General features: G+C 38.2%; 48 protein-coding genes and 1 rRNA gene (1 of these 49 running past the window's edge). 23 read left to right on the top strand and 26 right to left on the bottom strand.

Features of this window, described 5'->3' with window-relative positions:
• Together rrf and JGE69_RS17005 are read left to right on the top strand one after the other, a co-directional pair.
• Positions 1-108: ribosomal RNA gene (rrf, locus tag JGE69_RS17010) — 5S ribosomal RNA — on the top strand; the annotation flags it as partial.
• 141 nt (positions 109-249) lie between these two features.
• Complete coding sequence (locus JGE69_RS17005; protein WP_199114000.1) at positions 250-561, top strand: ankyrin repeat domain-containing protein; 312 nt, start codon at positions 250-252, stop codon at positions 559-561.
• Between the two features lie 43 nt (positions 562-604).
• On the opposite strand, the gene JGE69_RS17000 is transcribed toward JGE69_RS17005, so the two are convergent.
• From JGE69_RS17000 to ribF, 5 genes are all read right to left on the bottom strand, one after another.
• Positions 605-1,147: an NADPH-dependent FMN reductase gene (locus JGE69_RS17000; RefSeq protein WP_199114001.1), complete on the bottom strand. Its 543-nt coding sequence runs from the start codon at positions 1,145-1,147 to the stop codon at positions 605-607.
• Positions 1,148-1,284: 137 nt separating this feature from the next.
• A complete protein-coding gene (locus JGE69_RS16995) occupies positions 1,285-1,767 on the bottom strand; it encodes an FKBP-type peptidyl-prolyl cis-trans isomerase (protein WP_199114003.1) in 483 nt (160 codons plus the stop codon).
• A 1-nt stretch (position 1,768) separates the two neighbouring features.
• A complete protein-coding gene (lspA, locus tag JGE69_RS16990) occupies positions 1,769-2,299 on the bottom strand; it encodes a signal peptidase II (RefSeq protein ID WP_005804840.1) in 531 nt (176 codons plus the stop codon).
• Positions 2,292-5,129 carry an isoleucine--tRNA ligase gene (ileS, locus tag JGE69_RS16985; protein WP_199114005.1) on the bottom strand — a complete coding sequence of 946 codons (2,838 nt, stop codon included), beginning with the start codon at positions 5,127-5,129 and terminating at the stop codon, positions 2,292-2,294. Before ileS ends, lspA begins: the two co-directional genes overlap by 8 nt.
• Positions 5,130-5,190: 61 nt before the next feature.
• A complete protein-coding gene (gene ribF, locus JGE69_RS16980; protein ID WP_199114006.1) occupies positions 5,191-6,192 on the bottom strand; it encodes a bifunctional riboflavin kinase/FAD synthetase in 1,002 nt (333 codons plus the stop codon).
• Positions 6,193-6,399: 207 nt separating this feature from the next.
• On the opposite strand from ribF, the gene JGE69_RS16975 reads away from it, so the two are divergent.
• Positions 6,400-7,533 (top strand): TDT family transporter, encoded by a 1,134-nt coding sequence (locus JGE69_RS16975; protein ID WP_199114007.1) that lies wholly within the window; start codon positions 6,400-6,402, stop codon positions 7,531-7,533.
• An 80-nt stretch (positions 7,534-7,613) separates the two neighbouring features.
• Positions 7,614-8,180 (top strand): 5'-nucleosidase, encoded by a 567-nt coding sequence (locus tag JGE69_RS16970; RefSeq protein ID WP_032015174.1) that lies wholly within the window; start codon positions 7,614-7,616, stop codon positions 8,178-8,180.
• A 35-nt stretch (positions 8,181-8,215) separates the two neighbouring features.
• Here the strand turns inward: JGE69_RS16970 and JGE69_RS16965 are convergent, their stop codons facing one another.
• From JGE69_RS16965 to ubiG, 12 genes are all read right to left on the bottom strand, one after another.
• Positions 8,216-8,836: a TetR/AcrR family transcriptional regulator gene (locus tag JGE69_RS16965; RefSeq protein WP_005071782.1), complete on the bottom strand. Its 621-nt coding sequence runs from the start codon at positions 8,834-8,836 to the stop codon at positions 8,216-8,218.
• Positions 8,837-9,095: 259 nt separating this feature from the next.
• The gene (locus JGE69_RS16960; RefSeq protein ID WP_046812444.1) at positions 9,096-9,896 is read right to left on the bottom strand and encodes an ABC transporter ATP-binding protein; all 801 of its coding nucleotides are present in this window, start codon (positions 9,894-9,896) and stop codon (positions 9,096-9,098) included.
• 13 nt (positions 9,897-9,909) lie between these two features.
• Positions 9,910-10,707, bottom strand: a complete 798-nt coding sequence (ssuC, locus tag JGE69_RS16955) for an aliphatic sulfonate ABC transporter permease SsuC (RefSeq protein ID WP_199114008.1) — start codon at positions 10,705-10,707, stop codon at positions 9,910-9,912.
• Positions 10,704-11,879 carry an FMNH2-dependent alkanesulfonate monooxygenase gene (gene ssuD, locus JGE69_RS16950; RefSeq protein ID WP_005071784.1) on the bottom strand — a complete coding sequence of 392 codons (1,176 nt, stop codon included), beginning with the start codon at positions 11,877-11,879 and terminating at the stop codon, positions 10,704-10,706. Before ssuD ends, ssuC begins: the two co-directional genes overlap by 4 nt.
• Before the next feature lie 26 nt (positions 11,880-11,905).
• Positions 11,906-12,889 carry a sulfonate ABC transporter substrate-binding protein gene (locus JGE69_RS16945; protein ID WP_199114009.1) on the bottom strand — a complete coding sequence of 328 codons (984 nt, stop codon included), beginning with the start codon at positions 12,887-12,889 and terminating at the stop codon, positions 11,906-11,908.
• A 70-nt stretch (positions 12,890-12,959) separates the two neighbouring features.
• Positions 12,960-13,928: a sulfonate ABC transporter substrate-binding protein gene (locus JGE69_RS16940; RefSeq protein WP_199114010.1), complete on the bottom strand. Its 969-nt coding sequence runs from the start codon at positions 13,926-13,928 to the stop codon at positions 12,960-12,962.
• Positions 13,929-14,264: 336 nt separating this feature from the next.
• Positions 14,265-15,620: an amino-acid N-acetyltransferase gene (argA, locus tag JGE69_RS16935; RefSeq protein WP_016802669.1), complete on the bottom strand. Its 1,356-nt coding sequence runs from the start codon at positions 15,618-15,620 to the stop codon at positions 14,265-14,267.
• Positions 15,621-15,740: 120 nt separating this feature from the next.
• Positions 15,741-16,070: an RcnB family protein gene (locus tag JGE69_RS16930; RefSeq protein WP_002120775.1), complete on the bottom strand. Its 330-nt coding sequence runs from the start codon at positions 16,068-16,070 to the stop codon at positions 15,741-15,743.
• A gap of 240 nt (positions 16,071-16,310) precedes the next feature.
• A complete protein-coding gene (locus JGE69_RS16925) occupies positions 16,311-16,724 on the bottom strand; it encodes an RcnB family protein (RefSeq protein ID WP_005071792.1) in 414 nt (137 codons plus the stop codon).
• 215 nt (positions 16,725-16,939) lie between these two features.
• Complete coding sequence (locus JGE69_RS16920; RefSeq protein ID WP_002120710.1) at positions 16,940-17,686, bottom strand: YciK family oxidoreductase; 747 nt, start codon at positions 17,684-17,686, stop codon at positions 16,940-16,942.
• Positions 17,687-17,754: 68 nt separating this feature from the next.
• A complete protein-coding gene (locus tag JGE69_RS16915) occupies positions 17,755-18,456 on the bottom strand; it encodes an HAD family hydrolase (protein WP_081403746.1) in 702 nt (233 codons plus the stop codon).
• Positions 18,453-19,166, bottom strand: a complete 714-nt coding sequence (ubiG, locus tag JGE69_RS16910; protein ID WP_005804826.1) for a bifunctional 2-polyprenyl-6-hydroxyphenol methylase/3-demethylubiquinol 3-O-methyltransferase UbiG — start codon at positions 19,164-19,166, stop codon at positions 18,453-18,455. Before ubiG ends, JGE69_RS16915 begins: the two co-directional genes overlap by 4 nt.
• 180 nt (positions 19,167-19,346) lie before the next feature.
• Between ubiG and JGE69_RS16905 the strand changes: the two genes are divergently transcribed.
• Positions 19,347-19,964, top strand: a complete 618-nt coding sequence (locus JGE69_RS16905; protein ID WP_005804825.1) for a thiol:disulfide interchange protein DsbA/DsbL — start codon at positions 19,347-19,349, stop codon at positions 19,962-19,964.
• 90 nt (positions 19,965-20,054) lie between these two features.
• On the opposite strand, the gene JGE69_RS16900 is transcribed toward JGE69_RS16905, so the two are convergent.
• The gene (locus JGE69_RS16900; protein WP_002120773.1) at positions 20,055-20,702 is read right to left on the bottom strand and encodes a TetR/AcrR family transcriptional regulator; all 648 of its coding nucleotides are present in this window, start codon (positions 20,700-20,702) and stop codon (positions 20,055-20,057) included.
• 137 nt (positions 20,703-20,839) lie between these two features.
• The gene (locus JGE69_RS16895) at positions 20,840-21,478 is read right to left on the bottom strand and encodes a TetR family transcriptional regulator (RefSeq protein ID WP_002120796.1); all 639 of its coding nucleotides are present in this window, start codon (positions 21,476-21,478) and stop codon (positions 20,840-20,842) included.
• A gap of 173 nt (positions 21,479-21,651) precedes the next feature.
• Here JGE69_RS16895 and JGE69_RS16890 point away from each other — a divergent pair, with 173 nt between their 5' ends.
• The 3 genes from JGE69_RS16890 to rph all read left to right on the top strand — a co-directional run bounded on the left by JGE69_RS16890 (position 21,652) and on the right by rph (position 24,726).
• Entirely contained in the window at positions 21,652-22,677 is a 1,026-nt protein-coding gene (locus tag JGE69_RS16890) for a ferredoxin reductase (RefSeq protein WP_199114011.1), read from the top strand.
• A gap of 30 nt (positions 22,678-22,707) precedes the next feature.
• Positions 22,708-23,850, top strand: a complete 1,143-nt coding sequence (locus tag JGE69_RS16885) for a fatty acid desaturase family protein (protein ID WP_199114067.1) — start codon at positions 22,708-22,710, stop codon at positions 23,848-23,850.
• A 159-nt stretch (positions 23,851-24,009) separates the two neighbouring features.
• Positions 24,010-24,726: a ribonuclease PH gene (gene rph, locus JGE69_RS16880; RefSeq protein ID WP_002120794.1), complete on the top strand. Its 717-nt coding sequence runs from the start codon at positions 24,010-24,012 to the stop codon at positions 24,724-24,726.
• 111 nt (positions 24,727-24,837) lie between these two features.
• On the opposite strand, the gene JGE69_RS16875 is transcribed toward rph, so the two are convergent.
• On the bottom strand, positions 24,838-24,975 hold the full coding sequence (locus JGE69_RS16875) for a hypothetical protein (protein WP_017387462.1): 138 nt from the start codon (positions 24,973-24,975) through the stop codon (positions 24,838-24,840).
• Between the two features lie 40 nt (positions 24,976-25,015).
• On the opposite strand from JGE69_RS16875, the gene JGE69_RS16870 reads away from it, so the two are divergent.
• A complete protein-coding gene (locus JGE69_RS16870; protein ID WP_031968841.1) occupies positions 25,016-27,184 on the top strand; it encodes a phosphocholine-specific phospholipase C in 2,169 nt (722 codons plus the stop codon).
• A 433-nt stretch (positions 27,185-27,617) separates the two neighbouring features.
• Positions 27,618-27,785 (top strand): hypothetical protein, encoded by a 168-nt coding sequence (locus JGE69_RS16865; RefSeq protein WP_014208035.1) that lies wholly within the window; start codon positions 27,618-27,620, stop codon positions 27,783-27,785.
• On the opposite strand, the gene nadC is transcribed toward JGE69_RS16865, so the two are convergent.
• Positions 27,782-28,627, bottom strand: coding sequence for a carboxylating nicotinate-nucleotide diphosphorylase (gene nadC, locus JGE69_RS16860; protein ID WP_014208036.1), 846 nt, complete (start codon positions 28,625-28,627; stop codon positions 27,782-27,784). The genes JGE69_RS16865 and nadC overlap by 4 nt on opposite strands.
• Positions 28,628-28,798: 171 nt before the next feature.
• Here nadC and ampD point away from each other — a divergent pair, with 171 nt between their 5' ends.
• Positions 28,799-29,368, top strand: coding sequence for a 1,6-anhydro-N-acetylmuramyl-L-alanine amidase AmpD (gene ampD, locus JGE69_RS16855; protein WP_014208037.1), 570 nt, complete (start codon positions 28,799-28,801; stop codon positions 29,366-29,368).
• 72 nt (positions 29,369-29,440) lie between these two features.
• On the top strand, positions 29,441-30,991 hold the full coding sequence (murJ, locus tag JGE69_RS16850; protein WP_005804817.1) for a murein biosynthesis integral membrane protein MurJ: 1,551 nt from the start codon (positions 29,441-29,443) through the stop codon (positions 30,989-30,991).
• Between the two features lie 48 nt (positions 30,992-31,039).
• Here murJ and JGE69_RS16845 read toward each other — a convergent pair whose 3' ends face one another.
• The 5 genes from JGE69_RS16845 to JGE69_RS16825 all read right to left on the bottom strand — a co-directional run bounded on the left by JGE69_RS16845 (position 31,040) and on the right by JGE69_RS16825 (position 36,438).
• Positions 31,040-31,735, bottom strand: a complete 696-nt coding sequence (locus JGE69_RS16845) for an FKBP-type peptidyl-prolyl cis-trans isomerase (RefSeq protein ID WP_199114013.1) — start codon at positions 31,733-31,735, stop codon at positions 31,040-31,042.
• A 49-nt stretch (positions 31,736-31,784) separates the two neighbouring features.
• Positions 31,785-32,510, bottom strand: coding sequence for an FKBP-type peptidyl-prolyl cis-trans isomerase (locus JGE69_RS16840; RefSeq protein ID WP_014208039.1), 726 nt, complete (start codon positions 32,508-32,510; stop codon positions 31,785-31,787).
• A gap of 192 nt (positions 32,511-32,702) precedes the next feature.
• Positions 32,703-34,886, bottom strand: coding sequence for a polysaccharide biosynthesis tyrosine autokinase (locus tag JGE69_RS16835; protein WP_199114015.1), 2,184 nt, complete (start codon positions 34,884-34,886; stop codon positions 32,703-32,705).
• 18 nt (positions 34,887-34,904) lie between these two features.
• Positions 34,905-35,333, bottom strand: coding sequence for a low molecular weight protein-tyrosine-phosphatase (locus tag JGE69_RS16830; protein WP_060466533.1), 429 nt, complete (start codon positions 35,331-35,333; stop codon positions 34,905-34,907).
• A 4-nt stretch (positions 35,334-35,337) separates the two neighbouring features.
• Positions 35,338-36,438 carry a polysaccharide biosynthesis/export family protein gene (locus JGE69_RS16825; RefSeq protein ID WP_060466534.1) on the bottom strand — a complete coding sequence of 367 codons (1,101 nt, stop codon included), beginning with the start codon at positions 36,436-36,438 and terminating at the stop codon, positions 35,338-35,340.
• Between the two features lie 358 nt (positions 36,439-36,796).
• Here JGE69_RS16825 and tviB point away from each other — a divergent pair, with 358 nt between their 5' ends.
• From tviB to galU, 11 genes are all read left to right on the top strand, one after another.
• Entirely contained in the window at positions 36,797-38,071 is a 1,275-nt protein-coding gene (gene tviB, locus JGE69_RS16820) for a Vi polysaccharide biosynthesis UDP-N-acetylglucosamine C-6 dehydrogenase TviB (protein ID WP_199114017.1), read from the top strand.
• A 23-nt stretch (positions 38,072-38,094) separates the two neighbouring features.
• On the top strand, positions 38,095-39,120 hold the full coding sequence (locus tag JGE69_RS16815) for an NAD-dependent epimerase/dehydratase family protein (RefSeq protein WP_199114019.1): 1,026 nt from the start codon (positions 38,095-38,097) through the stop codon (positions 39,118-39,120).
• 2 nt (positions 39,121-39,122) lie between these two features.
• Positions 39,123-39,665 carry an acyltransferase gene (locus tag JGE69_RS16810; protein ID WP_081325600.1) on the top strand — a complete coding sequence of 181 codons (543 nt, stop codon included), beginning with the start codon at positions 39,123-39,125 and terminating at the stop codon, positions 39,663-39,665.
• Positions 39,662-40,837 (top strand): hypothetical protein, encoded by a 1,176-nt coding sequence (locus JGE69_RS16805; RefSeq protein WP_203250352.1) that lies wholly within the window; start codon positions 39,662-39,664, stop codon positions 40,835-40,837. The genes JGE69_RS16810 and JGE69_RS16805 overlap by 4 nt, the downstream gene beginning before the upstream one ends.
• A complete protein-coding gene (locus JGE69_RS18100; RefSeq protein ID WP_060466538.1) occupies positions 40,831-41,967 on the top strand; it encodes a hypothetical protein in 1,137 nt (378 codons plus the stop codon). Before JGE69_RS16805 ends, JGE69_RS18100 begins: the two co-directional genes overlap by 7 nt.
• Before the next feature lie 2 nt (positions 41,968-41,969).
• On the top strand, positions 41,970-43,112 hold the full coding sequence (locus JGE69_RS16795) for a glycosyltransferase family 4 protein (protein ID WP_060466539.1): 1,143 nt from the start codon (positions 41,970-41,972) through the stop codon (positions 43,110-43,112).
• Positions 43,113-43,721, top strand: coding sequence for a sugar transferase (locus JGE69_RS16790; RefSeq protein ID WP_069121867.1), 609 nt, complete (start codon positions 43,113-43,115; stop codon positions 43,719-43,721).
• Positions 43,718-44,377: an acetyltransferase gene (locus JGE69_RS16785; RefSeq protein ID WP_069121868.1), complete on the top strand. Its 660-nt coding sequence runs from the start codon at positions 43,718-43,720 to the stop codon at positions 44,375-44,377. The genes JGE69_RS16790 and JGE69_RS16785 overlap by 4 nt, the downstream gene beginning before the upstream one ends.
• Before the next feature lie 24 nt (positions 44,378-44,401).
• Positions 44,402-45,577, top strand: a complete 1,176-nt coding sequence (locus JGE69_RS16780; protein ID WP_069121870.1) for a DegT/DnrJ/EryC1/StrS family aminotransferase — start codon at positions 44,402-44,404, stop codon at positions 45,575-45,577.
• A gap of 142 nt (positions 45,578-45,719) precedes the next feature.
• Positions 45,720-47,594, top strand: coding sequence for a nucleoside-diphosphate sugar epimerase/dehydratase (locus JGE69_RS16775; RefSeq protein WP_069121871.1), 1,875 nt, complete (start codon positions 45,720-45,722; stop codon positions 47,592-47,594).
• 11 nt (positions 47,595-47,605) lie between these two features.
• A protein-coding gene (gene galU, locus JGE69_RS16770; protein ID WP_069121872.1) for a UTP--glucose-1-phosphate uridylyltransferase GalU crosses the window boundary here: on the top strand, positions 47,606-48,127 show its 5' portion. 354 nt of this gene lie beyond the right edge of the window; 522 of the gene's 876 nt are visible here — the first part of the coding sequence; it begins with the start codon at positions 47,606-47,608; its stop codon lies beyond the right edge, outside the window.

Below are 48,127 nucleotides of genomic sequence, written 5' to 3'. Positions count from 1 at the left end.
ACCATAGCAAGAGTGAACCACCTGATCCCTTCCCGAACTCAGAAGTGAAACCTCTTAGCGCTGATGGTAGTGTGGGGTTACCCATGTGAGAGTAAGTCATCGCCAGCTCATTATTACAAACACCCCCATTCCAATGAATGGGGGTGTTTTTTTATTGCGTGGAATTTAATTTTTAATAAAAGATAGGATTTGTATTCTTGCTGTATTCTATGAATATAATGATGAACTCTATTATTTTTGGGTACGTCCATGAAAATCAATTCTTTCTCTCCAATACCTGAAGATGATGAAGAGCTATCTTTGCCTGCATTGATTTATTGGGCATCTCTAGGTGATATCGATCAAGTAAAAGAATTACTAATAGAGGGAGAAAATCCTAATCAGATAGATGATGAGGGATATAGTGCTCTACAAGCAGCTGCTGAAAATGATCATTTAGAGATAGTTCAACTCTTAATTGAAAAAGGTGTGCATGTCGCTTACAAAAGTGAATACACAGCATTAGAGCTTGCAGAAATGGCTGGTAATACTGATGTAGTGGAGTATTTAAAGAGTTTATAAAATTAAAGGCCTCTTTTGTTTAGAAAAGAGGCCTTTTGTTCAATTAAGACAAATGATATTTCTGTAGTTTCTTAACAATGGATTGAAGACCTTTTACTTCAAACTCATTAGCTTCGAATTTTTCATCTTTATTACGTTTAAATATATCTCTTATCTCTATTACAGCATTCGGGTCAATAATGCTTAAACTTGAGGTGACTTGACGTATTTGACTAATAGAACGAGAGCCATTTGTTGAACCATAGCCAATAAATGCAGCAGGTTTACCACCCCACTCCTTGCCGGCATAATCAAGTGCATTTTTTAAAGCTGGGCTGTAACCATGGTTGTATTCTGGGCTAATAAAGATAAATGCGTCTGCTTGAGCAATTTTGTCTGCCCATTCTTGTTGTTTAGGTTGATCATAAATCCCGGTAGCAGGTGGGTGAGAGCCTGAAAATAACGGTAAATTCCACTCTTTTAAATCAATTACTTCTGTCTGAAAATCTTCTAGATTAAATGATGGAATTGTGGATTCTAGCCAATTGGCAACTTTAATTGCTGTACGTCCTTCACGAACACTTCCTACGATAATATAGACCAGCATGTATTTTTCCTAAGAGTTTTTATCTTTATAACTTAATTCATTATATAGGCAGGAGAGAATATAGAATTTGTAAGGATTCTTATGTCACTAATAAAAATTAAATCATAAAAAAGCCCTCATTCAGAGGGCTTTTTTATTTACATGAGTTTAATGCCTTGTTGGCCAGCTGGAGTTACTTTGAATATCTCTACTTCAAAAGTAATATTTTTGCCAGCTAAAGGGTGGTTGAAATCAATTTCAGTAATATCATCGTTCACTGATTTCACGACACCAAATAAAGTTGCTTTTGCTTTATCTTCAAACTCGATCATGTGACCAGGAATAGGTCGTTGTTCGAATTTAACCGTATCAAATATTTGAATATTTTCCGGATTCCATGGACCAAAAGCATCTTCTGGTGGTAGATGTACAGTACGTCGATCACCTGCACGTAAGCCAAGAAGGGCTTTCTCAAAACCTGGTAAAAGGTTTCCGTCACCAATAGTCAGACTAACTGGCTCTTCACGGCTACGTGTATTGTCAATTTCTACACCATTTTCGATAGCTACAGAAAAGTGTAGGTCGACTTTAGAGCCTTCTTGGATACGAATTTCTTCGTTAGGTTGAATAATTTCGGTCATATTATGCATCCGAATTTTGGTTACGTTGCTTCTCAAGGAAGAATGTATCAATGAGTAGCAAAATCGTACCTAGAGTGATGGCACTGTCCGCAATATTAAAAGCTGGAAAGTGATGATTTTGGTAATAAACATGAATGAAATCGACCACATAACCTAGGGTAATACGGTCAATTAAATTGCCTAAAGCTCCACCTAAAATTAAAGCGATGGCTACAGGTAGCACCACCATTTTTTTAGGCATACGCATTAACCAAAATACAAAAAGTACTGAAACTAAGCCTGCCAGAGATGTGAAGAAATAGCGTTGCCATCCTCCAGCGTCTGATAAAAAGCTAAAAGCTGCACCATAGTTATGTAATAGTGTCCAGTTTAAAAATGGAAGTACCGGTACAGGATCTGCATAGTTTAGATGTGTACTCGCAATCCATTTTGTCCATTGATCCAATACAATGGCAAGGACTGAAAGTCCAAGCCAAATCAGATTATGTGGATAAAACTGGAATAAGCCTTTTTTAGCTTGTGAATTAGGCATATTTTCTCACTTCGCCACGACCAGTGACGTTCACAATACAACGACCACATAAACCAGGATGATCAGCATGTGTATTTACATCTGGAAGAACGTGCCAGCAACGTGCACATTTTTCACCTTCAGCTGCAGATATTTGTACACGTAAGCCTTCCATTTCAGTTGCTTCACCTTGCTCAGCAAATGGATGTACTACTACTTGCGAAGTAATAAGAACAAAACGGAGTTCATCAGCCAGTTGGTTTAAAACTGTTTGTAATGATTCACTTGCCCAAAGTTCAACTTTGGCTGAAAGATTACTGCCGACAAGTTTAGCGTTACGCGCTGCTTCAATCTGTTTATTTACTGCAGATTTTACGCTAATCAATGTTTGCCAATCTTCTTCAGAAAGCAAGTTTGCTTTTGATGAAACAGGTAAGTCATACCATTCTGAAGTAAATACATACTTTTCAGTTTGTTCTGGAATCAATGGCCAAGCTTCTTGAGCCGTAAAGCTTAAGATTGGGCTCATCCAACGGATAAATGCTTGGACAATATGATAAAGCGCTGTTTGAGCAGAACGACGTGCCTGAGAATCTGCTTTAGTGGTGTATTGACGGTCTTTGATAATATCTAGGTAGAAACCACCTAAGTCATTAATACAGAAGCTTGTTAATGCACTACACACCACATGGAAGTTCATTTCTTCGTAAGCAGTGATAATAGTTTGTTGTACTTCATTCGCACGCTGCAAAATATATTGATCAAGAGCGATAAGGTCATCTACGTCCAAAGCATCAGTACTTGGTTTGAAACCATTTAGGTTCGCAAGCAAGAAGCGTAGGGTATTACGAATACGGCGATAGCTATCACTTACACGGCTAAAGATTTCTTTCGATGCTGCGATTTCATAACGGTAGTCGCTAGACGCTACATATAGTCGTAAACCATCTGCACCAAGCTGTTTGATGATTTCTTCAAGCGGGATATAGTTGCCTAAAGATTTCGACAATTTACGACCGTTTTCGTCCACTGTAAAACCATGAGTTAACAAGGCTTTATATGGCGCACGATTGTGAATTGCCATAGATGTTAATAAAGAAGATTGGAACCAGCCACGGTGTTGGTCTGAACCTTCTAAATATAAGTCAGCAGGGCTTTCTAATTCATCACGTTGCTCAAGTACAGCGTAATGCGTTGTACCAGAGTCGAACCATACATCGAGTGTATCGCGAACAGCATTGTATTGTTCAGCATCTTCACCAATGAAATCTTTTGCTTCACGTTTGAACCATGCTTCGATACCTTCTTCTTCGATCAGTTGAGCAACTTCTTCGATGAGTTCAGGTGTACGCGGGTGTAATTCGTTCGTATCTTTATGAACGAAGAATGGAATTGGAACACCCCAAGTACGTTGACGTGAAATACACCAGTCCGGACGACCTTCGATCATTGATTCAATACGGTTTTTACCCCAGTTCGGTACAAACTCGATATCATTTTCAATGGCATTAAGCGCACCTTCACGTAATCCTTTTTGATCCATGCTAATGAACCACTGTGGTGTAGCACGGAAAATAATTGGAGTCTTATGGCGCCAGCAGTGTGGGTAGCTGTGTTTAATTGGTTGATGAGCCCATAAACGGCCTACAGCGCCCAAAGCTTCGATGATCTTTGGATTGGCTTTATAGATGTGCTCACCAGCATAGATTGGAGCAGTTGGGAGATAAACACCGTTACCACCCACGGGGTTATCTACTTTAAGGTTGTATTGAAGACCTACTTTATAGTCGTCTGCACCATGGCCAGGTGCTGTATGTACGGCACCTGTACCGCTTGTTGCGATAACGTGTTCACCTAAAATAACCGGAACTTGACGATCAGTAAGTAGAGGATGTTGTAGGGTAAGGTTTTCAAGAGCCGAACCTGTAAAATCAGCTAAAACAACTGGGTTTTCAAGCTTGTAACGCTCAATCGCTGAAGCAACTAGGTCTTTAGCAAGAATGAAGTTTTGCTTACCGCGCTCAGTAGATACTTGTACCAATTGATATTCAATTTCTGCATGCAACGCAACGGCTTGGTTAGCTGGTAATGTCCAAGGTGTAGTGGTCCAGATCACGATATCTGTCGGATCTTGAACTTCTACGTTTAAGCGGGCACTTAAATCTTTTAGATCTACAACGCCAAAGCCAACATCAATTGCGTCAGATTTTTTATCTTCGTATTCAACTTCTGCTTCAGCAAGCGCTGAACCACAGTCCATACACCAGTTCACTGGCTTTAAGCCTGGCTGGATATGACCATTTTTCTGGATAAGACCTAGAGCACGAACGATATCGGCTTCTTGTTTGTAATTCATGGTGAGATAGGGATTATCCCAATCACCTAAAATACCAAGACGTTTAAAGTCAGTACGTTGTAAATCAATTTGTTTTAGCGCGTATTCACGGCAAAGTTTACGGAAAGTTGCTGCGTCAACTTTCTCGCCCACTTTACCCACTTTTTCTTCGACTTTTAGTTCGATTGGTAAGCCATGACAGTCCCAACTCGGAACATATGGTGCATCAAAACCTGAAAGCGTACGGCTTTTTACAATAACGTCTTTGAGTACTTTATTGACCGCGTGACCCAAGTGAATTGTACCGTTCGCATATGGAGGGCCATCATGCAAAATATATTTTTTCTTGCCAATACGCGATGCACGAATCTGCTGATAAATGTTGTCGGTATACCACTCTTCTAACCATTTCACTTCACGTACTGCCAAATTTGCTTTCATTGCAAATTGAGTATCCGGCAGGTTTAGCGTGGCTTTGTAGTCCACTGCATTCTCAGGAGTTTGCTTATCGCTCATGCAAGTTTTCTTCCAGTTTAATCAGCGTGGGAGCTGACATGTTTTACAATCAAAATTCGAATTAAAAAGGAAATTGTGTCGTGTCGTTACGGTATTGTCGTAACTGTTGCACGTCATTATCAATTCCAGCCTTAAGTGCTTCAAGCGAAGGGTAGTTCAATTCACCATGAAGATAGTGAAGAAAAGTCACCCGCATAAATAAGCCATACAGATTAGCAGAAACATCAGGGAAATGTACTTCTAATCTCCATTCTGGATGTTCTTGCTGAATGGCGGGGCGTGTACCGACATGACCTGCGCCATAGAGGCTATTTTCATGATATCCGGCAATTCCCGGTTTCTCAGGTGTTTCTTGGCACACTTTTTCAGTGAGAGAAGTTGTTTCGCAAATGACTTCAACGCCATAAATACCGTTTAAACAAGGTTTATGGCGATTGAGACGAACATTAATGGTTGGAAAAGCAAGAGTTCGTCCAATTTGGTCACCATATTGGACACGCCCAGTAATACTGTATGGACGGCCTAATAATTTAGCTGCTAAAGCAAGATTACCCACTTGAAGTACTTGGCGAATACGGGTTGAACTTACGCGTTCACCTTCAAGTTCAATGGTATGTAAATTTGTTACTTGGAAGCCATAATCTTTTAAAAATTCACTGTTGCCTTGGCGGTCTTTACCGAAATGAAAGTCATCCCCCAAAACTAATGACTGGGCATTTAATTTGTTTTTTAATAAATCTGCGAAGGCAGATGCGCTCATGCTACGGAAATGTTCATCAAATTTAGCAACCGCAATATAGTCAACGCCAAGCTCAGCTAGGTATTCAACTTTTTCCCGTAATGAATTAATACGAGGAGGTGCATCGTAACCTTTAAAGAACTCAAGCGGTTGTGGCTCAAAAATCATGACCAGTGTTTTTAAGCCTTGTGCTGCAGCAATGTTTTTGAGTTGAGCAATCATCGCTTGGTGGCCTAAATGGACACCATCAAAATTACCAATAGTTACCGCTGTTGGAGGTAACTGAAAATTAGGCGATAACGCATTGAGACGAAGCAGTTTCATGAACTTAAAATATGGCTATTTTTGCAAGGGCTATATATTGCCATAATCTCACAGATTCGTCTTGTTGTTGTGTTTTTACTCAGTTATTTTTCAAAATGAATATCTTTATATTTAAAATACTGATGAATTAAATAAAAATAAATCAATTTTTCTTATTAGTGGTTTGCTCTACTATATCTTTATCCACTCTTTGATTAGAGAACTAAGATGAAAAAACCCTTTTACCAATTAAATCATAGCAAAGATGTTATACGGCATTTTACTCCAAATTGGTTTACAGCGACTATGGGTACTGGCGTGGTGAGTATGATTTTAATCCAGCTGCCATTTGCTCAATCTTTTTTATTCACATTAGCAACTTGGTTATGGCAATTTAATATTGTTTTATTTAGCGTTTTTTCAGTTCTTTATTTATTGCGGTGGTTTCTTTTCCCTCATGAAGCGAAGCAAATATTTAATCATCCAAATATGAGCTTGTTTTTAGGGGCTATCCCAATGGGGCTCGCAACGATATTAAATGGTTTTTTAAGCTTCGGTGTCGGGCTTTACGGTGAAGTGGCTATCCATATTGCTCAAGCTTTATGGTACATCGATGTCTTTTTAGCGCTAGCAATTGCGTGGATCGTGCCATTTTGTATGTTTAGTCGTCAGAACCATCAGCTACATACGATGACTGCAATCTGGCTTTTACCTGTGGTTGCCTGTGAAGTAGCAGCAAGTTCTGCCGGCATGTTGGTTGCACATTTACCAGCAGATATGCATAGCTTTCATTTATTAATGGCTGGCTATGTACTTTGGGGAATCTCTGTTTTACCAGCATTCGCTATTCTGACAATTTTAATGCTGCGTATGGCTTTGCATCAGCTACCTGAAAAAGAAGTCGCTATTTCTAGCTGGCTCTCTTTAGGCCCGATTGGTACAGGTGCATTAGGTTTATTGTTACTCGGGCAGCAGGCACAAAGAGTGGCGCCAAATGTAGGATTTGACCAATTTGCTAATGTCTTTCAAGCTTTAGGAGTTGTAGGTAGTCTCGTGCTTTTAGGTTTTGGATTATGGTGGCTTGGTCTTGCGATTTTAACAACGCTTCGTCACGCAAAGACAGGTATTCCATTTAACTTGGGCTGGTGGGGCTTAACCTTTCCATTAGGTGTATTTATTCTCGCACTATTTAATTTAGGACATCAGGTTGAAATTGTATTCTTACAATACGTTGCTGTCGCATTGAGTATTCTGTTATTGACGATGTGGGGCGTTGTAATGAAGAAAACGCTAGCAGGAGCATATAGTGGTCAACTGTTTTTTTCTCCATGCTTAATCGCTTTACAACAAAAAGTGCAGTAATGATGAAAAGGTGCAAAAAGCTTTTGCACCTGATTTATACTTATTTTCTAACTTATTTAATTTTGATTTGAGCTTTTTGAATGAACACTGATATTGCTTTAATTATGGCACTTCCTAATGAATCTAAGGGTTTATTTGAACAAGCAGGTGTTGAAGTCCATTACAGTGGTATTGGTAAAATTAATGCTGCCTTTAAAGCATTTGAAGTTATTCAAAAAACAGGATGCAAAACTCTAATTAATTTAGGTACAGCGGGAAGCTCTGCATTTAATCGACATGATTTAGTCGAAGTAAAAACTTTTGTACAACGGGATATGGATGTTTCACCCCTAGGTTTTGAAGTAGGTGTAACGCCGTTAGATGATCATTTGGCGGCAGAGATTCATCTTCAATCACATTTTGCTGATTTGCCAAAAGCAGTATGTGGAACAGGTGATTCATTTGAAACAGGTCAGCCAAAAGTAGCTTGTGATGTGGTTGATATGGAAGGCTATGCTTTAGCTAAAGTGTGCCATAAGTTAGGTGTACGATTAATTTCTGTGAAGTATATTACTGATGGGGCAGATGACACTGCACATTTGGATTGGGAAGAAAATTTATTGTTAGGCGCTCAGAAACTCCTAGCTCTTTATCAAAACCATTTCTAAAAAAAGATCGGCAAATTTGCCGATCTTTTTTTGTTTTAACGAGGCAATACGCCGTATAGCATCATATGTACCGTATGCTCAATCGAACGCTGGAACATACTGCGGTTACGAAGCGTTTTACCGGTCACCATTTCCATTTGTGTTGCAAAATCTGCATAGTTTTGCGTAAGGCCCCAAATATTTAAGATTAATAGCTCAGGGTCGATATCTGGAGAAATTTTCCCTTCTTCTTGCCATGTTTGAATAACCTTGGCTTTGCGCTTAAATAGCTTTTTCAAAGGCCCTTTCAGTATAGGCAAAATATGTGGAGCCCCTTGAATAATTTCTAGTGCAAACAATCTAGATGCTTTCGGTTGGCTACGAGACAGTTCGATTTTTTGAATTAAATAGTGAGATAAGGCTTCGGCTGGTTCTAATTCAGCTTCTAAAGTTTGTAAGGGGGCCAACCATTTTTGTAAAACGGTTGTGAGCACTTCTACATATAAAGACTCTTTATTTTCATAGTAATAGAAAATATTCGACTTATGCATGTCGGCGAGTTGGGCAATTTCATCCAGACTTGCGCCACTAAACCCATAGACTGAAAATACGTCAAGGGCCGCAGCAAGAAGCTGATTGCGCTTTTGGGTACTCTTTTTTTGTTCCATCTGCTGCATAATTAAAAAAATAATATTCCCATTGTAAGGGAAATTGTTTGATTTGTGCACAGGTGTCTTGCTTTTTTAATCAAAAAACAGCTAGTTATTTGCGTAATAGATATACTATTGTGCAAAAAATAGAGAGATTCCCTAGTTTATTGTTATTCTTAAAAATATTTTTTAACTTTCGCCCTAAAAAAGAGCAATAAAACAGTAGTTTTATTGCTCGTAAATTGGGCATTTTTCGGCTGAGCATTTCTGATTACTCATCGCAATCTTAAGTTGCCAAAACTGCATCGAGTACTTGTTGTTCAAGTTGGGCAAAAGTAATGCTCTTTTTACGCGGGCGTGGAAGATTAACTTGGAAACTTTGAGCAATCTGGCCCTTATCTAATAAGATAATACGGTCAGCTAATTGCACTGCTTCACTTACATCGTGTGTGACTAAAATTGCAGTAAAGCCTTGCTCCTTCCACAAGCGCTCAATCAAGCTTTGCATCTCAAGCCGAGTTAGAGCATCTAATGCACCCAAAGGTTCGTCTAGCAACAATATGCGTGGAGTATGTGATAGTGCACGGGCTAGGGCTGTACGCTGACGTTGACCACCTGAGAGCTGGGAAGGCCATTGTCCCGCTTTTTCTTTTAAACCTACTTTTTCTAATAATTCTTCTGCCAAAGCATGTTGTGATTTTGGTAGCCCAAGTTGAACATTTTGAAGAATATTTCTCCAAGGAAGTAAACGAGGATCTTGGAACATTACTCGAATATCATCGTTCGTAATGCCTTCACGTAAATGTCGGGCAGATTTAAATTTGATTTCCCCAAAGCTGGCTTTTTCAAGTTGAGCAATTAAACGGAGTAACGTACTTTTGCCACAACCACTTCGGCCAACAATTGCTAAAAACTCACCCGGCTGGATGTGTAGGTCAAGATCTTCGAGGACCTTTACCTCACCATAAAATTTATAAAGTTGCTCAATCAGAATCTCTGCTCCTAATACAGGTTCTTGAGATTCTGTTGGTTCTTCCGGAATGAGCTGCACTTCATTCTGATTAATATTTAAATTCAGATTTGTCATGTTCTAAGCTCCCTTATTTCTGATATCCAGAGTGCCAACGTAGTAAATAGCGTTCCAAAAGCTGTGCTAAAACATCTGCCAGTTTGCCTAGTAAGGCGTACAGAAGAATACCGACCAGAACTACATCCGTTTGTAAAAACTCACGTGCATTCATGGTCATATAACCAATACCTGCTTGAGCTGAAATGGTTTCAGCAACAATAAGCAATACCCAAACCAAACCTAAAGCAAAGCGTAAACCCACTAAAATAGAAGGCATCGCACCCGGCAAAATAATTTCTTTGTAAAGCTGCCAACGTGAAAGTCCGTAGCTTTTACCCATCTCAATCAATTGAGGGTCAACTGACCGAATACCGTGATAGGTGTTGATATAGATAGGGAAGAAAACACCTACGGCGACTAAAAATAATTTCGCTGTTTCATCAATCCCGAACCACAAGATGACAAGTGGGATAAGTGCTAAGGCTGGGATGTTACGAATCATTTGTAAGGTCGTGTCGAGCAGGGTAGAGGCGAAACGCGAAGACCCGTTGAGTAGACCTAATAACAAACCTGAACCGCCGCCTATCAGAAGGCCAAGCAGTGCACGACCAGCACTGACTTTAACGTGCTGCCAGAGTTCGCCACTCACCAGTAGATGCCAAAAAGCGGAAACTACAGCAGTAGGTGCGGGTAAAATACGGCTTTCTAAAAGACCCGAACTTGAGGCAATTTGCCAAACAACCAATAGAAGAATAGGGAAAATCCAAGGCAGCAAACGCTGCCCGATTTGTTTTGTTCCACGTGAAACAACACTTTCAGCTTTGCTCATGCAGGCTCCTTGACGGAACTATTTTGCTTCTTCTCGTCTGGAACATAATTGTTGGCAATAATTTCCCCGAATGGACCGGTTAAATTTGGCTGAGCAAGTTTAGCGCGAGTTTCAATTGGTAATAACGGGAATACCAATTCTGCAAAACGGATTGATTCTTCAAGGTGTGGATAGCCTGAGAAAATGAAGGTATCAATACCTAAGTCAGCATATTCCTGAATGCGAGCAGCAACTGTTTCAGGATCACCTACAAGAGCTGTTCCAGCACCACCACGGACTAAGCCAATACCTGCCCAAAGGTTTGGAGATACTTCTAGTTTGTCTCGATTACCGCCGTGGAGAGCCGCCATACGTTGTTGGCCTACAGAGTCCATTTGTGCAAATTTTTTCTGTGCTGCAGCAATAGTCGCATCATCAAGATATTGGATAAGCTCGTTAGCTGCTGCCCAAGCTTGTTCGTTGGTTTCACGAACAATTACATGCAAGCGAATGCCGTAAGTTAATTTACGACCTTTAGCCTCAGCTTTAGCACGAACATGTTCGATCTTTTGTTTGACAGCTTCTGGCGGTTCCCCCCAAGTGAGGTAAGTATCGACTTGCTCAGCTGCAAGATCGACAGCGACGTCTGAAGAGCCGCCGAACCAAAGTGGTGGATAAGGCTTTTGAACAGGTGGGTAAAGTAGTTTTGCATCATCCACTTGTAAGCGTTCACCGTGGAATGTAAAAGCTTCACCTGTATGTGAGCGTGTCAAAATCTCACGCCAGATTTTTACGTATTCATTAGCAGTTTGATAACGTGTTGAGTGATCTTCATATAAGCCATCACCGCGTAGTTCTGCTTCATCACCACCAGTCACTAAGTTGAGTAATACACGGCCATTCGACAAGCGGTCAAACGTTGCAGCCATACGTGCTGCCAAAGCTGGAGTGGTTACCCCTGGTCGTAATGCAACTAAAAATTTAAGGTGTTGAGTTGCATCAATTAAGCTAGCCGCCGTAATCCAAGGATCTTCACATGAACGACCTGTTGGAATAAGTACACCTTCGTAACCTAAATTATCTACTGCCACAGCAATTTGCTTCATATAGGCATGGTCAACCTGACGAGCGCCTTTACTTGTACCTAAATAGCGACTATCACCGTGGGTAGGAATAAACCAGAAAATTTTCATGTGCATTACCTATATGTCTATTAAAATTACTTGGCACCCCAAACAACCTGTTTAATGCTGATTGGTTTTGGAATGATGCCTTGTTGAGTAAAAATGTCTGCGAGTTGCTGTTGCTCAGCAATCACTTTGCTGTTAAGAGGAGCGGCTGATGAAGGGCGCGGACGGCGTTTAATAAATAAATCACTGGTTGCAGGTTTAAGACCTGTACTTTGACCAATCGCACCTGCCGTTTCTGCTTGATGGCTTTGAACCCATTTATCGGCTTGATTGATTTGTTTGATGAGCCCTGAAACAGCTTTCGGATGTTGTTTAACAAAATTTGGAGCTGCTAAATAAAATGTATAGTTCGGGCTTAAGCCTTTACCCGATGCAAGAACACGAGCTTGGTCTTCTAGTTGTGCTGAAGCGAAGTAAGGATCCCAAATGGCCCATGCATCAACGGCACCTTTTTGAAATGCTGCGCGAGCATCGGCTGGAGTAAGCCAGATTGGCGTAATGTCGCTCCAGTTTAGGCCTGCTTTACGTACGGCTTGCACAAGTAAGTAATGTGAGCTCGAACCTTTTTGCAGTGCAATGCGTTTACCTTTAAGGTCTTTCAGCTGTTTGAGCTGTGAGTTTTTAGGAACCAAAATTGCCGATGCCAATGGTTTAGCTGCTTCATAGGCAATGTAATACAAAGGCTTGCCAGCCGCTTGTGCGTAGACAGGAGGTGTATCTCCAGTAACGCCTACATCAAGTGAACCGACAGCTAAAGCTTCTAAAATTTGTGGACCAGCAGGGAACTCGTTCCAAGTAACTTTGGCATTTGGAAATTCTTGTTCAAATAATTTTTGTTGTTTGGCAATCGCAAAGTTAATCGAACTTTTTTGAAAACCAATACGAAGTTCTTTCACAGTTGGGTCAATTGCCCAAGCTGGCGCTGCGATTGTTAAGCCTAATACAGTAATTGCACTGATGCGCTTAACCAATTGTGTCCACTGACTCTTACTAAATAATGACTGATGTTGCATATTGATATCCTTGTTCCCCTTGAGGTCAGGCACAGCATTTATATTGTTATTTGCCGTGCCTAAGCTGGGTTTATTTCAGTTTTAAAATGGCGTCTTGAATAGTGAGTTTGTTTGGAATGAGCTTTTGTGCATAAAAAGCATTAGCTACTTGTTGTTGTTCTTGTGCCACCTTGTCAGAGATTGGCTGAACTCCAAAACCCATACGTGAAATTGAAGTTTTGAGTACATCAAACTCAAGTGCGGTAGGTTTTTCGAGTAACTTGGCAGCTTCATCCTGATGTGAACTTACCCACTCAGTGGTCTGATTAAGAGTTTGTACAACAGTGTTGAGTACTTTCGGATTATTTTCTGCAAATTTACGGTCAGCTAAATAGAACTGATGATTACTCACCAAGTTTTCGCCTGTTGCTAAAACTCGCGCCTGAATTTGATGTTCAGCCGCTGCAAAGAAAGGATCCCAAATCACCCATGCATCTACAGCACCTTTTTCAAAGGCAGCACGAGCGTCTGATGGCGGTAAATAAACTGGTTGAATATCACTTAAGCTTAAGTTGTTGGCTTCTAAAACTTTTAACAATAGGTAATGAACATTCGAGCCTTTATTAAGAGCAACACGTTTGCCCTTTAAATCTTTAATAGATTGGATTGGAGAGTCTTTTTGTACCAATAGTGCTTCAGCTTTTGGCGCAGCAGGTTGGTTTGCGACATAGACTAAATTTGGATTGGCAGCCTGAGCAAAGATCGGTGGCGCTTCACCTGCTTCACCGAGTGAAACACTTCCTACGTTTAAACCTTCAAGCAATTGAGGGCCAGCAGGGAACTCAACCCATTTCACTTGCACGCCTTGCTCTTTTAATGCTTTTTCTAAGTCACCACGAGCCTTTAAAATAGGAAGAATCCCATATTTCTGATAGCCGATATTTAAGGTTGTGGTGGCTTGTTCCTCTTTTTTGGCACAACCACTTAACATCATCACTCCTGCAAGGCTGGCCGCGATGACTAAATATTTTGCCCATGAAGTGGTGTTGAAAAGTGCCATGAGATTTCGTACTCCCCGAAAGAGAAAAAGAAAAAAAATAATTGGATGAGCAGATACCCTAAATGGATTTTTATTTCAGAAAAAATAAGTATTCGGTCTTTATTTATGCAAAAAAAAGCTAAACACAATAGGCTATAAACTTATGCGAAAAAATGATTTATCTAATAGAAATATATTTAATGCATTGTTATTAAGTTAATGTAAATAAAATAAAAAATATTAAAACCTTAAAAAATTTAGATTTAAAAAAAGTACAACCATAAATTAATCGTGTTTACGGTTGTACTTTTTGAACTAAGCTTATCTGAAATAAGAATATCTTAAAAAGAGCAAAGGCTAAGGAAGCAGTTTCTTAAAGACTAAAGAATTCCTTTGATAGTTATAAAGCGCCTGACGAGCATTTGGTAAATCATCAACACTCACCTGATGGAAACCGTGCTCTAAGAACCAGTGGGCGGTACGGGTGGTTAAAACAAATAATTGACGAATACCTTGTTCCTTTGCCTTTTCTTCAAGGAATTGCAAAATCTGGCTACCACGGTTCGATTTACGATAACTTGGGTGTACTGCGACGCAGGCAATTTCTGCTGAACGTGTTTCATTAAATTCGGTTGGAATTGGATAAAGTGCAGCACACGCTAGAATTGTACCATCGCGCTCAATAACAGCGAACTGGCTAATCTCTTGCTCTAAACGTTCACGCGAACGATAAACTAAGATACCTTCTTCTTCTAGCGGACGTAATAAATTCATTAAACCGCCCACATCTTGAATGTTGGCCATGCGAACTTCTTCATAATGCGCATCGGTAATCATGGTACCTATACCATCTCGAGTAAATAACTCTTCGAGAAGGGCGCCATCATAGGCATAAGAAATAAGATGAACGCGGTGTACGCCTGATAAAGATGCTTTTTTTGCCTGTTGCAAATGCAAAGTGAGTGTTGGGCTAATGGTTTGGTATTGTTGAATATAGTAGTCCAGTTGATGTGGGCTTAATTCACGTAATATTTGCTCATCTTCATTCAACAATCCTTGTTGCTCACCTAGAAAAATGAGTTTATCTGCTTTTAAGTAAGTTGCTGTTTTAGTTGCAACTTCTTCAGCTCTTAAGTTAAAAACCTCACCTGTAGTGGAGTAACCCGTTGGCCCTAGCAGTACAATATTATGATTATCGAGGTGTCGATCAATCGCATCTGTATCGATAGAGCGAACTTCACCTGTAAGCTGGAAATCCATGCCATCACGAATGCCATAAGGTTTAGCAGTCACAAAATTACCTGATACCACATCTATGCGAGCGCCGTACATTGGCGAGTTTGCTAAGCCCATAGAAAGCAATGCTTCGATTTCTAGGCGGATAGAACCTACAGCGCTCATGACACAGCTTAAAGATTCGCGTGTGGTAATACGGCTGTTGTCATAAAAAGGAGTTTCGATTCCTTTTTCTTTAAGGTTTTGATTAATTTGTGGACGTGCGCCGTACACGAGAATTAAGCGAATACCAAGAGAATGCAATAAAGCAATGTCGTGAATGATATGTTCAAAATTAGGATGACGGACTGCTTCACCACCAAACATCAACACAAATGTTTTATCGCGGTGAGCATTAATGTAGGGCGCTGAGTGTCGAAACCAGTGTACATAATGCTGGGTATTATTATGCGACTTACTTACAGGCTTACTTGACATACCGATCTCGAATCAACAGCAAAAAGATATAAAGATGATTCTAAACAAAAAAGATTAAAGCCGCATGTTTTAGATAAAAAAACACCCAAATTGAAATTTGGGTGCTTAAAAAGTTTTAAATTAGTAAACCACTCTAATGATTTTATGACTTTGTTCATTCACCAGTACATAATTACCATTCACTTTATACCATTTTTGGTAACGACCTGGTTTAGTCAATTTTTGATGTTGACGATAGTCGATCACGTAACGTGAATGTCGATACTCATGCGGTACAACCTGACCTACTCGCCATGCATTGCGATGATCATCTTTTTTAATCACTTTAACTGTTTTTACTTCATGGTTTTGGTAATTGCCATGATGATTATGATCGTTTGGTGCTGCCATGGCTGTTGTTGCAACTAAACCACTAAGAGAAAGAACAATCGCTGTTGTTAATTTTTTCATTGTAAACCTCGAATGATGAGCTGAATTTCAATAATTAAAGATTAGTGAACAATTGCAGATAAATCGTGGAGGCCAAGAAGAATAAATGTGAAAACTCCCTATGAAATAAGAAGAAATTAAGAAAATTCATCATTTAAGAATATAAAAAATCTTTTTATTTTTAAGTTAGATAAGCAATAAAAAAGGATAAAACCCAGAGGCTTTATCCTTTTTATTCAGCGATAGCGAGGGTCTATCGCCTTAAAAACCACGAATACTCACAATGCTATTAGAATCTGTGTCGACTAAAATATAGTCATTGTTGATTTTATACCATTGCTGATTACGGCCTGGTTTTGGCAAGTTACTGTCTTTATAGTCGACTTTATAGCCATTACCACGATAGTGCTGTGGCATAACATAGCCAGGCTGCCAGCGATGTTGTTTTAAGCGTTCAAAGCCACGCTCTTCGCGCATACGGCGTTCGTCACGGATACGATCATCATCATGATCACGTCCAAATCCTGGCCCACGATCATTCCACTCACCACGTGGACCCCCACCTTTAGGACCTTTGGGGCCATGGCCTCGGTCAAAAGGAGGATCAGCAAAGCTCGCCATACTGGTGGTTAGTACGGTTATGCAAAGGGCTAAGATGGTGAACAACTTTTTCATGATGCATCCTCGTTTACATCTGATGTCTCTCATGTTGAATACTCTACGCGCAAAATGCAGAGAAACTGTGAAGATCATTTAATGGTTCAATTAAAATTACGGATAGATCAAGGGTTTTTATCAATAATAAAAAAGACTTGTATATCTTTTCAGGTATAGGCAAGCCAGATTTGATGATTGGCCGTAATTTAATTTAGCTTTTCATCTTTAACTTTTTAATCCTGTGCATCAATACTTTGACCATTGAGTGCCAAGCTGTCTTCACCCATTAAATAGAGGTAAGCAGGCAAGATTGACTCAGGTGTAGGTAGTGTCTTCGGATCTTCTTGTGGGTAGGCTTTCGCACGCATTGCAGTACGTGTTGCGCCTGGGTTAATGCAATTAAAGCGAATATTTGGATAAGTATTTTCCGCTGCAAAAATTTTACTCACTGCTTCAATTGCAATTTTTGAGACAGAATATGCGCCCCATAAAGCTCGTGCTTCACGGCCTACACCTGAGCTGGTAAATACAACAGAGGCGTTTTCTGACTTTTGCAAAAGTGGTAATAGAGCTTGAGTGAGGGCAAACGGAGCACGGAGGTTAACTGCCATCACGTCATCCCATACTTCTGTTGGGTAATGTGCTAGCTCTACACGTTCACCTAAAATACCCGCATTATGCAAAATACCGTCTAGACGTCCAAACTGCTTTTCGAGCGTATCGACTAAAAAGTCATAATCACGGTCAGAGGCACTTGAAAGCTGTAGTGGTAAAATCGCAGGTTGCGGTGCACCGAGACTCTCAATTTCATCATAAATAACTTCAAGTTTATTTAAGGTTCTACCATGTAGGACAACGGTTGCACCATGTAGGGCATAACTTAGAGCCGCAGCTCGCCCAATTCCATCACCAGCACCGGTAATTAAAATAATTCGATCTTTGAGTAGATCCGGACGAGGTTGGTATTCTGAATATTTCATTGGTAAACCTCCTTCTTTTTATATTGATAAAACGAATAACCGTTAAAAAAGTCTATAAAACTCTGATGTTAACTTATCATACGCTGATTATCATGCAGAGCAGGAAGCTTTTGACGTAACATATCGTGTAATTCTGTCACTGTATTTACAATCGAATCGGCCTGCCAAGCGGTTAAATCATCACGGTGTTCGATAGGTAAATAGCCATAAGCTGCCAAGATGGTATACATATCGGCATTGCGACCAGCATCAATATCACGAGGATGGTCACCCACATAAATAATTTCATCTGCTGGGATATTTAACTGTTTAGCAGCCAAATACATTGGTTCAGGATCTGGTTTGGTTTTACTGACATCTTCAGGGCATACCAGAACCGCACAGCGTTCTGTTAGATTTAACTTTTCTAAAAGAGATTCACTTAATCCGCGTGGTTTGTTGGTCACAATACCCCATGGGATTTGTGCAGCTTCTAACTCTTCTAAGAGTGGATACATGCCTTCAAACAGATCTGTATCAACCACAATATTATTGCCGTACAGATCTAAAAAGTTTTGACGATGTGCCAAGAAAATTGGATTGGCCACATCCAGCTCTGGATAGACCAATTTCACCATCGCACGTGCACCTTCAGACACCTGAGTGCGAATAAGATCGGCTTCTACAACAGGGCGTCTTGCATCACGGCACATTTGCTGAATAATACGAATGAAATCCGCAGCTGTATCGATAAGCGTACCGTCTAAATCAAATAAAACAGCTTTCATCATGCACCTGTATTAATCGTATGAACCATATAGTTAACGTCAACATTTGGCGCTAACCAGTAATGCTTGGTCAGTGGGTTGTAATGTAGTCCAGTCATTTCTTTTAATGTAAGGCCTGCATTACGAATATCATGTGCCATTTCAGATGGTCGAATAAATTTATGATAATCATGCGTACCTTTTGGCAACATGCGTAGGACGTACTCTGCACCGATAATGGCAAATAAATAAGATTTTGGGTTACGGTTAATGGTCGAGAAGAACACATGGCCGCCCGGTTTAACCAGAGCCTGACAAGCTTTTACAATAGATGCTGGATCTGGAACGTGTTCCATCATTTCCATACAAGTCACCACGTCATATTGACCAGCCTGTTCTTGTGCTAATTCCTCTACGGGAATTTGACGATATTCAATATTTTGAACATTTTCTTGCTGAGCATGTAAACGGCCGACAGCTAGAGGTGCTTCACCCATATCGATACCTAATACATCTGCGCCACGACGTGCCATGCTTTCGGCCAAGATACCGCCACCACAGCCGACATCAAGTACTTTTTTACCAGCGAGACCGCCTGCACGTTCATCAATCCAGTTAAGACGTAGTGGATTGATCTGGTGAAGTGGGCGAAATTCAGAATGTTGATCCCACCATTTGGCAGCAAGTGCTTCAAACTTTGCGATTTCTTGTAAATCAACATTCAATTGCGACATGGTGCTACCTCTAAACTTGAGTTATCTTTTTGGATGTAGTTCGCCGTTAGTGTAGCGATTATTGGGAAAAAAGCGATAAACCCAATAAAAAACTTCACAGAAGCAAAACGAATTTAGCATATTTGTTTTATATTTAGGGCATAAGCTAATGCATAACAACTTAGAGGAAAAGCTGTAGCAATGAAAAAATTGGTTTTGGGTGGTTTGAGTGCAGCAATTATGGCCGTATCGGGTGGTGCAATGGCAGCAGATTTTGTTGCTGGTAAAGACTACACCGTGATTGCCAATCCAGGCAAAGTGGAAGTTCCGGGGAAAATCGAAGTTCGAGAGTTCTTTTGGTATGGATGTCCACACTGTTTCAAACTTGAACCGCATATGCAAACGTGGTTAAAGCAGATTCCTAAAGATGTACGTTTTGTGCGTACACCAGCTGCAATGAATAAAATGTGGGAACAAGGGGCGCGTACATATTATACATCTGAGGCATTAGGTGTACGTAAGCGCACGCATTTACCACTGTTCCATGCGATTCAAGTGAACGGTCAACAAATTTTTGATCAGGCTTCTGCTGCGAAATTCTTTACTCGTTATGGCGTACCTGAGCAGAAATTTAATAGTACTTACAACTCATTTGCTGTGACGGCAAAAGTTGCCGAGTCAAATAAACTTGCTCAACAGTACCAATTAACAGGTGTACCTGCAGTTGTTGTGAATGGTAAATATGTTGTGCAGGGTGAAGATGGTAAAGTCACTCAAGTTCTTAATTATTTAATTGAGAAAGAACGTAAAGCAAAATAAGTTGTTTAGGCTTTACTTCAAAAAAAATGGGCTTCATGTGAAGCCCATTTTTATATTTAATTTATCGTTAATTATCACGAAATAATTCAATTAATTTTGCTGATTTTCATCTTCAATCTGAAAATTTAAAACATCAAAATTAGCTGTTTGAGTCGGCAGTGATAATGCCTGATTAATATATAAATTAATTAATTTTTGGCGAGAACCAATCGAACGCTGGTAATAAGTAGAATTTAAAAGCAGTGATGCACCATAAGTCAGTGACCAGATATAAGACAAATAGTCACGAATTGACATATCATAATTCAATGATTTTAAATAATTTTCTGTAATATCTTTAATTGCCAAAATACGCTGTTGGCGAATTTCATAAAGCTCTTCGAAAAGATGCTTCAACTTAGACTCTGTCATCGTCAGATTTTCTTCAAGTTGATGCAATAGAATCGTTTTCCCTGGTGCAAGTAAATGATGAAGCATGTAATGAGGAGCATACTCTTTGAAATCTGTATTATATTTTTTAGAAATTTCTAAAATTTGCTTTTCATTTTGAATAATGAGCTCAAGCAGAAGCTCATTTTTACTTCTAAAATGCTTATAAAGGGTGCCTTTAGCAATATCTAGCTCGGCCACTAACTCATCTAGAGTAATTTCCTGATTGTTTTCTAATAACAACTTTTCTGCCACGCTCAGAATTTTTTCTTTACGCATCAAAAACTGTGTATGACGATCAAGATTCATAGGTATTCCCACACCAGTTTGGCCTAACTAATAGTTTACTTCCTGTAAAAAGAAAAAGACTTTTCTCGAAATTTTTAGCCTTTTTCTTTCTCTCTTTACGTATTACCACATAACCTGTTTTTTGTCATTTGCCGCTTCTACCGTTCCCAGTTTGCAATCCCTCTAAAGAGTAGGCGAACTTGTGTAGAAGCATTTTCAATAAAAGCAGTTTGTTGCAGCTTGAGCTGTTCACCTTGATATTGTTTCGATAGGTTGAGCCACGTCATTGCCCATGTAAATGACATATTAGTCAAAATGGTAGATAAGACATTTAGGTCTTGAGGATTTTGAATATGTTTAAAATTTTCGAGTTTAGTAAGATCAGTTGTGAGATCTTCAATCAGAAATTCAATTTCTCTGGCAATTGCTGCACGAACCGTTTCTGAACCTCCCCAACGTTCAGCAATCATAAATTGCCATTGCTTAGGGCTATGATTCACCGCCTGCACAAATAGCTCAATACTGGTTTGGGTTTTAGCAGATTTATGTTGTAAATAACTTTGTCCAAGTTGATGTAAAACGCTTTTTAAATGTAGGGCAACTTGATCGACCAATTCCTTGCCGAGCTCATCCATGTCCTGAAAATGGCGGTAGAACGCTGTCGGTACTAAACCTACTTCACGTGCAACTTCACGCAAGCTGATACTACTGAACGAACGCCCAGACGTGCTTAGATGCAAGGCTGCATCGAGAAGTGCCTGACGACTTTGCTGTTTTCGTTCATCCCGTATCGACATTAAAAGAACCTATTTAAACCGTGAGCCAAAGTCTAACAAAAAAGAGCAAACTTTCATAAAAAAAATAGTGAACAAGTGTTGACTGAGTGAACAGTTACAAATATAGTGTACATATGTTCACTATACGAACATGTGTTCACTCAAATAAATAGCCAGAAACAAAAGAGGAACGTATGAACGCAACACTTAGCTATCAGCCACATTGGGTTCGAGAAGATTTCGTTGATTTTGTCTTGCAGAAAATTAACGTGACTTGGGCGTGGAAAAGGGTACTTGCAGAAGTTACTGCAGTTCAGCCACTTCATACCGATATGGTGCTCATTAGACTTAAACCGAATCGTAATTTTAATTTCGATCAGGTCCGCGCAGGTCAAAGTATTCTGCTGACTTTGCTCATCGATGGCGTTTACCAACAGCGTAGTTATTCAATTATTGAAGTGACTACTCAGGGTGAAATCGCTTTAGGTATTAAAGTACAAGGTTTGGTGTCTCGTGCAGCTCAACTATTACATGTGGGTGAGTGTGTTGAGATTTCACAACCACAAGGTGATTTTATTTTGCACCAAGGTCAGCATCCTGCCATCTTAATTGCGTCAGGAAGTGGCATTACTGCAATTTATTCACTCTTGCAGCAAGCTTTGAAACAGCAGCTTGAACAAATTCATGTCATTTATTTTAATCGTGCGGAAATTTTTCATACTGAATTAAAAGCTTTGGCAGAACAGCACCCGCAGCTTCAATATCACTTTTTTAATACTACCGAGCAAAAGCAGCATTTAACTGAAAACCTACTACAAAAGCTTGTTCCTGACTTTGAGCAGACAGCAACTTATGTTTGTGGTCATCATGGCATGATGCAGCAAGCCAATGAAATTTATGCACAAAAAGGTGCTCAGTCGCAGCTTCATCAAGAGTATTTTCAGCCACTTCAAGTGACTGGTACACATGCAGCACAGCGTATTATTTTCCGCCGTGCTCAACACGAGTTTTTAGCTGAAACAAATTTACTGAGCAGTGCAGAGCAAGCTGGTTTACGCCCACAACATGGTTGCCGTATGGGTGTCTGCAATAAATGCAGCTGTACCAAGGTAAGCGGAGTTACTCAAAACCTATTAACTGGTGAAATTGAAGATCAACCGAACCGCCCAATTAAACTATGCGTGAGCCAGGCATTAAGCCCAGTCACAATTGATCTATAAAAAGAATTAAAGAGGATTAACCCTATGAATATGGCATTAGAATTTTCTACTGTTTCTAAATCTGCTCGTTTAACACCTGAACAGACTGAGGAGTTTGGTCGCCGTGTTGAGCAGATTCGTCAAGACGTTATGCAAAGTCTTGGTGAGCAAGATGCAAAATATATCTACAAAGTACGTAATTTTGTTCGATATACCGAAATCGCATCGCGTGGCATGTTGATGTTTGGTGGTTGGATTCCGCCAGTCTGGCTACTAGGCACAGGCTTATTAGGTATTTCTAAAATTGTAGAAAACATGGAACTTGGTCATAACGTCATGCACGGTCAGTTTGACTGGTTAAATGAACCAAGCCTGAACGGTAATACTTACGATTGGGATACTATTGCATCGGGTGATGACTGGCGTGAAACACATAACTATGTGCATCACACCTATACCAATATTGTCGGTAAAGACCACGATGTTGGTTATGGTATTTTGCGAGTAAGTGACCAACAGAAGTGGGAACCCCGCCATCTGTTTAATATTCCCCTCGGTCTACAATTAATGTTTTTCTTTGAGTGGTATGTAGGCGTGCAAAACTTACATCTTGAAGATGCATTAGTTTATAAAACCAAGAGCTGGAAACAGGTTTGGAAAGATTCGGCTAAAGTCCGTAAAAAAGCCACACGCCAAGTTTTAAAAGACTATGTGTTTTTCCCTGTGATCTCTGGTCCTATGTTTTTACCGGTTTTTGCAGGAAATGTAGTTGCGAATATTATTCGTAACTTGTGGTCATCTGCGGTGATTTTTAATGGTCACTTTACTGAAGATGCAGAAACGTTTGAGCCTGATAATACTGATACCGAAACTAAGGCCGAGTGGTACTTACGCCAGATTCGTGGTTCAAGTAATTTTAGTGGTACAGAATGGCTACATTTTATGAGTGGTAACTTAAGCCATCAGATTGAGCATCATTTATTTCCAGATATGCCAGCTAACCGCTATAAAGAAGTAGCACCGAAAATTAAGGCACTCTGTGCAGAATACGGCATTAACTACAACGAGGCGAACTTTATGCGTCAGTTCTGGAGTGTATGGGTACGTTTAGCGAAATGTTCATTGCCAAACCATACCACTGGAAAAGTGATGCAGACATTGGAAAAGTTAAAAGCAAAATTTAAATTTGCATAATCTCAGTTAATCCAAAATAGCTCCTTTTTAGGGGCTATTTTTATTTTTGAGTTATGAAACTTGCAGACTTACATTTGAAAGTAGGGAATAAACTCAACCTGTCAAAATCCTTTGCTATACTATGCCCAAGTTTGTATTTAAGAGAAGTTAGGAAGGATTATGCGTATTGACCAACGTGCATTAGACCAATTACGTGAAGTGAAAATTACACGAAACTACACCCGTTATGCTGAAGGTTCTGTGCTGGTCGAATTTGGTCACACCAAAGTCCTTTGTACTGCAAGCATTGATAACTCAGTGCCACGCTTTTTAAAAGGCCAAGGCCAAGGCTGGGTAACGGCAGAATATGGCATGTTACCGCGTTCAACACATTCACGTTGTGATCGTGAAGCGGCTCGTGGTAAACAAACTGGTCGTACTCAAGAAATCCAACGTTTGATTGGCCGTAGCTTACGTGCAATGGTTGATTTGAAAAAGCTTGGTGAAAACACGATTACCATCGACTGTGACGTGATTCAGGCTGATGGTGGTACGCGTACTGCTTCAATCACTGGTGCTGCTGTAGCATTAGTTGATGCGATGAATGTTTTATTGTCTCAAAAGAAAATTAAGCATGATCCGCTTAAAGGGTTGGTTGCTGCGATTTCTGTCGGTATGTATCAAGACGAAGTGTTGCTTGACCTTTGCTATGAAGAAGACTCGAACTGTCAAACTGACTTAAATGTAGTAATGACACAAGCTGGCGAGTTTATTGAAATTCAAGGTACTGCCGAAGACAAACCGTTTACCCGCGCTCAAAGCAATGCCATGTTAGAAATGGCTGAAAAAGGGATTGCCGAGCTCATTAAAAAGCAACAAGAAGCTTTAGGCTGGTAATTTTACGCTTTCTGAAAAACGCATCTTCGGATGCGTTTTTTTATGCCTTCATCAAATCGACATAAAAACATCACTTGCCTGTCACTTTAAGGCTTTATTAGTAGTTCGCATTTAAACCGTTTGGAAAAAACCAATGCGAAAACTTTCACTTTTATTAATTACTTCTTTAGCACTCATGCTCAGTGCTTGTAACGATGATAATGACTCAGATAATTCATCGCCAACAACACCGCCCACCAGTAATTGCAAAATGCACTGTGCACCATAACAAGAACTCAGGATAGAACTAATGAATCGTCGCGAATTTCTTTTAAATTCTACAAAAACCATGTTTGGGACAGCTGCTTTAGCGAGTTTCCCGCTGAGTATTCAAAAAGCCTTAGCTATTGATGCCAAAGTTGAAAGTGGAACTATTCAAGATGTTAAACACATCGTGATTTTGACTCAGGAAAACCGTTCTTTCGATAATTATTTCGGAACATTAAAAGGTGTACGTGGTTTTGGTGATCGTTTTACGATTCCAATGACGGAAAGCCGAAAGGTTTGGGAACAATATGATGCGAATAAAAAGAAAGTATTGCCTTACCATTTAGATAGTCGTTTAGGAAATGCTCAGCGTGTTTCAGGTACACCTCACTCATGGTCTGATGGCCAAGCAGCTTGGGACAATGGCCGTATGAGTGATTGGGTCGCTTATAAAAAACCACAGTCGATGGGCTACTATAAAAAACAAGAAGTCGAATATCAGTTTGCTTTAGCGAATGCTTTTACCATTTGTGATGCTTACCACTGTGCTATGCATGCTGGGACCAACCCAAACCGTAAGTTTATTTGGACTGGAACGAATGGTCCTACAGGTGCAGGTGTTGCGAGTGTTGTAAATGAATTTGATGGGATTGGGGCATCAACAGAAGGTTATGAATGGACGACTTATCCTGAGCGCTTACAGCAGGCTGGCGTAACATGGAAAGTCTATCAAAATATGCCAGATAACTTTACCGATAACCCGTTAGCTGGTTTCAAACAGTATCGCCGTGCAAATGAGCAATCTGGTCAACCTGTCAGTAACGACACGCTAACGTGTCCAGCATACGATGAAAAGATTGATGCGACTCAACCACTTTACAAAGGTATTGCCAATACCATGCCGGACGGTGGTTTTTTAGGAACTTTTAAAGCTGATATCGCACAAGGTAAATTACCGCAGGTGAGTTGGTTGGTCGCTCCTGCAACTTACAGTGAACATCCGGGGCCATCTAGTCCTGTACAAGGTGCCTGGTATATTCAAGAAGTATTAAATGCATTAACTGAAAACCCTGAGCTGTGGAGCCAAACTGTTTTATTGGTGAACTTCGATGAAAATGACGGTTTCTTTGACCATATTCCTTCACCAAGTGCACCTTCTAAAGATGTAAACGGTGTTGTATATGGAAAAACGACTTTAAACGATCAGCAAGTATCTTATGAGTACTTTAACCATCCAGCAGTAGCGACTTCAAAATCTCAACCTAAGCCAGATGGTCGAGTGTATGGACCAGGTGTACGAGTTCCAATGTATGTGATTTCGCCGTGGAGCCGTGGAGGATGGGTAAATTCTCAAGTCTTTGACCATACCTCTATTTTACAGTTCTTGGAAAAACGCTTTGGTGTGCAAGAACCTAACATTAGCCCATACCGCCGTGCTGTATGTGGTGATTTAACGACGGCATTTAACTTTAAAACACCGAATGTTCTGCCTGTTGCTGAACTAGATGGGAAGAAAACCAAAGCCGAAGCCGATGCGATTCGTGTTGCTCAAGCTTTATTGCCACAAGTTCCTGTTCCGAGCCAGCAGCAATTTCCTCAGCAGGAAATGGGAATTAGGCCATCACGTGCTTTGCCATATATTTTGCACACCAGTGCCAAAGTCGATACCACTCAAAAAACGATTAAGCTGATGTTCTCTAATACAGGTAAACAGGCAGCCGTTTTCCATGTCTATAACCGATTTGATCTTACGGCAATTCCACGTCGTTATATGGTTGAGGCAGGTAAACAGCTCGATGATGTATGGAATGCTACAAATGGGCAGTACGATTTGTGGGTGCTTGGACCAAATGGTTTCCACCGTGCGTTTAAAGGTAATTTGAGTCAAGCTAACCAGACTCAAGCATTACCGGAAATTAGAGTGTGTGTAGAAGAATGTGATGCGAATTTGTATCTAAAAGTGCGTCATGATGGTAATAAGTCAGTCAAGCTAAACGTCAAAGCAAATGCTTATCTTCCAAATAAGACATGGACGATTGAAACCAATAGTTCTGAAAAAGAACTGGTTTGGGATATGTCTGAATTTGGTGGTTGGTATGACTTCACTGTGACTTTAGCTGATGATGCTACGTTTAGTCGTCGTTTTGCAGGACGTATAGAAACTCAAGAAGATTCAATTTCTGATCCTTATATGGGTTATCTAGAGTCTTAGGTTGGTAAGTTATTTTCCTTAATGTAGGTATTGAAATTTATTCCTCATTAACTGGTGCTAAAAGTCATCTGCAACCTGTCTATAATCTATAAGGATCTTATTTTTGCAACAAAATAGGATAGAGGATGAAAGTGGGCAGGTTTTGCAGATGACAATGCCTTTGGTTACTTTGGGCAAAACCAAAGTAACAGAATGGGCTGTTGGCAAAAAATTCTAAGCGATAAGACTCTGTCGCGTAGGAAAAGAGATATCCATGTCACGATAGTAAATAAAGGGAATAGGGTGTTTATATAAAATACTATGTGGGAAGATGCTGTCGTATAGATGAATAATAAAAATAAAGGCTTACCTTTTGTAACAGAATCTCCTAAGCCTGGTCATATTTATCTTTTACCTTGAAACCCTGAATTTTTTAAAGTAATGGGGAAAATTTATGCTACAAGGTTTTATTGTATTATTAGCAGTAGTGACATTTGTTTTAATGGCTGCTGACCCACGTGATAGTGGAACACAAGCGACTCAGTCAGCGTGGCAAAAAACACAAGCTGCAGACATGACCAAGTCGCAACAAAATACCAATAATGATGCAGATTTTATCTAAGCATTAAAACGCATAGATAAATCAACAGCTCTAACGTCTTTAGTTAGGACACCCATAGAAATATAGTCAACGCCAGTGGTGGCAACTTCACGCAAGTTTTCAATAGTGATATTGCCAGAGGCTTCGAGTTTACAGCGGCCCGCCACATGTTTTACGGCATCAATCATTTGCTGTTGACTGAAGTTATCGAGCATGACAATGTCAGCACCAGCTTCAAGCGCTTGATTTAGTTCATCCCAAGTTTCAACTTCGACTTCAACAGGTTTGCCCGGTGCGATTTGATGTGCTTTGGCAATTGCTTGAGCAATACCACCCGCTGCCATAATATGGTTTTCTTTAATTAAGAACGCATCAAATAAACCAAGACGATGGTTTTGTCCGCCCCCGATAGCAACCGCATATTTTTGTGCAATACGTAAGCCCGGTAGGGTTTTACGTGTATCGAGAAGTTTTGTATTTAAACCTTCAAGATGCTGAACATATTCAGTAGTTTTTGTTGCAACAGCAGACAAAGTTTGAATAAAGTTTAAAGCAGGGCGCTCTACAGTCAGTAAGCTACGTGCAGAACCTGCAAGCTTTAAAAAGGCTTCGTTTGCAGCAACACGTTCACCTTCTTGTTTTAACCAAATCACCTGTACAGTGTTGTCATAAGCTGAGATGAGTGCATTTACCCAGGGTTGGCCAGCTAAGACCATATCTTCGCGGCTAATAATGGTTGCCGTGGCTTGTTCATCTTCAGGTGTGAGCATAGCGGTAATGTCACCGTCCCCAATATCTTCTTGTAATGCTTGTTGAATATTGATTTGAATTGATTGTTCAAGCAAAGACTGAGGTATGCTCATACGGTTTCCATTTTGTCGATGACCCTAAAACTTGCGATATATTAGCATCGTCGACCTGAAAAATAAGCTATTTTATGAGATTAATCGCGATAAACAATCGCATTTACTACTTTGAAAAGCACATAACTGTTTTAAACTAAAACAATTGGCAAGCAATTTATTGGCGTCTCAATGAAGCAAATCACAGCGTATGAAGTTATAGATGGACAATTAAAAGGGGCGAGACAAATCCCTTCTCCAAATTTTAACCAGCGTCCGACTGGCACCGAAATTCAAATGATTGTGGTTCATAATATTAGTTTGCCACCGTCTCAATTTGGAGGCGGCTATATTGAGCAGTTTTTTCAAAATAAATTAGATTGGTCAGTTCATCCTTATTTTCAGACTATTGAAGGCATGCAGGTTTCTACACATCTGTTAATTTTACGAACAGGTGAAGTCCTACAGTTTGTTAACTTTAACGAGAGAGCATGGCATGCAGGGCGTTCAAGTTATTTAGCCAAAGTAGAATGCAACGATTATTCAATTGGTATAGAACTTGAAGGAAGTGATGATTTACCTTTTGAAGATGTACAATATGAAGTATTAACTGACGTTGTTACTGCTATTCGCCAAGCTTATCCAGAAATTAAAAACCATATTGCAGGGCATTCGGATGTTGCTCCTGGCCGAAAAACCGATCCAGGTCCTTATTTTAAATGGCAGCACTTTAGACAACTGTTAGCACAGAAAAAAACTTGAGTTTGTTCATCATTTCACAACGAAAAGATTTTCTAGTTTCATTACAATAGCGTCTTTCGAATACAGCTGTAGGTGAGTGCGATGGCATTGTGGCGATCGACTTTTATTGTCAGTGCAATGACGATGTTGTCACGAGTGTTAGGGCTCGTGCGTGACGTCGTATTGCTCAACGTGTTTGGTGCAGGTAAAGATTTTGATACCTTCGTCGTCGCTTTTCGTATTCCCAACTTCTTTCGACGACTATTTGCCGAAGGCGCCTTTTCTCAGGCCTTTATCCCAGTCTTAACTGAATATAAAACGGGTCGAGCACACGCTGAAGTGCAGATCTTAATTAGTCGGGTATTTGGCTGTTTACTCACAGTTATGACCTTACTCACTTTTGTGGCTATGGTTTTAGCACCTGCAATCATTTATATGTACGCACCGGGCTTCCACAGCGATCCGGAAAAGTTCGATTTAGCCGTCAGCATGTTCCGTTTGACTATTCCATATCTAATGTTTATGTCGCTCACGGCTTTTGCTAGCAGCATCTTAAATAGTTATGGTTCGTTTGCCTCACCAGCTTTTTCACCAGTTTTGTTAAATGTAGCGATGATCGCAGGAGCGTGGTGGCTTACGCCGTATATGGCTGAGCCAATCAAAGCATTAGGCTGGTCAGTTGTTGCGGCTGGGGTATTACAGTTAGCGATACAAATTCCTGAATTGTGGCGTAAAAACCTACTGATTCCACCTAAAGTTGATTTTAAACATGAGGGTGTAGAGCGTATTTTAAAATTAATGCTTCCAGCATTATTTGGTGTATCGGTGACTCAGATTAACCTATTGCTAAATACGATTTGGGCATCTTTCATGCAAGATGGTTCAGTGTCTTGGCTCTACAGTGCTGAACGCATGACTGAGCTACCTTTAGGTTTAATTGGGGTTGCGATTGGTACAGTAATTTTGCCTTCGCTTTCTGCCCGTCATGCAGAGCAGGATCAAGCAAAGTTCCGCGGTATGATCGACTGGGCTGCAAAAGTCATTGTATTGGTAGGATTACCGGCAAGTATTGCTTTATTTATGCTTTCAACACCGATTATTCAAGCATTATTCCAGCGTGGTGAGTTTGATCTACGTGATACACAAATGACAGCTCTAGCATTGCAATGTATGAGTGCTGGTGTAATTTCTTTCATGCTTATTAAAGTATTTGCACCTGGTTTCTATGCACAACAAGACACAAAAACACCAGTGCGCGTAGGCTTAATGTCGGTCGCAGCTAATGCAATTTTAAACGTTGTATTTATTGGTTTCTTTAAGCTTATTGATTGGCATGCAGAACATATGGCACTTGCACTAGCATCTTCAGGTTCAGCGTTAGTAAATGCTGGTTTACTCTACTTCTATTTGCATAAGCGTAATATTTTCCGATTTGGTCCGCATTGGAAGAAATTAGGACTTCAATATGGTTTAGCAAACCTCGCTATGATTGCAGCGCTTTGGTTTGGGCTCAATTGGTATAACGGAGAGCTTTCACAGTGGTTACGTGTTGCCGAAGTCGTAGGGCTATGCGTAGTTGGGATAATTGCTTACCTGATCGGTTTAATCCTTACGGGTTTTCGACCTAGAGATTTAAAACACTAAAAATAAAAAAAGCGATCTTAAATGATCGCTTTTTTTATACTAATACATTTATTTTGGCAAAACTTGTAGCAATTCAATATCGAAAATTAAAGTGCTATTCGGACCAATCGTATCACCTGCACCGACTTCACCGTAAGCGAGATTTGCAGGGATAAAGAAACGGGTTTTACCGCCTTCTTTCATGGTTTGCAGACCTTCAGTCCAGCCTGCAATCACTTGGCTGAGTTGAAACTCAACTGGATGATTACGTGCGATTGAGCTGTCAAACACAGTTCCGTCAAGTAAACGGCCTTCATAATTTACTTTAACACGTGATACAGCTTTCGGTTTTTTACCTGTACCTTCTTTTAATACTTGGTATTGGAGACCTGATTTAGTCGTGATTATGCCCGATTTTTTTGCATTATCAGCAAGAAATGCAGCACCTGCTTGAGCATTTTGTTGTCCTACTTTTTGAAACTCAACAAGCTGCTTAGCTTCTAAAGTTTTTTTATAATCATTAATCGCTTTCGCCATTTCTTCGTCAGTTAAGCGTGCGGTTTTGTTCTGAGCACCTTCTTGTAAACCCTGATAAAAAATATCAAGATTTAGATCTGTTAAAGCATCAGTATTATTACGGCCCATTAAATAGCCATAGCTATAGCTAAATTGTTCTTTCGCCGGGCTTTTATTTGTAATAGGTGCAGCAGCAAAAACAGATAAACTTATCGTTGATGTTGCAATAATTAAACCAATTTTTTTCATGCCGTTTTCCAAAAAAAAGGAGAGTACTGTTTTACTCTCCTAAATGTTTTTATTTCACTGAAATGAGTTCTACATCAAAAATCAGCGTACTGTTTGCTGGAATGCCAGGAAGTTCCTGAGGACCATAAGCAAGATTAGATGGAATAAAGAACGTCGCTTTGCCGCCTTCTTTCATGAGCTGAAGCCCTTCAGTCCAACCTGGAATAACCTGATTGAGTGGAAACTCAACTGGTTCACCGCGCTTATAAGAACTATCAAATACTTGACCATTAATTAATCGGCCTTCGTAATGTACTTTAACCATAGACTGCGCAGTTGGTTGTTTACCTGTGCCTTCTTTAGTGATGATATATTGCAAGCCAGATGCTGTAGTTTTTACACCAGCTTTTGTTTTATTTTCTGCAAGGAATTGAACATCTGCAGATTCAGACGCTGCTCCAGCAGCTTGCTCTGGTTTATCTTGTTGTTGCATTTTTTGCTGCAATTCTTTTTCATAAGCAGCAACAGCAGCTTTTAACTCTTCTTGAGTATAAGCACTTGGTTGCTTATTACGAGCATCATGAATCCCTTTCACAAATGATTTTGTATCTAGTTCAGGTGGAGTTTGCTGAGCAACTTCGTATCCAAGAACATAACTGATTTTTTCAATTGGAGAGGCATTTTTATTTGCTTTGCTTCCGACTTCTGTGGTCGGATGTTGGCTTGCATAATAAACTGGTACAAGTGCAGCACCGCCTAAAACTACAGCGACAGCAATGGGTAAGGCTTTACTCATAAAAGGTTCCAAAAATAATCATTTGAGTCTAAAAAAGCTGTTTTTGATCTTAGCATGCTTAAGCATAGAATGTTTAAGAAAAAAAACGAGTGGTTTTTTATATATTTTAGTTAGTTTTAGTAGGAATAGACTTAAAAAAATCTTAAATAAAAAAACCGGATCATTTGATCCGGTTCTCTTATCACTTTACGATTAATCTTCTTTTTGTGCTTTATAAGCATAGGCATAGTTATAGCCATAACCATAACCCGCACTAGCACGTTGAATGTCGTTAAGAATGAAGCCGTTGACTTTAACCCCTGCTTGTTCAAAGCGATTAAGGGTTAAGTCGAGCTCTTTCATTTGCGACTTAGCATAACGCGCAACAATTAAGTTCACACCAGTATACTGCGAAATAATAATACCATCGGTTACTGCAAGTACTGGTGGAGTATCGATAATGATGTGGTCATATTGACTTTGTAGCTGTTCAAGTAACTCTTTAAATTGATTAGAACTTAAAATCTCTGAAGGATTTGTTGGGCTTTTACCACGAGTAATCACATCAAGGTTAGCAACTTGAGTTTTGTGTAATACTTTTTGTAGATCAGCTTGTCCACTTAACAATTCAGAAAGACCCGGTTTCACATCAACATCAAAGTATTTATGCATATAACCACGGCGCATATCAGCATCAATGAGTAGTACGCGTTTATCACCTTGAGCAAAAATAGTTGCAAGATTCGTTGAAATAAACGATTTACCCACTTCTGGAGAAGGGCCAGCAATCATAATGATATTATTTTTTGCATTTGCTAAAGCAAAATGAATCGCTGTACGGATACTACGTAAGCTCTCAATTGCTATGTCATCACCATTTTTAACAGCAAGAATAGGAATACTTTTCTTCTTCTTTAAGATTTTGATGCGGCTTTCTTGAATTGGAGAACGTGGTACGGTTGCATAGACTGGTAAATCCAACTCATTTTCAATTTGCCCAGAATCTTTAATACCTGTACGTAAAATATTACGCACTAATGCAATTAGTGTCCCAATAAATCCGCCTAACAATAATGAGAGGAGTAAGATCTGTAATTTTTTGGGCTTAATTGGTTCAACAGGTTCAATAGCAGTGTCTACAATCCTTACATTACCTATTTCGCCTGCCTTAGCAATGCGAAGTTGCTGATATGAATTTAATAACGCAGTGTAGAGCTGAGTTTTTACTTCTACTTCACGATACAGCTGTAAATACTGACGTTGAATATCTGGTAATTGTTTTAATGTGCTATTTAATTCGCCGATTTGTTTATTAACAGCTGTAAGTTGACCATTAATTTCACGCATTGCAGGATGTTCAGCCGTATATTTTGCCGCCATTTCTGCCTGCTTTTGTTCAAGCTCAGCTTTCTTCGTTTCTAAAGTGATACTTTGTGTTAAATATAGTTCTGACTCTTTAGTAACATCAACAGTGTTGTATTGCTGGCGGAATTTGTTGAATTGACGTTCAGCATCATCTAATTGTTTTTTCAAATCTGGAAGCTGTTCATCCAAGAATTTTAAAGTCTGAGCAGATTCAGCTGAGCGGCGTTCAACATTTTGATCACCGTAGGTTACTAAAATAGCATTTAAAACTTTAGTAATGTGTGCTTGATCTTCACCTTGATAACTCAAGCCAATAATGCCAGTTAATTTACCACGCTCTGCAACAGAATAGTCTGAGCTAATTGCGTCGACCGCGGCTGGTAAAGATAAATTTTTGATGTTGTATGTAGCATCAAATTGATCTTTAGTGAAAATACCAACTTTCCAAGTACCGTGTGGACCAGTGACTTGATTTAATTGATTGAGTGGTACAGTTAGAATAGTTTGTTCAGTATCAGGATCACTTAAATTCAAGGATTTTTTATCAAAACTTAGCAATAAGTTTCTGTCAAGATAATAAGCGGGAATTTCAAACTGGAAGACTTCAAAGCTTTTGAGTCCATCCTTAAAAATGACTGATTTCTTGTTATATTCTGTTTTATACTGGGTATCACTTAACAAACGATGAGTAAGTGTATTTTCTGTACTAGAAATCTGAATATTTAAATGTAAATCTTTAATAACTGAACCTAAAACTAGACGAGATTTTAAGATTTCAATTTCTGCTTGAGCAGGTGACTTTTGCTCAATCATTTGAGATAAATCGCCTAAAAGAGCAGCTGAAGCACCTTTACTATCCTCCACCTGAACCAAAGCATCAACTGAGTAGGTATCTGGCGTTACACGCAAATAAAGTAGAGCACATACAAGGCTTAAAATAATGCACAGTGCAATTAATTTCCACTGAGCAATCAGTGAGAAAAATAATTCCTTTAAATCAATGGTATCTTTGGTATTAGTATTTTGGTTCATAAGTGTAAAATCTTGGCGTTAAATATAAGGTTTCCAGTCAGCAATGCACTGTTGAATAAGTTGACAGGTTTCATCAAAAATAGCTTGATCATGTCGATATGGATCGGGCACATTTCGATTTTGCCAATGGCCCAAGCGGTAGGTTTTACCTTTTGCAAAGGGCCAAGTCTGTTCAATATGTTTTTGCTGGTTTTGACTCATGACTAAAATAAGGTCAGCTTTTTTAATATGTTCAGCATTTAGCTTACGAGCTACATGTGGTTGCATATCAATGCCTAATCTTTGCATACAAAGTCGAGCTTTTTCATCAGCTTGATGACCAATAAGCCCTGAAATACCGGCAGACTCAATATTTAACTGAGGGTATTGCTGTTTTAAAAAATACTCTGCCATAGGGCTACGGCAGATATTTCCAATACAGACGACTAAAATATTTTTGAACTGCATAAAATTATTGTCCCAATCGATCTATGTTATATAAAGCGCTTGAGAATGGAATAATTTGATTGACCACACGCTGCCAGCGAGTCAAGCCAGTTGCATCGACATAGACAATATCATTACTACGTAATTTAAACTGATTGGCTAATCCGAAATCACCGATACTCATTAAATTTAAATGGTAAAGCTCGGTTGTACGGTCATTTGGGTTAGTACGTAAAACATAAATACGACTAGCACTAGCAGATAAAGGATTTAGACCTAAACTTTCACCTAAAGCATCGCTTAACGTCATACCCTGATCACGCATTGGTAATGCTTGGTTTTTGCCAGACTCACCCATGACATAAATTTTCTGGTTTTCTCGTGTGCTGACATAAATTGTGTCATTTGGTTGTACTAAAAGTTTATGTAATGAATAACCTGCTTTTTCTAACTCAATTGTATTTAAGTTATAAGTAATACCATTACGAATGAGTTGAACATAGGTATTGTCACCTTTATCCGTTACTCCTCCCGCAAGACCTAAAGCTGTATATACACTTACTGGTTGATCGCTTAAGTAGAATTGTCCACCCTTTATGACGCTACCTTGAACAGAAAAGCGCTGTCCCTCATAAGATAGTACGCGTACTATCACATCTGGATTTTTTAAGAATCTAGCAAGTTGACTGTGTAATTCTCGGTTCACTTGAGAAAGAGTTTTACCAGCTGCTTTATAGCGTCCAACTAGAGGAAATTGGATGTAACCAGTTTGGTCGATTGGATAACCACTTGCTTGTACAGACTGTTCATTATTAACGTTATTTACAGGCGGTGTAATTTCAGGGTAGGCCCAAAGTTGAATCGAAAGAACATCTCCAGGGCTTAAACGATATATTGGCTGTTGGTTTTTAAATAGAGTTGCATAGTCACGTTGATAATCAACCTGTGCAGGCTGTATTGCGGGTAGAGTGTCTTGTGAAATTTTAACGACATTAACCGTAGTTCCAAGGTCGGTTTTATAAACGCCTTCACTTGGGATGTCATAAGTTTGTAAACCGGAGGTAACTGCACAACTCGCAGCACTTAAACTTAAGGCAAGAACAGAAAAAAACTGGCAATACTTCACACGCAACCCTTTGTGTATTTATCTTTAATTGATATTGTCCACTGCATAGTAACAAGTGTCTATTAAACGCAGGATGTCCCGATTCTAGCCGAAAAAAAATTAAAAAACACAGAAAAATCGTAGAGCTTTGTATGTTTAATTTATATCAATACTTTTTATCCTACATAAATAGTAATTTTTTGCTCAACCTGAGAAATAAAAAAACAGGTTATATAAGGAGAGCTTAAGAACTGTAAACACTTTTATACAATTGAATTACGGTTAATAAAAAAAAACTGATATAGTTACGCACGACAATATCCAGTCAAGATATATTTTTTATTATATATACAATTTGTAAGGAATAAGGCTAACTTTTATGCAACTTGCCGATTTAAGAATAGCGATTATAGGTTTAGGTTATGTAGGCTTGCCATTGGCAGTTGAGTTTGGGAAAAAAGTACCTGTAGTTGGTTTTGATATTTATCAAAAACGTATTGATGAGTTAAAAAGTGGTCAAGATCATACGCTAGAGGTTTCACCAGAAGAATTAAAACAAGCAGCTCAATTAAGCTATACTGCAAATTTAGAAGATCTAAAAGATTGTAATTTTTTTATTGTCACTGTTCCAACTCCAATTGATGGCTATAAGCAGCCAGATTTAACCCCTTTGGTTAAAGCTTCTACTAGTATTGGTAAAATTCTAAAAAAAGGTGATATTGTCGTATATGAGTCGACTGTTTATCCAGGTGCTACAGAAGAAGTTTGTATTCCGGTGCTCGAAGAAGTTTCAGGTCTAAAATTTAATCAGGATTTTTTTGCAGGTTATAGCCCAGAACGTATTAATCCTGGCGATAAGTTGCACCGTGTAACTAATATTTTGAAAATTACCTCAGGTTCGACTCCTGAAGTGGCTGATTATGTTGATGAAGTATATAATCTGATTATTGAAGCAGGAACACATAAAGCAGCTAGCATAAAGGTTGCTGAAGCGGCGAAGGTCATTGAAAATACCCAGCGTGATGTCAATATCGCTTTAATTAATGAATTAGCACTTATTTTTAACAAACTTGGTATTGATACAGAAGAGGTGCTTAAAGCAGCTGGTACAAAATGGAATTTCTTACCATTTCGTCCAGGTTTAGTTGGCGGGCACTGTATTGGTGTAGATCCGTATTATTTAACTCATAAAGCCCAAGCTATTGGATATCACCCAGAAATTATTCTAGCAGGGCGTCGATTAAATGATTCAATGGGAGCATATGTTGTTACTCAACTTGTAAAAGGAATGATAAAAAAGAAAATTCAAGTTGAAGGGGCTAAGGTTTTAGTATTAGGTTTGAGCTTTAAAGAAAATTGCCCTGATATTCGTAATACAAAAGTTATTGATATTGTAAAAGAACTACAAGAATATCATATGGATGTTGATGTATATGATCCTTGGATTGATAGTGAAGAAACTCAACACGAATATGGTATTACACCAATTAAGCAACCTACAGCAGGTCAATATGATGCTGTAATATTAGCAGTTGCTCATAATGAATTTAAAGAAATGGGTATAGAGGCAATTCGCTCTTTAGGTAAAACATCGCATGTACTTTATGATCTGAAATATGTTTTAGCTCAATCTGAGTCAGATATCCGTCTATAAAATAATATTTGTTGAGAATAAATATGAATCGCTATGAAGAAGTATTGGAGCAGCTTAAGAGCAATCCTAAAACATGGTTAATAACGGGTGTTGCGGGTTTTATTGGATCAAATCTGTTAGAAACTCTATTAAAATTAAATCAAAAAGTAATTGGCTTAGACAACTTTGCTACAGGTCATCAATATAATCTGGATGAAGTAGAGACTTTAGTGAGCAGTGACCAATGGAAGAATTTTACTTTCTATAATGGTGACATTCGTAACTTAGAGGATTGTCAGAAGGCATGCGCTAACGTTGACTATGTTTTACATCAAGCCGCTCTTGGTTCTGTTCCGCGTTCAATTGCTGATCCAATATTGACAAATAGTGCCAATATTACGGGTTTTTTAAATATGCTCGTTGCAGCAAGAGACGCTCAAGTCAAAAGTTTTACTTATGCTGCGAGTAGCTCTACATATGGTGACCACCCGGCGTTACCAAAAGTAGAAGAAAATATTGGTAATCCATTATCTCCTTATGCGGTAACTAAGTATGTAAATGAGCTTTATGCTGAAGTTTTTGCTCGTACATATGGTTTTAAAGCAATAGGTTTGCGCTATTTTAATGTGTTTGGTAAACGTCAAGATCCTAATGGAGCTTATGCTGCAGTTATTCCAAAATGGACAGCAGCTATGATTCAAGGAGATGATGTATTTATTAATGGTGATGGTGAAACTAGTCGCGATTTTTGTTATATCGAAAATACAGTACAAGCTAATATTTTGGCTGCCATCGCAAATGATGAAGCTAAAAATCAAGTCTATAATGTGGCGGTAGGAGATAGAACTACTTTAAATGATTTGTTTAAGGCTATTAAATCTGCTTTAAACGAAAATGGAATTTCTTGTGACAAAGAACCTGTTTATCGTGAATTTAGAGCTGGTGATGTAAGGCATTCTCAAGCAGATGTAACTAAAATCAAAACATTACTAGGATATGATCCAAAATTTAGAATTTTTGAAGGAATAGGTTTGGCTGTGAATTGGTACTTGTTGAATAATGGTAAATAAATATGTGGAAAATATTTACCGTTTTAGCTCGTATTACTTCATTACTCCCGCTTTTTCTTTTTCATTTTTTTTGGCGTTGTCTAGATATTTTTGACGGAAAATTTGGAGCTGTAGCACGGTATATTCTAATTGCTGGTAGATTAAAAAAATGTGGAACAAATGTTTATATTGGTCCCTTTGTTTCTATTGAAAGTGTTAGAAATTTATCCTTAGGTAATAATGTAAGTATTCATCATCAGTGTACATTAATTTGTTTAGGGGGAATTGATATTGGTGATAATGTAGCAATTGCTCATGCTTCTAGCTTGATTTCTACTAACCATACATGGAATGATAATAATTTACCTATTAAATATAATCCTGTCGTTTGTGACAACTTAGAAATTCATGATGATGTTTGGATAGGTTGCGGAGTGCGTATCTTAGCGGGAGTAAAAATTCCGAAGCGATGTGTTGTTGCAGCTGGTGCTGTTGTTACGAAAAGCTTATCAGACTCAGGAGCTCTATATGGAGGGGTTCCTGTTAAAAAGATACGTGATATATGAAATTTTCTAGAATTTTAGAGGGGCTTCAGATTTTATTTCTGAAGTTCTCTTCACTTTTGATAATGAGTTTAATTTTTCTATTCCTTTGGGTGCAAATGGGAGTTCAAGGAATTGAAGAGTTTGCAACTTACGCAACGATACTCGCACCAATCGTTATGTTTAGTCAATTTAGATATGTTGAATATATTAACATTGTTAATATAAAAGAAGATAAAGAAAAAAGATTTTTACAAAGTTTGTTTGCAAGTGGTATGGTTGTTTTATTACTTTTAGGTATTTTATTTGTTTTTTATTTAGTGACTCATCAACCAATAAAAATTTTAGTTGTTGCTGGTCTCTATAAAGTTTTTGAATTATTTTCAGATATTTATATTTCATTCTTAGTCTCAATTAAAGAACTTAGAAATGCTTTTTTTGTTATATTTAAAAGATTATTCTTAATTTTATTTGGGTTAATATTTTTTTATTTTAAGCAGTTTTCGTTGAATCCTATAGAATTTGTATTTTATTTACTTTTGGGAGTATATTTTACTTTCTTTGTAATAGATGTAGTGGTAGAAAAAAGAAGATTTAATGAAGGTCCAGATATAAAAAATATTACTGACTATATTAAGGATAATTTTTTATATGGTTTTAACTCATTGTTAATTAGTATAAATAGCCTTGTACCAAGATATTTTTTCATTTTTTTTAATGATAAAAAAGGGTTGGGTATTTTTACAATTGTCTATTTGTTAGCCTCTACTACTACTACTTTGATGCAATTTCTAATAAGCGTAAAAGTTAGTTTAATAGAGAAATTTATTGATACAAGATTTAATCAATACTTATTAATTAATTTAATTATCGTTGGATTATGTTTTGGTTTTTATATTTTTATAAATGAATTGAGTGATAACTATTTTTTATTTGGACTATCTTTTGTTGTAATGTTGATTTCATTACTTTTACGAGGGGTTAATTTAACTGCAAGTTTTTCAAAGAAAATGAAAAATGTTATTAATATTGCTCTTATCTTACCAATGATTTTAGTTTCTCTTTTACTGGTTTTTCTATGTTTTTATTATAGAGAATTTGCTTTTAAATTCTCTATTTTATATGTTTTTACCTCTGCATTGATGACAAGTATGATTTTAATGTTTTCTTTAAGGAAGAGTAAATTGATATGTTAATATTGAGCTGTCTATTTTTTGCCTTATTTACGTATCTAATATTTTATTTTATTGCTAGAAAGCAGTCATTCTCGTTTTTGGTAATATCTTTTTTCTTAAATTTATATCACTATATTTTTTCTCTAGGCTTTTATTTTTACTCATTAGGACGACCAAATGATAGTCTTAATTACTATATTTGGGGAACTGAACAATTAGAAAACTTTCCATTTTCTAGTGGTACAGGATTCTTAGTACATTTAGTTCATTTTATAAATTATATATTAAATAGCTATGAAAACGTTTTTTTATTTTTTAGCATGATATCTTCGTGGGTTATTCTATCCTTTTTTTTAATAATCTATAATTTTTATTCCAAGAGAGAAATTTCTTCCAATAGTTTTTTATTCCTTACAATATTACTTTTTATTCCTGGTCTTCATTTCTGGACAGTAGCTATTGGGAAAGATTGCTTGATTTTATTGTTTATATCTTTATTTTTATATGCTTATATTTATAAAAAGATAAAGTTGTTGGTGTTTTCATTAGTTTTCTTGGCATTAATTAGGATTCATGTTTTTGCAATTGTTTTTTTAACTTTTATACTGCATGAATTTATATATGGTAATTTTAAAATTAAGAAAATATCTATGGGTGTTTATAGATTTATAATTTTAGTTTTGTCAATTCCATCACTTTTTGTTTTGTATCAGTTTCTGTTTAGTTTTATTCAAAAATATTCTGAAGATGGTTTCTCGGATATCGGTGGATTTGTAGAAAATAGAAACGAAGCTTACTCTGAGGAGGGCTCAGGATTATTGCTCGCTTCACAACCTTATATATTAAAAATGCTCGCTTTCGTATTAGGTGGTTTACCGTGGTTATCACTAGATCCTCTTTCATTATTTTCAATGGCGGAAGGCGTTGTAGTTATTGGTATTTTACTGTATTCATATTATTATCTTTTTACTAAGGATAAATTTAATAATTCTAAACAAATTTTTATTTTAATATTCATAGCATTATTTATTTTATTTATGCCTTTAATTTCTGCAAATTTAGGTATTATGGTCAGAATGAGAGTAATGTTGTATATACCAATTTTAACGGTTTTACTTATGTTTATGCTTTCTAGTGAAAGGAAAATTTAATTATGAATTTTGTTATTATTTCTAGTTTTCTTCCTTCAATATTAAATTTTCGTGGAAAATTACTTGAAGCTATTCATAAAAAAGGCTATCAAATTCATATTATTGCTCCAGATCTAGAACTATTTCGAGATGAAGTAAATAAATTGCAATTACTTGGTTACTCTGTTTACTCTGTTGAAATGCAAAGAACTGGGACTAATCCAATTGCAGATATAAAAACACTATTTGAAATCTATAAAATTACAAAGAAAATTAAACCAGACTATGTCTTGTCATATACGATTAAACCTGTGATCTATGGCACGCTTGCCGCTTATTTGGCAAAAGTGCCAAATCGTTTTTCACTCATCACAGGATTGGGATATGCTTTTCAGAATGTAGACAGTACAAGTAAAAGAAGCACGTTTCAAAAAGTCGTACATTGGCTTTATAAACAAGCATTAATAAGATCATCCAAGGTTTTTTTTCAAAATCCTGATGACCTTGCTTTATTCAAACAATTAAATTTATTAAGTAATAAGGTGCCAGCCGTAGTTGTCAACGGGTCTGGTGTTAATGTGACTGATTTTGAAGTTGTAAATTTGCCTCGTGCTGTGAATGGTGAAGTTAGGGTTTCATTTTTATTAATTGCTCGATTATTACAAGATAAAGGAATAAGAGAGTATGTAGACGCTGCTAAATTAATTAAAAAAGAATATCCTCAAATTGAATTTAATTTAGTGGGTTGGATAGATGAAAATCCAACCGCAATCAAACAACAAGAATTAGATTCATGGATTGATGGAAAAATTATTAAATATTGGGGAAAGCTTTCTGATGTTCGTCCCGCTATTGCTGAAAGTTCAATTTATGTATTACCTTCATATAGAGAAGGCACACCTCGTACTGTTTTAGAAGCAATGTCTATGGGACGAGCTATTATTACAACAGATGCTCCTGGATGTAGAGAAACTGTAGAGCACGATGGAAATGGTTATTTAGTTGAAGTAAAGTCTGTCACTAGCTTAGAGATGGCAATGAGAAAGTTTATTCAGAATCCTGAATTGGCTGAAATTATGGGAACACGTTCTAGAGAGATTGCATTACATAAATATGATGTACATCAAGTGAATCATCATATGATGACAGAAATGGGAATTAAATAAGTGTTAAAACGTTTACTTGATATCATTATTGCTTCTGTAGCATTAATTCTACTTTCACCTTTATATTTTTATGTTGCATATAAAGTGAAAAAAAACTTAGGTTCGCCAGTATTGTTCCGCCAAGTTCGTCCTGGTTTACATGGTAAGCCGTTTGAAATGATTAAGTTTCGGACAATGAAAGATGCAACAGACTCGCAAGGTAATCCTTTACCAGACAGTGAGCGCCTAACGCCATTTGGTAAAATGCTTCGTTCTACTAGTCTAGATGAAATGCCTGAGCTTTGGAATGTAATCAAAGGTGATATGAGTATTGTAGGTCCAAGGCCCTTATTGATAGAGTACTTGCCACTTTATAATAAAGAACAAGCAAAGCGTCATGATGTACGTCCAGGTATGACTGGTCACGCTCAAGTGAATGGACGCAATGCAATTAGCTGGGAAGAAAAATTTAAACTTGATACCTGGTACGTTGAAAATAGATCACTTTGGTTAGACTTTAAAATAATGCTGCAAACCGTTAAAAAAGTAATCGCTAAAGATGATATTAATGAAGCTGGCGAGGCGACGATGACGAAGTTTACAGGTTCAAAATCGGAAGCAGATAAATGAATAATCAGGTCTATGCTATTTATGGTGCTTCGGGCTGTGGCCGTAGTTTGATGCCTGTTGCAAGACAACAGCTTCAACGTCAGGGTATTTCAGCTGAAATTTATTTTATTGATGATAGTTTACAAGAAGAAAAATTAGTAAATGGCCATAGAGCTTTAAACTATCAATCTTTTAAATCAATAAATTGCTCTTATAAATACGTATTAATTGCAATTGCGAATAGTCAGATCCGTGAAAAAATCGCAAATCAATTGGTTGTTGATGGTGTTAAACTTTGGTCCATCCAAGCTGATAATACAGTAATTATGGATAACGTAAAAATTAGTGAAGGAGCAGCCCTAAGTCCTTTTGTTTCAATTACATCAAACATAAAAATTGGTAAATGTTTTCATGCTAATTTATACAGCTATGTTGAGCATGATTGCGTGATTGGAGACTATGTGACTTTTGCCCCTGGCGTTAAATGCAATGGCAATATTCACATTGAAGATCATGCATATATTGGTGCTGGAGCAGTTATTAAACAGGGCACACCTGATAAGCCTTTAGTAATTGGTAAAGGTGCTATTGTTGGTATGGGCGCCGTAGTAACCAAAAGTGTTCCTGCTGGCGTAACTGTTGTAGGTAATCCTGCAAGAATTTTAGAAAGAAAGTAAGAAATATTTTATTAGGAAGTTAAAATGTTAAACACTGCATTTGAACCATGGCCAAGTTTTACAACAGAAGAAGCTGACGCAGTCAAAAATGTATTACTATCAAATAAAGTAAATTATTGGACCGGTCAAGAGTGTAGAATTTTTGAAAAAGAATTCGCTGAGTTTTCTGATACAAAATATGCGGTTGCTTTAGCAAATGGTACCGTGGCTCTAGATGTCGCATTAAAAGCTTTAGATATTGGTGCAGGTGATGATGTTATTGTGACGTCTCGTACTTTTTTAGCTTCAGCAAGTTCGATTGTAACAGCTGGCGCTAATCCTGTTTTTGCAGATGTAGAATTAGATTCTCAAAATATTTCACGTCGTACTATTGAGGCGGTACTTACACCAAATACTAAAGCCATTATTTGTGTACATTTGGCTGGTTGGATGTGTGATATGGATCCGATTATGCAACTTGCTGCTGAGCGTGGTATATATGTTATTGAAGACTGCGCCCAAGCTCATGGAGCAAAATATAAAGGTAAAGCAGCAGGCTCTATCGGGCATATTGCAGCATGGTCATTTTGCCAAGATAAAATTATGACAACTGGTGGTGAAGGCGGTATGGTCACCACGAGTGATGAAACGCTTTGGAAAAAAATGTGGTCTTATAAAGACCATGGTAAAAGTTACGACAGTATTTATAATAAACAGCACCCACCAGGTTTCCGCTGGTTACATGACTCATTCGGTACTAACTGGCGTATGATGGAAATGCAAGCTGTGATTGGCCGAATTCAGTTAACCCGTATGGCTGAATGGACTAAAAAACGTACTGAAAATGCAGAAAAGATTTTAAAAGCCTTTGACGGCTCTCCTTTCTTTAGTGTTCATACTCCCTGTGTAGATTATGTTCATGCATATTATAAATGCTATGTCCAAGTGAATTTAGAAGCCCTGCCAGATGGTTGGTCACGAGATCGCATTATGCAAGAAATCAACTCTCAGGAAGTGCCTTGTTTTAGTGGGTCTTGTTCTGAAGTTTATTTAGAGCACGCATTTGATGGTACAGCATGGCGTCCAGAAAAGCGTCTAGAAAATGCACAGAAATTAGGTGAAACCAGTTTAATGTTCTTGGTTCATCCAACTTTGAGTCAAGAAAGTATAGAAAAAACGATTCTTGCAATTAATGCTGTTAATAGAGCTTTACAACCATAAAAAATGTGAAGCTATTCACATAGCTTTCTTTTGAATTATGATCTGACTTAAAGTTATGTAACCGCTGCGTAAATTTTATTTCTACTTATATAAGAAATGAGTATAAATATCGCACGGTTACTAGAACGATTAGAAGAGTATTGTGAAAAAGATTATTTATCAGTTTGCGTCAGCTCCTCGGCTTACAAAACAATGTTTTTTGGTTCTTATCGACCTATTCGCTTTTCCTGTTATTTTGTGGCTATGTTATGCCATTCGATTATTTGATTTAGGTGCTGAAGTTATTCCAGGCATTAACTATGGTGTGGCATTTGTTACAATTTTAGCCATCTTAAGCTTAATGTTAACTGGAGTTTATCGCTTTATTGTTCGTACTTTTAATGAAGCCTTTATTGCTAAATTAGCAATTGCGGTTACGTTGATGGTCATTGTTTTATATGGCATGAATGCTTTTTCACCTGCATTTGTTCCGACTTCAATTCCATTAATGTTCGGCTTCTTAATGTTTAGTTGGGTGTGGTGTAGTCGTGCATTTATTCGTTTTATCGTAAAAGCTACGTTACAGACTGGTGAAGAGCGTAAGCGAATTGCGATTTACGGTGCTGGTGATGCAGGGCAGCAAATTGCAGCTGTGCTTTATCGTTCAGGTAATCATTTACCCGTTTTTTTCATTGATGATAATCCATCTTTACAAGACCATATGGTTGGTGGTTTAAAAGTACTATCTTTAGAAAAAGCTTTACAACGTTTTGAAAAGTATAAAACTGATGAAATTTTGCTAGCATTACCTTCAGTCGGTCGTGTGCGTAAAAGTGAAATTATTCAACAGCTAGAACCTGCACATCTCAAAATTACTGAGCTTCCTGGTCTTACACAACTTGTTGATGGTGAGCTCAAAGTTGCAGATATTCGTGAAGTAGACATTATTGATTTACTGGGACGTGACCCTGTACCTCCTGTAGATCATTTACTTGCAAAAAATATCCATAATAAGATTGTTATGGTCACTGGTGCGGGTGGTTCTATTGGTTCTGAGTTATGCCGTCAAATAATTAAAAATCAGCCTAAAATGTTGATTATTTATGAAATTACAGAGTTTGCGCTTTATAGTATAGATAAAGAATTACGTCTAGCGGCTCAATGTGAAATTGTTCCTATTTTAGGTACAGTGCAAGATCAGCAGAAATTAGAACGTATTATTGAGCAATATGGTGTTCAGACCGTTTACCATGCTGCTGCCTATAAACATGTACCTTTAGTTGAGTGTAATCCAATTGCAGGATTAAAGAACAACGCGATTGGTACTGCGAATAGTCTAAATGCAGCTGTGAAAAAAGGTGTGGAGACATTCGTTCTCATCTCGACCGATAAAGCAGTGCGTCCTACTAATGTCATGGGTGCATCAAAACGTATGGCAGAGCTTTACTGCCAAGCCATGGCTGAAGCTCAAAAACAGACTCAAATTAGTATCGTGCGTTTTGGTAATGTATTAGGATCTTCTGGCTCAGTAGTACCGTTATTCAAACAACAAATTGCCAAAGGTGGTCCAATTACTGTGACTCATCCAGAAGTAACACGCTACTTCATGACTATTCCTGAAGCATCTCAGTTAGTTATTCAAGCTGGTGCTCTAGGTAGAGGTGGTGATGTATTTTTACTTGATATGGGTGAACCTGTCCGTATTCAGGATTTAGCTCGACAAATGATTTCTTTAAGTGGCTTAACCGTGCGTGAACAAGGTTCAATGCAAGGGGATATCGAAATTCAATATAGTGGATTACGCCCAGGTGAGAAACTTTATGAAGAATTGTTAATTGATCAAGAGAATACTGAATATACCGAGCATAGTAGGATTCTTCGATCATTTGAGAAATTCTATCCTCTTACAGAAATTCAAGAAGTTTTTGATCGAGTAAATAATATGACAGCTGTCCAGCAAGATATTGATTGGGCGTTATGTCAACTTGAACACTATGTTGATGGCTATAAACGTAGTAAAGATATTATGGTTAATTAGAGAGTGAATGTGTGATTAAAAAGGCAGTTTTACCTGTAGCTGGATTAGGTACACGTTTTTTACCGGCAAGTAAGTCAATTCCTAAAGAAATGGTCACAGTAGTTGATCGTCCTGCGATTGAATATGTAGTGCGTGAAGCTGTGGAAGCAGGAATTGAGCAAATTATTCTGGTAACGCACTCATCTAAAGCATCAATTGAAAATTATTTTGATCGAAACTTTGAACTTGAAACGACTTTAGAGCAAAAGAAAAAGTTTGATTCGCTTGATGAGATTACTCAGATTATCCCATCTCATGTAAGCGTAGTGAGTGTAAGACAGCCTCAACCTTTGGGGTTGGGGCATGCTGTTTTATGTGCAAAAAGTATTATTGGTCAAGATGATTTTGCTGTGTTATTACCAGATGTATTAGTTAAAGATAGCTCAGGGCAAAATGATTTATCGCGTATGATTTCTCGTTATGAAGTGAGCCAAGCTGCTCAAATCATGGTTGAAGCAGTACCCGATAATCTGGTAGATCAGTATGGGATTGTC

The organism is Acinetobacter sp. C13, assembly GCF_016809775.1.
Lineage (GTDB): Bacteria > Pseudomonadota > Gammaproteobacteria > Pseudomonadales > Moraxellaceae > Acinetobacter > Acinetobacter pittii.
This window is presented reverse-complemented; position numbering and strand designations above follow the sequence as displayed.

What these genes read in the sequence shown, in the direction of transcription:
- JGE69_RS17005 (WP_199114000.1), top strand. Translation starts at nt 250, where the DNA reads ATGAAAATCAATTCTTTCTCTCCAATACCTGAAGATGATGAAGAGCTA.
- JGE69_RS17000 (WP_199114001.1), bottom strand. Translation starts at nt 1,147, where the DNA reads ATGCTGGTCTATATTATCGTAGGAAGTGTTCGTGAAGGACGTACAGCA.
- JGE69_RS16995 (WP_199114003.1), bottom strand. Translation starts at nt 1,767, where the DNA reads ATGACCGAAATTATTCAACCTAACGAAGAAATTCGTATCCAAGAAGGC.
- lspA (WP_005804840.1), bottom strand. Translation starts at nt 2,299, where the DNA reads ATGCCTAATTCACAAGCTAAAAAAGGCTTATTCCAGTTTTATCCACAT.
- ileS (WP_199114005.1), bottom strand. Translation starts at nt 5,129, where the DNA reads ATGAGCGATAAGCAAACTCCTGAGAATGCAGTGGACTACAAAGCCACG.
- ribF (WP_199114006.1), bottom strand. Translation starts at nt 6,192, where the DNA reads ATGAAACTGCTTCGTCTCAATGCGTTATCGCCTAATTTTCAGTTACCT.
- JGE69_RS16975 (WP_199114007.1), top strand. Translation starts at nt 6,400, where the DNA reads ATGAAAAAACCCTTTTACCAATTAAATCATAGCAAAGATGTTATACGG.
- JGE69_RS16970 (WP_032015174.1), top strand. Translation starts at nt 7,614, where the DNA reads ATGAACACTGATATTGCTTTAATTATGGCACTTCCTAATGAATCTAAG.
- JGE69_RS16965 (WP_005071782.1), bottom strand. Translation starts at nt 8,836, where the DNA reads ATGCAGCAGATGGAACAAAAAAAGAGTACCCAAAAGCGCAATCAGCTT.
- JGE69_RS16960 (WP_046812444.1), bottom strand. Translation starts at nt 9,896, where the DNA reads ATGACAAATCTGAATTTAAATATTAATCAGAATGAAGTGCAGCTCATT.
- ssuC (WP_199114008.1), bottom strand. Translation starts at nt 10,707, where the DNA reads ATGAGCAAAGCTGAAAGTGTTGTTTCACGTGGAACAAAACAAATCGGG.
- ssuD (WP_005071784.1), bottom strand. Translation starts at nt 11,879, where the DNA reads ATGAAAATTTTCTGGTTTATTCCTACCCACGGTGATAGTCGCTATTTA.
- JGE69_RS16945 (WP_199114009.1), bottom strand. Translation starts at nt 12,889, where the DNA reads ATGCAACATCAGTCATTATTTAGTAAGAGTCAGTGGACACAATTGGTT.
- JGE69_RS16940 (WP_199114010.1), bottom strand. Translation starts at nt 13,928, where the DNA reads ATGGCACTTTTCAACACCACTTCATGGGCAAAATATTTAGTCATCGCG.
- argA (WP_016802669.1), bottom strand. Translation starts at nt 15,620, where the DNA reads ATGTCAAGTAAGCCTGTAAGTAAGTCGCATAATAATACCCAGCATTAT.
- JGE69_RS16930 (WP_002120775.1), bottom strand. Translation starts at nt 16,070, where the DNA reads ATGAAAAAATTAACAACAGCGATTGTTCTTTCTCTTAGTGGTTTAGTT.
- JGE69_RS16925 (WP_005071792.1), bottom strand. Translation starts at nt 16,724, where the DNA reads ATGAAAAAGTTGTTCACCATCTTAGCCCTTTGCATAACCGTACTAACC.
- JGE69_RS16920 (WP_002120710.1), bottom strand. Translation starts at nt 17,686, where the DNA reads ATGAAATATTCAGAATACCAACCTCGTCCGGATCTACTCAAAGATCGA.
- JGE69_RS16915 (WP_081403746.1), bottom strand. Translation starts at nt 18,456, where the DNA reads ATGATGAAAGCTGTTTTATTTGATTTAGACGGTACGCTTATCGATACA.
- ubiG (WP_005804826.1), bottom strand. Translation starts at nt 19,166, where the DNA reads ATGTCGCAATTGAATGTTGATTTACAAGAAATCGCAAAGTTTGAAGCA.
- JGE69_RS16905 (WP_005804825.1), top strand. Translation starts at nt 19,347, where the DNA reads ATGAAAAAATTGGTTTTGGGTGGTTTGAGTGCAGCAATTATGGCCGTA.
- JGE69_RS16900 (WP_002120773.1), bottom strand. Translation starts at nt 20,702, where the DNA reads ATGAATCTTGATCGTCATACACAGTTTTTGATGCGTAAAGAAAAAATT.
- JGE69_RS16895 (WP_002120796.1), bottom strand. Translation starts at nt 21,478, where the DNA reads ATGTCGATACGGGATGAACGAAAACAGCAAAGTCGTCAGGCACTTCTC.
- JGE69_RS16890 (WP_199114011.1), top strand. Translation starts at nt 21,652, where the DNA reads ATGAACGCAACACTTAGCTATCAGCCACATTGGGTTCGAGAAGATTTC.
- JGE69_RS16885 (WP_199114067.1), top strand. Translation starts at nt 22,708, where the DNA reads ATGGCATTAGAATTTTCTACTGTTTCTAAATCTGCTCGTTTAACACCT.
- rph (WP_002120794.1), top strand. Translation starts at nt 24,010, where the DNA reads ATGCGTATTGACCAACGTGCATTAGACCAATTACGTGAAGTGAAAATT.
- JGE69_RS16870 (WP_031968841.1), top strand. Translation starts at nt 25,016, where the DNA reads ATGAATCGTCGCGAATTTCTTTTAAATTCTACAAAAACCATGTTTGGG.
- JGE69_RS16865 (WP_014208035.1), top strand. Translation starts at nt 27,618, where the DNA reads ATGCTACAAGGTTTTATTGTATTATTAGCAGTAGTGACATTTGTTTTA.
- nadC (WP_014208036.1), bottom strand. Translation starts at nt 28,627, where the DNA reads ATGAGCATACCTCAGTCTTTGCTTGAACAATCAATTCAAATCAATATT.
- ampD (WP_014208037.1), top strand. Translation starts at nt 28,799, where the DNA reads ATGAAGCAAATCACAGCGTATGAAGTTATAGATGGACAATTAAAAGGG.
- JGE69_RS16845 (WP_199114013.1), bottom strand. Translation starts at nt 31,735, where the DNA reads ATGAAAAAAATTGGTTTAATTATTGCAACATCAACGATAAGTTTATCT.
- JGE69_RS16840 (WP_014208039.1), bottom strand. Translation starts at nt 32,510, where the DNA reads ATGAGTAAAGCCTTACCCATTGCTGTCGCTGTAGTTTTAGGCGGTGCT.
- JGE69_RS16835 (WP_199114015.1), bottom strand. Translation starts at nt 34,886, where the DNA reads ATGAACCAAAATACTAATACCAAAGATACCATTGATTTAAAGGAATTA.
- JGE69_RS16830 (WP_060466533.1), bottom strand. Translation starts at nt 35,333, where the DNA reads ATGCAGTTCAAAAATATTTTAGTCGTCTGTATTGGAAATATCTGCCGT.
- tviB (WP_199114017.1), top strand. Translation starts at nt 36,797, where the DNA reads ATGCAACTTGCCGATTTAAGAATAGCGATTATAGGTTTAGGTTATGTA.
- JGE69_RS16815 (WP_199114019.1), top strand. Translation starts at nt 38,095, where the DNA reads ATGAATCGCTATGAAGAAGTATTGGAGCAGCTTAAGAGCAATCCTAAA.
- JGE69_RS16810 (WP_081325600.1), top strand. Translation starts at nt 39,123, where the DNA reads ATGTGGAAAATATTTACCGTTTTAGCTCGTATTACTTCATTACTCCCG.
- JGE69_RS16805 (WP_203250352.1), top strand. Translation starts at nt 39,662, where the DNA reads ATGAAATTTTCTAGAATTTTAGAGGGGCTTCAGATTTTATTTCTGAAG.
- JGE69_RS18100 (WP_060466538.1), top strand. Translation starts at nt 40,831, where the DNA reads ATGTTAATATTGAGCTGTCTATTTTTTGCCTTATTTACGTATCTAATA.
- JGE69_RS16795 (WP_060466539.1), top strand. Translation starts at nt 41,970, where the DNA reads ATGAATTTTGTTATTATTTCTAGTTTTCTTCCTTCAATATTAAATTTT.
- JGE69_RS16785 (WP_069121868.1), top strand. Translation starts at nt 43,718, where the DNA reads ATGAATAATCAGGTCTATGCTATTTATGGTGCTTCGGGCTGTGGCCGT.
- JGE69_RS16780 (WP_069121870.1), top strand. Translation starts at nt 44,402, where the DNA reads ATGTTAAACACTGCATTTGAACCATGGCCAAGTTTTACAACAGAAGAA.